Annotated in this window: 52 protein-coding genes and 3 pseudogenes (1 of these 55 running past the window's edge); 23 read left to right on the plus strand and 32 right to left on the minus strand. The window is 61.4% G+C overall.

The annotated features are described in order from the left end of the window. Positions 1-780 precede the first annotated feature (780 nt). Positions 781-1,058: pseudogene (locus BCA01S_RS35010) on the minus strand (transcriptional regulator). Between the two features lie 589 nt (positions 1,059-1,647). Between BCA01S_RS35010 and BCA01S_RS19000 the strand changes: the two are divergent. From BCA01S_RS19000 to BCA01S_RS19010, 3 genes are all read left to right on the plus strand, one after another. After that, a complete protein-coding gene (locus tag BCA01S_RS19000) occupies positions 1,648-1,965 on the plus strand; it encodes a hypothetical protein (RefSeq protein ID WP_027778271.1) in 318 nt (105 codons plus the stop codon). A 566-nt stretch (positions 1,966-2,531) separates the two neighbouring features. Continuing rightward, on the plus strand, positions 2,532-2,786 hold the full coding sequence (locus BCA01S_RS19005; RefSeq protein ID WP_236720808.1) for a DUF2513 domain-containing protein: 255 nt from the start codon (positions 2,532-2,534) through the stop codon (positions 2,784-2,786). A gap of 200 nt (positions 2,787-2,986) precedes the next feature. Beyond that, complete coding sequence (locus tag BCA01S_RS19010; RefSeq protein WP_027778273.1) at positions 2,987-4,585, plus strand: SagB/ThcOx family dehydrogenase; 1,599 nt, start codon at positions 2,987-2,989, stop codon at positions 4,583-4,585. A 181-nt stretch (positions 4,586-4,766) separates the two neighbouring features. Here BCA01S_RS19010 and BCA01S_RS35015 read toward each other — a convergent pair. The 6 genes and pseudogenes from BCA01S_RS35015 to tnpA all read right to left on the minus strand — a co-directional run. Then, a pseudogene (locus BCA01S_RS35015) lies at positions 4,767-4,949 on the minus strand (IS3 family transposase); the annotation flags it as partial. A 143-nt stretch (positions 4,950-5,092) separates the two neighbouring features. Next, positions 5,093-5,263, minus strand: a complete 171-nt coding sequence (locus BCA01S_RS37205) for a hypothetical protein (RefSeq protein ID WP_244146047.1) — start codon at positions 5,261-5,263, stop codon at positions 5,093-5,095. 43 nt (positions 5,264-5,306) lie between these two features. Then, positions 5,307-5,678: a phage protein NinX family protein gene (locus tag BCA01S_RS19020; protein ID WP_027778274.1), complete on the minus strand. Its 372-nt coding sequence runs from the start codon at positions 5,676-5,678 to the stop codon at positions 5,307-5,309. Between the two features lie 332 nt (positions 5,679-6,010). Then, positions 6,011-6,283, minus strand: a complete 273-nt coding sequence (locus BCA01S_RS19030; protein WP_152035562.1) for a hypothetical protein — start codon at positions 6,281-6,283, stop codon at positions 6,011-6,013. 89 nt (positions 6,284-6,372) lie between these two features. After that, complete coding sequence (gene tnpB / locus BCA01S_RS19035; RefSeq protein ID WP_208459222.1) at positions 6,373-6,705, minus strand: IS66 family insertion sequence element accessory protein TnpB; 333 nt, start codon at positions 6,703-6,705, stop codon at positions 6,373-6,375. Then, complete coding sequence (gene tnpA / locus BCA01S_RS19040; protein ID WP_042318949.1) at positions 6,699-7,097, minus strand: IS66 family insertion sequence element accessory protein TnpA; 399 nt, start codon at positions 7,095-7,097, stop codon at positions 6,699-6,701. Before tnpA ends, tnpB begins: the two co-directional genes overlap by 7 nt. A gap of 286 nt (positions 7,098-7,383) precedes the next feature. On the opposite strand from tnpA, the gene BCA01S_RS19045 reads away from it, so the two are divergent. The 4 genes from BCA01S_RS19045 (at position 7,384) to BCA01S_RS19065 (ending at position 10,783) form a co-directional block, all read left to right on the plus strand. Continuing rightward, positions 7,384-8,142, plus strand: a complete 759-nt coding sequence (locus BCA01S_RS19045) for a basic amino acid ABC transporter substrate-binding protein (protein WP_027778278.1) — start codon at positions 7,384-7,386, stop codon at positions 8,140-8,142. A 74-nt stretch (positions 8,143-8,216) separates the two neighbouring features. Beyond that, on the plus strand, positions 8,217-8,993 hold the full coding sequence (locus BCA01S_RS19050) for an amino acid ABC transporter permease (RefSeq protein ID WP_027778279.1): 777 nt from the start codon (positions 8,217-8,219) through the stop codon (positions 8,991-8,993). 825 nt (positions 8,994-9,818) lie between these two features. Further along, complete coding sequence (locus BCA01S_RS19055) at positions 9,819-10,139, plus strand: hypothetical protein (RefSeq protein WP_027778280.1); 321 nt, start codon at positions 9,819-9,821, stop codon at positions 10,137-10,139. Positions 10,140-10,483: 344 nt separating this feature from the next. Next, complete coding sequence (locus tag BCA01S_RS19065; protein WP_042318951.1) at positions 10,484-10,783, plus strand: hypothetical protein; 300 nt, start codon at positions 10,484-10,486, stop codon at positions 10,781-10,783. A gap of 105 nt (positions 10,784-10,888) precedes the next feature. Here the strand turns inward: BCA01S_RS19065 and BCA01S_RS19070 are convergent, their stop codons facing one another. Further along, entirely contained in the window at positions 10,889-11,317 is a 429-nt protein-coding gene (locus BCA01S_RS19070; protein WP_027778282.1) for a DUF1810 domain-containing protein, read from the minus strand. A 398-nt stretch (positions 11,318-11,715) separates the two neighbouring features. On the opposite strand from BCA01S_RS19070, the gene BCA01S_RS19075 reads away from it, so the two are divergent. Further along, entirely contained in the window at positions 11,716-12,123 is a 408-nt protein-coding gene (locus tag BCA01S_RS19075) for a DoxX family protein (RefSeq protein WP_027778283.1), read from the plus strand. A 35-nt stretch (positions 12,124-12,158) separates the two neighbouring features. Further along, a complete protein-coding gene (locus BCA01S_RS19080) occupies positions 12,159-12,887 on the plus strand; it encodes a YoaK family protein (RefSeq protein ID WP_027778284.1) in 729 nt (242 codons plus the stop codon). A gap of 107 nt (positions 12,888-12,994) precedes the next feature. Here BCA01S_RS19080 and BCA01S_RS19085 read toward each other — a convergent pair whose 3' ends face one another. Continuing rightward, positions 12,995-13,888 carry an SDR family oxidoreductase gene (locus BCA01S_RS19085; RefSeq protein ID WP_027778285.1) on the minus strand — a complete coding sequence of 298 codons (894 nt, stop codon included), beginning with the start codon at positions 13,886-13,888 and terminating at the stop codon, positions 12,995-12,997. Positions 13,889-13,971: 83 nt separating this feature from the next. Between BCA01S_RS19085 and BCA01S_RS19090 the strand changes: the two genes are divergently transcribed. Continuing rightward, positions 13,972-14,538, plus strand: coding sequence for a TetR family transcriptional regulator (locus BCA01S_RS19090; RefSeq protein WP_027778286.1), 567 nt, complete (start codon positions 13,972-13,974; stop codon positions 14,536-14,538). A gap of 69 nt (positions 14,539-14,607) precedes the next feature. Here BCA01S_RS19090 and BCA01S_RS19095 read toward each other — a convergent pair. The 5 genes and pseudogenes from BCA01S_RS19095 to BCA01S_RS19115 all read right to left on the minus strand — a co-directional run. Beyond that, a pseudogene (locus BCA01S_RS19095) lies at positions 14,608-15,281 on the minus strand (transposase); the annotation flags it as partial. A gap of 285 nt (positions 15,282-15,566) precedes the next feature. Continuing rightward, complete coding sequence (locus BCA01S_RS19100; protein WP_027778288.1) at positions 15,567-16,769, minus strand: MFS transporter; 1,203 nt, start codon at positions 16,767-16,769, stop codon at positions 15,567-15,569. Positions 16,770-16,875: 106 nt separating this feature from the next. Continuing rightward, a complete protein-coding gene (locus tag BCA01S_RS19105) occupies positions 16,876-17,637 on the minus strand; it encodes an SDR family oxidoreductase (RefSeq protein ID WP_027778289.1) in 762 nt (253 codons plus the stop codon). A gap of 42 nt (positions 17,638-17,679) precedes the next feature. Continuing rightward, the gene (locus BCA01S_RS19110) at positions 17,680-18,480 is read right to left on the minus strand and encodes an SDR family NAD(P)-dependent oxidoreductase (protein ID WP_027778290.1); all 801 of its coding nucleotides are present in this window, start codon (positions 18,478-18,480) and stop codon (positions 17,680-17,682) included. Between the two features lie 162 nt (positions 18,481-18,642). After that, positions 18,643-19,614, minus strand: coding sequence for a GlxA family transcriptional regulator (locus BCA01S_RS19115; RefSeq protein ID WP_027778291.1), 972 nt, complete (start codon positions 19,612-19,614; stop codon positions 18,643-18,645). 265 nt (positions 19,615-19,879) lie between these two features. Here BCA01S_RS19115 and BCA01S_RS36510 point away from each other — a divergent pair, with 265 nt between their 5' ends. The 3 genes from BCA01S_RS36510 to BCA01S_RS19130 all read left to right on the plus strand — a co-directional run bounded on the left by BCA01S_RS36510 (position 19,880) and on the right by BCA01S_RS19130 (position 23,593). Then, positions 19,880-20,326, plus strand: coding sequence for a DUF3331 domain-containing protein (locus BCA01S_RS36510; protein WP_084166889.1), 447 nt, complete (start codon positions 19,880-19,882; stop codon positions 20,324-20,326). Positions 20,327-20,452: 126 nt separating this feature from the next. Then, positions 20,453-22,102: an FAD-dependent oxidoreductase gene (locus BCA01S_RS19125; RefSeq protein WP_027778293.1), complete on the plus strand. Its 1,650-nt coding sequence runs from the start codon at positions 20,453-20,455 to the stop codon at positions 22,100-22,102. 105 nt (positions 22,103-22,207) lie between these two features. After that, positions 22,208-23,593 (plus strand): dihydrolipoyl dehydrogenase family protein, encoded by a 1,386-nt coding sequence (locus tag BCA01S_RS19130; protein ID WP_027778294.1) that lies wholly within the window; start codon positions 22,208-22,210, stop codon positions 23,591-23,593. A 317-nt stretch (positions 23,594-23,910) separates the two neighbouring features. Here BCA01S_RS19130 and hpnJ read toward each other — a convergent pair whose 3' ends face one another. Further along, positions 23,911-25,332, minus strand: a complete 1,422-nt coding sequence (hpnJ, locus tag BCA01S_RS19135; RefSeq protein ID WP_027778295.1) for a hopanoid biosynthesis associated radical SAM protein HpnJ — start codon at positions 25,330-25,332, stop codon at positions 23,911-23,913. Between the two features lie 439 nt (positions 25,333-25,771). On the opposite strand from hpnJ, the gene BCA01S_RS19140 reads away from it, so the two are divergent. Further along, positions 25,772-26,113: a hypothetical protein gene (locus tag BCA01S_RS19140; protein ID WP_027778296.1), complete on the plus strand. Its 342-nt coding sequence runs from the start codon at positions 25,772-25,774 to the stop codon at positions 26,111-26,113. Positions 26,114-26,237: 124 nt separating this feature from the next. Here BCA01S_RS19140 and BCA01S_RS37210 read toward each other — a convergent pair whose 3' ends face one another. The 6 genes from BCA01S_RS37210 to BCA01S_RS19175 all read right to left on the minus strand — a co-directional run bounded on the left by BCA01S_RS37210 (position 26,238) and on the right by BCA01S_RS19175 (position 31,570). Continuing rightward, positions 26,238-26,747 carry a glycosyltransferase gene (locus tag BCA01S_RS37210; RefSeq protein ID WP_425176741.1) on the minus strand — a complete coding sequence of 170 codons (510 nt, stop codon included), beginning with the start codon at positions 26,745-26,747 and terminating at the stop codon, positions 26,238-26,240. A 125-nt stretch (positions 26,748-26,872) separates the two neighbouring features. Beyond that, positions 26,873-27,751: an isocitrate lyase/PEP mutase family protein gene (locus tag BCA01S_RS19150; RefSeq protein ID WP_027778298.1), complete on the minus strand. Its 879-nt coding sequence runs from the start codon at positions 27,749-27,751 to the stop codon at positions 26,873-26,875. A gap of 46 nt (positions 27,752-27,797) precedes the next feature. Further along, positions 27,798-29,198: an MFS transporter gene (locus BCA01S_RS19155; RefSeq protein WP_027778299.1), complete on the minus strand. Its 1,401-nt coding sequence runs from the start codon at positions 29,196-29,198 to the stop codon at positions 27,798-27,800. Between the two features lie 83 nt (positions 29,199-29,281). Beyond that, on the minus strand, positions 29,282-29,986 hold the full coding sequence (locus BCA01S_RS19160; protein WP_027778300.1) for a GntR family transcriptional regulator: 705 nt from the start codon (positions 29,984-29,986) through the stop codon (positions 29,282-29,284). Between the two features lie 391 nt (positions 29,987-30,377). After that, complete coding sequence (locus tag BCA01S_RS19165; protein WP_027778301.1) at positions 30,378-30,866, minus strand: DUF4440 domain-containing protein; 489 nt, start codon at positions 30,864-30,866, stop codon at positions 30,378-30,380. A gap of 392 nt (positions 30,867-31,258) precedes the next feature. Then, positions 31,259-31,570 (minus strand): hypothetical protein, encoded by a 312-nt coding sequence (locus tag BCA01S_RS19175; RefSeq protein ID WP_027778302.1) that lies wholly within the window; start codon positions 31,568-31,570, stop codon positions 31,259-31,261. Positions 31,571-31,848: 278 nt separating this feature from the next. On the opposite strand from BCA01S_RS19175, the gene BCA01S_RS19180 reads away from it, so the two are divergent. Continuing rightward, positions 31,849-33,201 carry an MFS transporter gene (locus BCA01S_RS19180; RefSeq protein WP_020065993.1) on the plus strand — a complete coding sequence of 451 codons (1,353 nt, stop codon included), beginning with the start codon at positions 31,849-31,851 and terminating at the stop codon, positions 33,199-33,201. Positions 33,202-33,255: 54 nt separating this feature from the next. On the opposite strand, the gene BCA01S_RS19185 is transcribed toward BCA01S_RS19180, so the two are convergent. Beyond that, positions 33,256-35,793 carry a penicillin-binding protein 1A gene (locus BCA01S_RS19185; RefSeq protein WP_027778303.1) on the minus strand — a complete coding sequence of 846 codons (2,538 nt, stop codon included), beginning with the start codon at positions 35,791-35,793 and terminating at the stop codon, positions 33,256-33,258. A 169-nt stretch (positions 35,794-35,962) separates the two neighbouring features. Here BCA01S_RS19185 and fabV point away from each other — a divergent pair, with 169 nt between their 5' ends. After that, positions 35,963-37,159, plus strand: a complete 1,197-nt coding sequence (fabV, locus tag BCA01S_RS19190; protein ID WP_027778304.1) for an enoyl-ACP reductase FabV — start codon at positions 35,963-35,965, stop codon at positions 37,157-37,159. Between the two features lie 112 nt (positions 37,160-37,271). Here fabV and BCA01S_RS19195 read toward each other — a convergent pair whose 3' ends face one another. After that, entirely contained in the window at positions 37,272-37,901 is a 630-nt protein-coding gene (locus tag BCA01S_RS19195; RefSeq protein ID WP_027778305.1) for a glutathione S-transferase family protein, read from the minus strand. A gap of 224 nt (positions 37,902-38,125) precedes the next feature. Here BCA01S_RS19195 and BCA01S_RS19200 point away from each other — a divergent pair, with 224 nt between their 5' ends. After that, a complete protein-coding gene (locus BCA01S_RS19200; protein ID WP_020065989.1) occupies positions 38,126-38,491 on the plus strand; it encodes a hypothetical protein in 366 nt (121 codons plus the stop codon). 205 nt (positions 38,492-38,696) lie between these two features. Further along, complete coding sequence (locus BCA01S_RS19205) at positions 38,697-39,632, plus strand: LysR substrate-binding domain-containing protein (RefSeq protein ID WP_027778306.1); 936 nt, start codon at positions 38,697-38,699, stop codon at positions 39,630-39,632. A gap of 112 nt (positions 39,633-39,744) precedes the next feature. Here the strand turns inward: BCA01S_RS19205 and BCA01S_RS19210 are convergent, their stop codons facing one another. From BCA01S_RS19210 to aldA, 4 genes are all read right to left on the minus strand, one after another. Then, positions 39,745-41,406, minus strand: a complete 1,662-nt coding sequence (locus BCA01S_RS19210) for a GMC family oxidoreductase (RefSeq protein ID WP_027778307.1) — start codon at positions 41,404-41,406, stop codon at positions 39,745-39,747. Positions 41,407-41,464: 58 nt separating this feature from the next. Then, on the minus strand, positions 41,465-42,682 hold the full coding sequence (locus tag BCA01S_RS19215) for a mandelate racemase/muconate lactonizing enzyme family protein (RefSeq protein WP_027778308.1): 1,218 nt from the start codon (positions 42,680-42,682) through the stop codon (positions 41,465-41,467). After that, on the minus strand, positions 42,683-43,990 hold the full coding sequence (locus BCA01S_RS19220) for an MFS transporter (RefSeq protein ID WP_156955069.1): 1,308 nt from the start codon (positions 43,988-43,990) through the stop codon (positions 42,683-42,685). Positions 43,991-44,207: 217 nt separating this feature from the next. Then, a complete protein-coding gene (gene aldA / locus BCA01S_RS19225; RefSeq protein ID WP_027778310.1) occupies positions 44,208-45,653 on the minus strand; it encodes an aldehyde dehydrogenase in 1,446 nt (481 codons plus the stop codon). Positions 45,654-45,923: 270 nt separating this feature from the next. Here aldA and BCA01S_RS19230 point away from each other — a divergent pair, with 270 nt between their 5' ends. Then, a complete protein-coding gene (locus BCA01S_RS19230) occupies positions 45,924-47,093 on the plus strand; it encodes a porin (protein ID WP_156955066.1) in 1,170 nt (389 codons plus the stop codon). A gap of 12 nt (positions 47,094-47,105) precedes the next feature. On the opposite strand, the gene BCA01S_RS19235 is transcribed toward BCA01S_RS19230, so the two are convergent. The 4 genes from BCA01S_RS19235 to nirB all read right to left on the minus strand — a co-directional run bounded on the left by BCA01S_RS19235 (position 47,106) and on the right by nirB (position 52,632). After that, positions 47,106-47,594 carry an MgtC/SapB family protein gene (locus BCA01S_RS19235; RefSeq protein WP_027778312.1) on the minus strand — a complete coding sequence of 163 codons (489 nt, stop codon included), beginning with the start codon at positions 47,592-47,594 and terminating at the stop codon, positions 47,106-47,108. Positions 47,595-47,718: 124 nt separating this feature from the next. Then, positions 47,719-48,402, minus strand: a complete 684-nt coding sequence (locus tag BCA01S_RS19240) for a type IV pili methyl-accepting chemotaxis transducer N-terminal domain-containing protein (RefSeq protein WP_027778313.1) — start codon at positions 48,400-48,402, stop codon at positions 47,719-47,721. A gap of 119 nt (positions 48,403-48,521) precedes the next feature. After that, positions 48,522-49,889 carry an MFS transporter gene (locus BCA01S_RS19245; RefSeq protein ID WP_027778314.1) on the minus strand — a complete coding sequence of 456 codons (1,368 nt, stop codon included), beginning with the start codon at positions 49,887-49,889 and terminating at the stop codon, positions 48,522-48,524. 202 nt (positions 49,890-50,091) lie between these two features. After that, a complete protein-coding gene (nirB, locus tag BCA01S_RS19250; RefSeq protein WP_027778315.1) occupies positions 50,092-52,632 on the minus strand; it encodes a nitrite reductase large subunit NirB in 2,541 nt (846 codons plus the stop codon). Here nirB and BCA01S_RS39095 point away from each other — a divergent pair. After that, positions 52,609-52,734, plus strand: coding sequence for a hypothetical protein (locus BCA01S_RS39095; protein WP_255218476.1), 126 nt, complete (start codon positions 52,609-52,611; stop codon positions 52,732-52,734). The genes nirB and BCA01S_RS39095 overlap by 24 nt on opposite strands. A 665-nt stretch (positions 52,735-53,399) precedes the next feature. Then, a complete protein-coding gene (gene cobA, locus BCA01S_RS19260; RefSeq protein ID WP_027778317.1) occupies positions 53,400-54,179 on the plus strand; it encodes a uroporphyrinogen-III C-methyltransferase in 780 nt (259 codons plus the stop codon). Positions 54,180-54,206: 27 nt separating this feature from the next. On the opposite strand, the gene BCA01S_RS19265 is transcribed toward cobA, so the two are convergent. Next, a complete protein-coding gene (locus tag BCA01S_RS19265; protein ID WP_027778318.1) occupies positions 54,207-55,091 on the minus strand; it encodes an MOSC domain-containing protein in 885 nt (294 codons plus the stop codon). Positions 55,092-55,473: 382 nt separating this feature from the next. Between BCA01S_RS19265 and BCA01S_RS19270 the strand changes: the two genes are divergently transcribed. Then, positions 55,474-55,878: a heme-binding protein gene (locus BCA01S_RS19270; protein WP_020065974.1), complete on the plus strand. Its 405-nt coding sequence runs from the start codon at positions 55,474-55,476 to the stop codon at positions 55,876-55,878. 170 nt (positions 55,879-56,048) lie between these two features. Then, positions 56,049-57,182, plus strand: partial view of a malate synthase G gene (locus tag BCA01S_RS19280; protein WP_027778319.1) — the 5' portion only. It continues 1,038 nt past the right edge of the window; 1,134 of the gene's 2,172 nt are visible here — the first part of the coding sequence; the start codon lies at positions 56,049-56,051; its stop codon lies off the right edge, out of view.

The raw sequence follows: 57,182 nt of genomic DNA on the forward strand, positions 1-57,182 counted from the left end.
TCTCTGTTACTCCAAAGTTCGGATGTCGTGTTTCCGCTAAATTGAAATGTCCGGTTTCAGTCGTTGGAACTAAAAGCAAATCAACGTAAATTTCGAATCCGCGATATCCGACCGTTCGCTGCACAAAGACCTCCGGGTCCCGCACCGCCGCAAGACGGGCAGATCAATGGCGGGCCAACATTTCTTCGGCCATCACCGTCATGCGCGCGTCGCCCGCATCTTTTGCCGCGGATTCTGTCGCGAGATCCCCCCGAAACACGATCCCAAGAGTTGCAGCAGTCGAGGTTCAGGAGCGGAATCAATCAAACATAGCCGCCCGCTTGCCCGGCAGTCTGACCTACAGCCCGTGGCTTTCCCGTGTTCGCATATCCCATGACCACCTGCCGACAGAGATAGGTTGGAGAATCTCGCAGAAAAGAGTGGCTGATTCCGGGCGAAAAAATGCGTACCCTGAGATTGCGTCGGGGTACTGATCCTTCGTTGCGGACACCCTGTTCCCCCGAGGCGTAAGTGTTGCCACCGGTCACACCGTGCGATCGTGACCTGGCGCGCGAATATCCATTCTGGTCTCGTCACTCGCAGCTTTGGGTCGGCACGCACTTGCCACCTGTCGCCCGCTGCCAACCGTAGTGAGGCTTCGCAATCGCCTGCGAAGCCGTGGGGCGGAATTCGCGACGCGCTCGAAGGCGTTGTTCTTCCGGATGCACGCGCAGGGCGTGAGTATGCCTGCTTCCCGGCTGGTGCCCGCGCCGGCTGGCGCGGTCAAGTCTTACCTGCAGCTCAATGAGATGCGGGATCTAATCCCGGCTTATCGAAGACGCCAGCTTCGAGATCCTGTCTGAATTGCTGTACCCAACCGGTTTCGAATCCGATGGGTGTTCACTCGCAATTTGGGTTGATAGTCTGGTTACGGTGACATAGCCCTGCAGGCCGACGTTCTCGTCCCCCATGGGGTCAGTCGTCTCCGTTTCCAGCAGTTCGAATTCACCTTCTGCCAGTCCCTTGCGCTGCAAGGTCGCCACGAAAGCCTGGCGCTCATCCGGTTCGATCAGTTGCATCTTCCGCCCTCCCCGTCTGCCCGACACCGATATTCGTGGTCCCTTCACGACGTCGCCATAATCCCGGAACGTTACGCAGTGCCCGAGTGCGTCGCTGCTATGGCTGACGTTGTGGAAGCCGACTCCCATGCGCTCGTCAGGTTCACCGATCGGGTTGCACTCGGGCATCACCAGCGACAGCTCTGGTGCACGCGCTCGATGGAAAACTGTCCGGACAGTTTTGTCATAGTTCCTGCCTTCCTTCATGACCCGCCGCAATTTGCATCGCGGCGCGCATCGCCGTGAGCGGTCGAAACCGCCTGCACGTGCCGCAAAAAGACGCGAAGCCACGCTCGAGGCATGTCCCCTCTCCGTAAGGCCCCTGCGCTGCTCCGTGTCATCGCGTGACGTTGTCCCGCCGGGGGATTGTTGCACGGTGCCGCTATCAGTAGCAATTGCGCAAAGCGCGCTCGTGTCTGTGCCGATAGCACCGTCCGTTCCCTGGACGGGCCGATGCGAATGGACAATCAGTCCATGCGCAGCCGATAGTTGAGGCTCGTTGGCCACAACAGGGCTACACTCAAAATAGGATAAATTCCGGAGCAACACCATGACCGACGCTACCCCCCAAAGCACCTTTCGCGGTCTTCCCCTGACGCAGGAGCAGGACGCAGAAGTCAGACACTACATAAATAAGAAACAGCAGCATGGCGAGCCGTGGGATACGCCTGAGTTGCAGGCCATGCTTCGCGACATGCTGGAGCCCCCGAGCGACGACGACGGGGGACTCGGTTCCACCGTCGACGAAACGAAGGCGGCCACAGAACGCGCGACAGCTTCGGTCGACGAGACCATGGAGCCCATTGAGGCCTGCGAAGAGCGGAATGCTGCGATGGAAACCGAGGGTATGAGGGGACCGAAGCGCTGAATCCCAGGCAGCGCTCGCGACTCGTGTTGAAATTCAGCCAACGCATTCGGACCGTGTCATGAGCCTGTTGGGAATCCTGAATCACATCGATTGCGGCGCCGCCGCTCAGCTTTGCAATCAGCGCCCCCAACCCGCGAGAAGACGGGGCTCGCCGTGTACTTCGATGCCCGCGCCCCAGAGCCCTCTCGGAGGACGATGAAACACGTACCCTTATCCGTACCGGGCGCCAAACCGATTTCAAGGCCGGCGCAGAAATCAGCCGGGATCTGTCGCAGCACTGCGCGAACCCACTCGCGACGAGCACGAAAACAATCAGGCAGAAGATGCCAGACGACCGCACAGGAATATGCCTGGTCGGCCACAACATCTGAGTTAGATGGGACGTCCGGTGGCGTCGTCAAATGAACGTCGATCGTGGATCGGAACGGCTCGCGTCGTTCCACCCTTTCGGCGCAAGCGCGCGGAAGCGCAAAGAGCCGTGCCGCGATCCGCACCGGTATGATTGCGCGTACGTTGTACCCGTGGCGTCCTTTCGATGTATGTCCTATCTGCGAAAGGAGGAGACCGTGAAACGCGATATGAATCTGGCACTCGCAATATTGAAGACTCTCGAGGAAAACAAGTCCCCGCACCTCAGCGAATTTGACATTGAAAGTGCGCTCAAGGATGCGTTCGATGTGTCGAACCGGGGTGTGTGGTATCAGTTGAACCTGCTGGCCGACGCAAATCTCGTCCGCTCGATGGGTAGCGACTGGCGGCTAACCTGGGATGGCCACGAGTTTTTGAAGTCGGCGGTCCCAAATGCCTTCGAAGACACCTGAAGGGTGACGTAAGCGCCGGAACCATCCTCCGGCTTTCGTGAAGACAAGCCGATTGCCGGCGCATTGCACAGGGACGCCGAGCGCAATGGCAGTTTGCCGAAGCACGTTCGATTCCACGACTCGATGACGACTGCATCGCAACGTCCAGCCAGCCGGTTTTGTACAGCCGCATGTGCGGATATTCCCGGTCTGAGGAGAACATGGACCAGTTAAAGCACGCGATGCTTGAATATCACGAGCGCAGCAAGCATCGCATTAGCGGCTATGCCGCTGGCCCTGGGGAACTCGACTGGGCATCCCAACCGGATCCGTTTCGGGTATTTCACGGCGCACCGCGCATTGGTCTGCCGTTAGCCGCGGATTGCCTGACTACACGCTACAACGAACTGCGCTGCGGCGCATTGCCCCCCGCGCGCAGATTCGATCTTTCCAGTCTGGCAATCCTGTTCGAACTTTCTCTCGGCCTGTCGGCGTGGAAATCGTACGGCACGCAGCGGTGGGCACTGCGCTGCAACCCTTCGAGCGGAAATCTGCATCCAACCGAGGGCTATCTTCTGTGTCCGCCTCTGCCCGGCTTGTCCGGTGGGGTCTATCATTACCTGAGCCAGGACCATTCCCTTGAATGTCGCGCTGCAGTGCATGACGAACGATGGAGCGAGGCGCTCCCGCAAAGTGGCGTCCTGATCGGCATAAGCTCGATCCCCTGGCGCGAGGCGTGGAAATACGGCATGCGTGCCTGGCGCTACTGCCAGCACGATTGCGGCCATGTCATCGCCGCGGTGAGTTACGCTGCGGCAGCGCTTGGCTGGCAGACGCGGCTGGTGGAGGCGGCTGCGGACGACGCAGTGGCCAACCTGCTTGGATTGAATCGCGGAGAAGATTTCGCGAAGGCAGAAGCAGAGGCGCCGGATGCCTTGCTCTGGATCGGCAACCCTGAATTGCGGCCTGATCTTGAGCGCATGCTGATCGCCCTGGATAGCGCACAGTGGCACGGACGCGCGAATCAGCTGAGTCCGAGACATGTGAAGTGGCCGGATATCGATTCGATCCATCGCGCCACGCATAAGGCCCGTACTCGCGAACCGACCGTGCCGGATTCGGAAGAACACCCGTCTCCCGCCTCGCCCGCCCTTGATCTCAGCTTTGCCCGGATCGCGCGGCAGCGTCGCAGCGCGGTGAATTTCGACGGTACGACGTGCATTGCCAAGGCGGCGTTTTTCAGCATGCTGGCGTGCCTGTTACCACGTCATGACACGCCGCCATGGAATGTGCTGAGGTCTCCTGCGGCAGTGCATGCAGCGTTAATGGTGCATCGCGTGGGCGACCTGGAGCCAGGCCTGTATATGTTTGTGAGACATCCGGGTGCGCTGCCGGATCTCAAACGATCTCTACGTCCACAATGGCTGTGGCAAAAGACCGGCCCCGATCATCTGCCACTCTATCTTCTGCTGCCTTACGATTTACGTGCCACGGCAAAGTTGATCTGCTGCCACCAGAATATCGGGGCCGATTCCTGCTTTGCGCTGGGGATGATCGCAGGATTCGGAATCGCGTTGAAGCAGCCATGGCGTTATCGCCATCTGTTCTGGGAATGCGGCATTGTTGGCCAGGCGCTCTATCTCGAAGCCGAAGCCGCCGGCGTGCGCGCGACAGGAATTGGCTGCTTTTTCGATGATGAAATGCACACACTGCTCGGCGTGGAGGATCACACCTGGCAAAGCCTGTATCACTTCACCGTCGGCCGCGCGGTAGACGATCAGCGCCTGTCAACATGTCCACCGTATCAGGTTCAGCGTTGAAGCGAGAGCCTCACGTCCCGATCGTGGTGAGGCGGTATTTTCCACGAGGGCCCGGCGATTGAAAGAGGTGGCCTCACTCGTTCGGACAGTCTTCCAAGATTTTTAAGTGGAAAGTCCGGGGCGGTCATGCTGCCAATTTGATCGCAGGCAGCGTCGCGAAGTATGCCTCATCCGGCGTGCCGGCGGTCAGATACACGAAGCCGCGCGCCATCGGGATATGACTCGTATCCAGTGCCCAGACCTGGTTTGCCCGATTGATCGTCATGCCCCGCAGCAGATACGGCCAGATCTTGTGCTGAGCATAGCGTCGGCTCGCGTTCGGCTTGCAGTACAGCGCCTCGATACCCATTCGCTTCATCAGCGTCAAAGGACCGGCGCATTGACTCATCAGAATTGCAACTCGCGCTGACCTGTTGCCTCACGTAGTTTGCTACTCGTCGGCCCGCACGGTGCAACGCGGATTCTCGAGCCACGCGACGAAAGCGTCGTGCCATCGCTCAAACGCGTTCACGTCGAGGTCATACTCCTCGTCGAGTCTGTCGTTGTCGCGGAGAAACACCTCAGCACATCGCGCCCGTCCCAACATGCCACGGCGAAGCCGGTCAGGTCCGCGGTCGTTCCGCGCGGCTGATCGCACAGCAGCATCGCCAACTGCGATTTGAACTCCTCGAATGTCATGGCTGTCTTCCAGTGGATGCACAACCATAGGCAGGAAAGGTGGCTAGATCTCGTCAGGGACTTCGTCGCCGAACCTGTCTGCAACGTAGGCACGCATGGCGGCAATCAGCGGAGTGTTTCCGTAGAAGCAAAAGCCGGCCGGTGTGGATGCTGCGTAACCGCCATGGTGGAGTGCGCCAGCATTAGTGTTGACCCGGGGCAGACAGTAGTCTTCGCGTTCGATGATCGGGCCGCCCTGAGCCCAGTCCGTCGACGGCGAAAAGGCGGCGTCAATCTCGACGGACTTCTCGTGTTTGTCGTCGCAATCAACATACGCCACCCAGCAGAGGCCATCCTCCACCTTTGGGTTTGATAGGCCTTCCGCTTTCGCAACCCAGTAATCGAGTTGCGCACCTTCCAGATCAGTTGTCTTCACAGGCTCTCTCCGCCGGGCACTTTCTGGCCAAACTTGCTGTCGACATACCAACGCATAGCCGCTGCCAGATCATCATCTCCGAGCCACCAATCGCTCCCCGACCGTGCCTGGGCGGCGATTTCCGGCCGGTCGTCCGACCTGAGCAATCAACTGTTCTTCGAATACCGGATCCACGATAGAACTGATCTCGATTTGCTCGCGCGCAATGATCGGTCGCGTCTGCCCTGGTTGCGCAGACCCTGTCGCTACCTTCGGCTCGTGAGGGGCACGCGGGAGCCGAGCTCTCTTCGTGACAAAAAACTCCGCACGACGGCATTGTCTGGAATTGGGCGTCATGTCCTTTTCTTTGGGGCACCGTCTGACAGGTCATCCGCTCGAAGCGTCGCGTTGGCCGTCACAAGGAACGTCGCACCCCGCTCAAACAGCGCTGTATAGACCGCGTCAAACGTCTCCGCCAACAACTTTCGGCTTGCCTTGCTGTCACCGCTGGTGTCTTCCGCAGTGACCGCTTCCTTCTTCACGCACCGGTTCTGTTCGAGCGCGAAGGCTTGCAGCGCGTCGGGCTCGACCGGCAATTCCGCGACAGTGATGACGGTGGGCGGCATGGCTATCATGATGCCCAACTCGCGCCACGTTTACAAGATCGGGGGAGTGTTGTATCTGCGCAGGCGACAGCGAGTTCAGCGCACGCGCGTCACCGCGATGCGTGATGCGGTTCGCATGCCGGGATCTCAATGCCTTCGAGCCAGGCGTTGAGTTCGGCGAGCGTGAAGCCGCGTTGCGCGAGCGCTAACGGTGAGGGAAAGCGGCCCCGTTCAAGGCGCGTGTACCAGAGCGCGAAGCCGGTGCGATCCCAGTAAAGGCATTTGACTTTCGAGCGGTCGCGCCCGACGAACACGAACAGACTACCGGCGACAGGGTTCTGGGCAAGCAGTGGTTCGACCAGATACGACAGGCCGTCGATGGATTTGCGCATGTCGACCGGCTCACGGCAGATATACGCACGAACATCGGCTGCGATCAGCACCGGCTACCTCGGAGCTGTCCGAGCACGAAACGCACGATGCGATCGGCATGAGCACCGGTGAGCTCGATGCGAACACCGGCGAGCGACAACGTCACCCGATCACGCGAAGATGACAAAGCGTCCGCCGTCGACGGCGGCGCGGTGTCCGGACGGGAAACGATAAATGCAGCGTCCGGGGCGACCGCGAGCGGGTGCGCGTCTGCTCGTGCCTCGCCAGAGAGCTTCCTGCGCCACAAGCCGAAGGTACTGACGGCGAGCCCCTGTTCACGACAGAAACGTCGAAGGCCCAGTCCGCTTGTGGTCCATGCCATGACCATGTCGCGCCAGAATGCTTCGCCTTGCCGGGGGCGTCGTGCACCCGTCAGTACGGCCTCTTCCGCTGCGTCGTCCATCGCATTGCTCCGTCGCTACGATGGCATCACCTTCGCACTGAGCTTGCGTGCGTTCAAGACGGGATGCGCTGAGGGATACGATGATATGACGGATAACGCTCGTAACGGTGCAGAGGTCAATCCGCTTGGAAAGTTCAGTTGAGGCCGCTCAAATTCTGACGGCCACTCCTGCAAAACGGGTTGGAGGTGCCGCTTGTACACGACCGGCTCGTCGCATGTCTGACGGAAAATTGGATACTGCCGCGTTCACCCTATAATCCTGCTTTTCTTATCGGGCGATGCAGCTATGAAGAAGTTGATCCTTACCCTGGCTTCGGTGGCGTTCTGCGCTTTGGGAACGGTCGGCGCGCAGGCGCAAGACCGCGAACTGGTGGTGGCGTCCAGCGCCACCTACACGCCGTTCGCGTTCGAGAACAAGGACAAGCAGATCGTGGGCTTCGACATTGACATCATCGATGCCGTCGCCAAACAGCAGCACATGAAATTGCGTATCGTGAACACACCGTTCACGAGCATCTTCGCGTCGCTCAACAATGGCGACGTCGACCTCGTAATCTCCGGCGTGACGATCAACGACAAGCGCAAACAAAGCTTCGACTTCTCGGCGCCGTACTTCGATGCACGGCAACTGATTGCCGTGCCTAAAAGCAGCACCGTGAAATCGCTGAAAGATCTCGACGGCAAGAAGGTGTCCGTGGTCAGCGGCTCGACGGCAGACGACGTGATGAGCCGTGAAGTCGGCAAAACGAATCCGAATATTCGCCGCTTTGAGAGCACGCCGCTCATCATTTCCGAACTGGCTTCGGGTGGTGTCGATGCCGCGATCGGCGACAACGGCGTCATCGCTTACCGCGTGTCGCAGAACCCCGGCCTGAAGACCGTCGAAGACGCCAATTTTCCGAAGGAATACTATGGCATCGTCGTGCGCAAGGGCGAAAAGGCGCTGCTCGAGAGGATCAACGCCGGCCTTGGCGCGATTCGCGCGAACGGCACCTACAACCAGATCTACAAGAAGTGGTTCAATCAGGATTTCAAGCCGCAGTGACGCGTGCGAGGGTCCGGTCGTGCGGGACGCACGACGATCTCGCCGCGATCCATTTCGCGATCTAAAAGGCAAGCATGGAAGACAGCAACCCGACGGTATGGTTCGGTTGGTTCCGCCCGGACATTCTTGCGGAGTACAAGCAGCTTTTCTGGCAGGGCACGCTCGTCACCATCGGTATGACCGTGGCCTGTGTACTGATGGGTTGCATCCTCGGCTTGCTGATCGCGTTGGCGCGACTCGCCGACGGGCGGCACGAGCCGTGGAAGGCCGTGTGCCATTACCTTCTGCGCTGGCCGTCTACGGTCTACGTAAGCTTTTTTCGCGGCACGCCGCTGTTCGTGCAGATTCTGCTAATGCATTTCGCAGTGATGCCGCTTTTTATCCATCCGGTTACCGGACTGCTGATCAGAGGCGATCTCGCGCGAACTCTGAAGCAGGATTACGGCGCACTCATTTCGGGCGTTGCTGCGCTGACGCTGAACTCCGCAGCCTATATTTCGGAAGTGTTCCGCGGTGGCATCCAGTCTATTGAAATTGGGCAACGACAGGCAAGCCTTTCACTGGGTCTCACGCAAATGCAGATGATGCGTTATGTGGTCATCCCGCAGGCGTTCCGGCGCATGCTGCCAGCGCTCGGCAACAACATGATTGCGCTCCTGAAGGATACTTCGCTGGTGTCCGCGATCGGACTCGCCGAGCTGGCTTATGCGGCGCGCACAGTAGCGGGGGCGTATGGCCGGTATTGGGAACCGTACTTGGCGATTGCGGCAGCATATTGGCTGATGACATTCGTGCTGTCGATCGGCTTGCACAGACTTGAGGTCCATCTCGCGCGGACGGATCGCGTGTAGTAAAAAAGGCGGGATTTATCACTCCGCTTCCATCCGGGCCATTAATGGTTTGATGGCGCACGTGTCTTCCTGACGCGAGCGGCATCAAGCACCGAGCGCCATGCACGACACGCAACCAGGCGCTGACCGAGACGGGACGGCTGACTTCCGGCCCGCAGTTCAAATGCCGGCTCTGTGCGCCATTCTTCGTGGGCCACACACGCACCACTGGCCTAAATGCTGCGCAGCGATATCTTGTACGCAAGTCTCCCGCTGCTCTCGCAGCATCGGCCTCTTGCCCATGCCGCAGGTGAACCCAGGAGCGCCTAAGACTGTGAAGGCGTGGGTGCAGCGGTTTCGCAATTGTTGCTGGGCTGGCCCCGGATCCGCGGGTAACTACGAGCGGCGCGTGCCGCTCGGTCTTAAAGCGCCGCGGCCGCTCATGGACTGCCCAAGTCCGGCGCCATGGAATTAACGCTGGCTACCCAGTCATACATCTTGACGCGCTCAACGGCCTGCCCTTTTACACCGAAGAGGTGAAGCTTGGACCTGACCGGCACGTTCGCTGCGAGCCCTTCGAGGATGGCGAACAGCGAGTACCGGCGATCGCTCAGGTGTCGCCGATCGGAGCTCGCCTAAACATAGTTGTCGCTACCGTTGTGCGGCGCACCGCACCACTTGTCATCGGGGAAACGTCGGGGGTCAGTGAATGTCACCGTCGCGCTGACGCCGCTCACCAAACCGGCGCCATCAGGCCGTAGTGGTTTTGCCGTAGCCGTCCATCAGCGCGCTTCGCGACGAAATCACCTAGACTTTTCGATATGCGCGACGAGGACGGAGGCGACTATGCGCGACGAAACCGCACCTTGGCAAATGGTCGTGTACGAGGGCTTCGAGATTCACGTGGAGCCGCTCCTTAAAAATGCGCAGGGCGAAGTTAATGCGTCCAACGCGATGGAGAACCGCTACACGTATGTGGGCTACGTCTGTCATCCGGGCACCGATCCGACGATTCCGGGACATGCAGTGCGGTTTCACGCGGACGGCGACGAAAGTTTCGGCAGCAAAGACGACGCTCTCGGCGAGGGCGTGCACGTGGGACGCAGCATCGTCGACGGCACGCATCCTGATCTTACCGTGCTGCCCCTCGTCACAGGCGGTGTCTGACGCGTGCGGCGACGCATGCAACGATCTGCGGTGCTCACGCTGATTGTGGTCAGCCGACAGGGACACCAGATGCAGGTCGAGCTGTACACGGCGCAGGAAACCGATCCTCGGTAAGAGCGTCAGTTCAAGACGCTGGACACCGCCATCCGGGCCGCTGGTGCAATCGGCTTTGAAGTGCGTACGATCGGCATAGCGCCGCGCGAGTCGTTGCAGTCGCCATTCGGAGTCCGCTTACTTCCGCGACGTCTGCGGCGACGTTTTTGCATCCGTCGGGCCAATGCCTGCGTAAGTCCCTATGGATCCCAGCAGATCCGTCCCGCACAGTTTTTCACCGGAGTCCTAGCATGCGTACCGCGATTACTTTCATGGGTTATGCCATCGCCCTCGCCGCCCTTCCCGTTTCTCAAGCTCACGCGGATATGTCCGCGCGCGACGACGTTAACTCGCCGCTTAATACGCTTGCGCTGACTCCCGACGCGCCGCTCGGCAGTGAGTATCCGACGCACGGTAACCGGCAGGCTGGCGAACTGCCGCTCAAGGTCACGGATCCCCGTGCCCAGTTGTCCAACGGGCTGCCTAACAACGCGCAATCGGGCGGATACGGCAGCCCGCTCGCGGGGGTTCATCCGCTCGATAACCGGTAACACGCGACTACCGTTGGCGGTTTGTCACGCCGTCGCGCAGCACAAGCATCTGCCGATCCGCGCGCGAGGCGACTCAACCGCCTCACCGCCCGCCGTTGCCCGCGATCAGTCGGGCGGCAACCTGCCGACGGTGAGCGGATCCGGCTTATCGTCGCAATACTTGCGAAGCGCCGATTCGAATATCGCATTGTCTTGCGCGGCGCGCGCAAACAGCGTCATCGACGAACAGAATTTTCGATTGTCCGGATAGCCGAAGATCTCATCCAACGTCTTGCCTTCGATACCGTTGACGATTGCCGTGCACTCTCGCAGACGCGGACCGAGCAGCGGATGCGCAAGATAGGAGCGCGCCTCGTCGAGCCCGGAGATCGCGTAGCGCTGCGCGGTCGGGCTGCTGCCGATCCCCTCTATTTGCGGAAAGATGAACCACATCCAATGGCTACGCTTGTCGCCGGCGCGCAGTTCGTCGGTCACTCGGGCATACACCGGCTGCTGCGCGTCCACGAAACGTTGCAAATCGTATTGGTCGACCATGGCGATGCCTCCTTTCGTCCCCGTCGCGAGAAAGGCCCGTCACGGAGTTCGAATGCCGGGCGGGCACAGTTTTTCAGCTTGCGCTTTCGCCCATGCACCCCGAGCATTATGAGTGCCCGGCTTTTGTACGCCGAAACGCTTTCTCATTGACAGGTTCCACTGCGATGGGCTTGGCGGCCTTGGCGGCGGCATGGTGACGTCCCGCCGGTGCGTCATAAAGCAAAATTAAGAACGGTTAATGCGCGCATCAGGACTTTCAAGGTCCGCGTTCTGTAGTCTGTCGGCTTGAGACACTACAGCCGCCGTATGACCCTGAACGATCAAGGAATCGACATGAACCTGCCCCGCCGGTCCGCTCGTATGCGACGTGCCACCTTGACCACATCGCGCGCTCGCCCGTGACGCGCTTTTCGCCGACCGATGCCGCGCTGCTGTTCCTGCGCGTGAGCGCCAGCGTCCTCGTGCTGCTGGTGCATGGCTTGCCGAAAGCCTTGCACTACTCGCAGGAGTTAAACGCGATCGACGATCCGCTGCACATGGGTAAGACGCTGACCTTCTGGTTCGCGCTTTTCGCCGAAGTGGCGTGCCCGCTTCTGATGATCGCCGGCATCGCGACGCGGCTCGCCGCATTGCCGATTCTAGTTGTCACGGTGATCGCACTCGGCTTCGTGCATCGCGAATGGACCCTCTTCGAAGCACAGTTCGCGTGGATGCTGCTGATTCTGTTCGCAACCGTCGCCATCGGCGGCGCGGGACGTTACCGGATCACCATGCGCCCGCGAGCACCCGCGCGCGTGCAAGCCTGACGCGCGCCGCAATATCTCCCAGCCCCTACCACGCCATGCCCCAGACGACACTCGCGCACGACGCATCTGCTCCAGCACTCGACCATCTGCCAGGTGAGGACACCTGGCTCGCGTCGATCGCGGGATACGTCGACACACTCGGCTTTATCGCTCTATTCGGCCTTTTCACGGCACACGTCACGGGCAACTTCATCCTCATTGGCTCGGGGCTGGCAGGTGCCGGTCAGGGACTGCTGATCAAATGGCTGGCGTTTCCCGCGTTTGTCTGCGGAATCATCGCGGCGCGCGTGCTGTACAACCTGTTGTCGCCGCGCAGTCACGGCACACGCGCGTTTGCGCTGTATGTGATGCAAGCCGCGCTGCTCGCCGGATTCATGGTGGCCGGCGTCGTCGCAACGCCCATCACCAGTCCGGATACGCCGATTGCAATTGCCTGCGGCCTGCTCGGCGCTGCCGCGATGGGCGTGCAGAACGCGCACGGACGCCTGACCGCGCGCTCGGTCGTCGCAAACACGGTGATGACGGGCAACGTGACTCAAGCCGTGATCGACGCCTTCGACTTGCTGACTTCGCGGCGCGACACCAAGAGCCGTCAGACTGCGCGCACACGGCTCATGCGAACCCTGCCGCCCGTGGCGGGGTTCGCGATCGGCGCCAGTGCGGGTGCTGCGGGCTTTCTGATCGCCTCTTTTTGGGCGCTGCTGTTGCCGCTCGTAGCGCTATGCGTGCTCGCTTCGTGCGCGTGGCACGCGCGCGGCCGCTGACTCGCGCTTTCGGAGCCGCATGCGCGCGGGGAACAGACTCGCCTCAGTGCAATTCGTCGTGCGCTCGATGGCTTGATTGGCGTGCGTAGCGCAGGCCAAAGTCCCAATCATTGCCCCGGATAGTGTCCCGCTGCGATGTCCTCGAGCAACGTCGGATGAACGGGCTCCCAACCGAGCAGCGAGCGCGTGTGGGCGCTCGACGCGGGGATGTCGGCACCGAAGAACATGCTGAGCCAGTCGAATCGCGACTGCGCCTGCTCGGCGGCAATCGACTCGACCGGCATGTCCAGAAACCGGCCGAGCGCGCCGGCGATCTCGCGGGTGGTAACGCCTTCCTCGGCGACCGCGTGCAGGGCCGAGCCGGCCGGCGCCTTGTCGATCGCGAGGCGCACCAGCTTGCCGGCGTCGAGCCGATTCACTGCGGGCCAGCAATTCTGCCCGTCGCCGATATAAGCCGACGCGCCGCTTTGGCGCGCGATTCTCGCGAGTACCGCAACGAATCCGTGATCCCCGCCCGCGCCATGCACCGTGGGTGCGAAGCGCACCACCATCGAACGGATGCCACGCTCGCGCAGCCCGAGCACATATGCTGCATTGGCGAGACGCGGATGACCGTCCGGAGCCGGCGTGTCGCTTTCGATGCCGACGCGCCCCGTCGTGAGGCCGAGGGTACCGGACGCGATCAGCAGCGGTCCGCCCGTGCCCCTCAGCACATCCGCAAACGTTTCGATGGCCGCGCGATCGGTCTGGGCCGCCGCTGCCATTTGCGAAAAGTCGTGGTTGTAGCCGAGATGCACGACGCCTTCGGCCATCGTGGCCGCGACACGCAGGCTGTCGAGATTGTCGAGGCTGCCGCGCACCACTTCCGCGCCGAGCGCGGCGATCTTCGCGGCAGCCTCATCGTTGCGAGCGAGGCCGAGCACATGATGACCGGCGTCGATGAGTTCCGTGACGCTCGCGGATCCGATCCAACCCGACGCGCCAGTGACAAGTATTCGCATGGCATGCTCCGTTGATGTCATTGAGTGACATCAGTATAGCGCTATGATGTCACACAGTGTCAACACGTTTTCTGGAAGGGATCATGGGTCGCTGGGAACCCAACGCAGAGCAGCGCTTTCTTGTCGCCGCGATCGAGCTGTTCAAGGAAGTCGGTTTCGAGGGCACGACGGTGGCCGCCATCGCGCAGCGTGCCGGCCTGACGGCGCGTACGTTTTTTCGCTACTTCACCGACAAACGCGAGGTCCTTTTCAAAGGCTCCGAGCAGTTGCAGCAGACGATGGTCGAAGCGCTCGCGCAAGCGCCGGCCGACGCATCGGCTATCGACGCGGTCGCCGCGGCTCTCGCAACCGCCGGCGAATTTTTCACCGCTGAGCGCCGACCTTACGCACGCGTGCGCCATGCGGTGATCGCCGCCAATCCAGAGTTGCACGAGCGGGAGTTGATCAAACTGGCGACGCTGTCAGGCGCACTCGCCAACGCCCTGCGTTTGCGCGGTGTGCAGGAGCCTGACGCAAGCCTCGTCGCCGAGGCGGGCATTGCGGTTTTCCGGGTCGCGTTCGGCCAGTGGATTGCCGACGCTGAAGACCGCGCATATGGCGAGATCGTGAGCGAAGCGCTTGTGCGATTGCGGACGCTGACTTCACTTTGAGGTCAATCTGAAATCACTGTTAAGTCACTGTGACTCCACGTTGAAGTCGCGGCCTTGCTCCATCCTTAGATCACTGTCAGAGTTTGTGACCTCGTGAGCGACGATGAGGTGGGGTTTGGCGTCTAGCGCCACCTGTACGTTGTAGCCCACCATGCCCGAGCCTTTGCCGCTCGTCGCCATGGAGCGTGCATCAGGATCGGCCATCGAGAGTCGGCCATCAGGCTGCGTCTTGAACTGCTCCTTGATCTGGTCGAGGTTTCGCATCTGCTCGCGCAAGCGTGAGATCCCTCGGTGAAGTTGCGATCGCGCGTATTGACTACCTTGAACTTGTTGCCGTCGATGGCGACCAGCGCTTGCGAGAACAGCTTCGGCTCACGGCACAGCATCACGAAGCGGCGACACACGTTGCGAATGTCAATGCCATTGTCACGACGGAAGTCAGCTATGGTCTTGAAGTCCGGCGCCAGACGGCCCGTGAGCCACATCAATTCAACATTGCGTTGGCATTCACGTTCCAGGCGACGGCTCGACTGAACCCGGTTCAGGTAGCCGTAGATATAGATCTTCAACAGCACGCCCGGATGATAGGACGGTCGACCAGTAATCGACGGCATCGTTCCATCGAAACCCAGTGATGCAAGATCAAGCTCTTCAACGAATGCCTCGATGATCCTGACCGGATTGTCCTCGGCGACGAAGTCATCGAGGCATTCTGGAAGCAGCGTCGCGCGTCCGGTCGCCATGCTGAATGAGTTAATTCAGTTTGGGTGATCAGCGTGTTTTCACACAAGCTCGACCCATTACCGCCGTTGGTTGCCGCTTAGCGCAAATGCCCGTTTGGGGGGCGCAGGAATCATCCGTTCGACTCCGCAAACGCAAGCAGGTAGCCTCTCGGAACTATCTTCTCGCTCAATTTTTGCGGGCGCCATATGCTCCGCCTGAATGCGTTGCAAATGGAGCCGGTGTGCCGCGGATGCTACAGAAGGGCCGTCATTGCCCGGTGGTCCGCGTGTGCGCGCACTGGAAGATCAAGACTGACTCGAGCCGCCAGCGACAGCCACCTGAATCTTCGCAACGGAAGCCCGCGAAATAATCAGACTGACGGCGGAAAGTGTCAGAAAACCCAACGAGATGCAAATGACACCCGTAAAACCGAACACCGGATAGACATGCCCCGCCACTGCCGAACCAAAGCCGATCCCGCAAAATACGAACGACGCAGTCAACGCCAATGCAGTCCCGCGCCGGTCCGGCACCATCTCGACGATCCGGCGCTGCTGGGAAGGCCACAGCAGATCCGTGGCAAATGCCCAGGCAGCAAGCGCAACGAAGAACCATTCCAGATCGGGTGGCGTCATCCAAAGCAACGCGAGGTCGATGGCGAGCAGCGCGAGCCCGGCGGTCAACATCGCTTCCGCGCTATAGCGCCTGGCGGCACGCGTCACGAAAAGGTTGCCTGCGACGCCGGCAACGCCCAGAACGACAAGCGCGGCCGATACAGCGCTGGAACCGGCATGGAACGTGTCCCGAACAATTGGGGCGATAAACGAGTACGTCGAATAGACGCCTGCAGCGATGAAAAACACGACAAGAAAGGCGCTGAGTGTCTCGGTACGGCTTAACAGCGATGTAACGGTTCTGAGCTGGACATGCTCGCCCTCGCTGGAATCGGGCACGACCGCCACGATAAGCGCCGCTGTTGCCGCGCCCGCGCACGCAATTGCAACGAATAACGCCCGCGCGCCCCACACGTGAGCGACCCATGCCGAAAGCGGCATCCCTACGAGACCCGCAATACTCAGTCCGAGCAGAACGACGGCGATTGCGCTGCCCTGATGCCTGGGTTCAACGAGGCTCGATCCCAATGCGCCAAGCACAGGGCCAATAAATCCCGCGCCCAATCCCATCAGCACGCGTGACAGAACGAGGACGGAGTAGTTCGGTGCGGCCGCGAATAGCAATGCGGCGGCACTGAAGAGCGAGAGCCCGATAAGCACCTGGCGACGCCGTCGCAAATGTCCGAAGCCGACTTGCAGCAAAGGCGCGGCAAACGCGAAGGTCACGCCAAAAAAAGATATCAGGTAGACGCTTTGCGCGTCGGCAAGACCCCATTCACGCGAAATCGCATTGAGACTGCCGACGACCGATAACGCGCCTGTCGCTTGCACGAAGTAAGCAAAACTAAGCGCGCGGAGCGCACGCGTGGTTTTCGCAGGGATAGCTGGGGTCATGAGCGAGTACTGGAGTTGAGCGATTCCGGGGTCGGACGGCGGACAAGCGGCCGGACCGCGCAAGCGGCGCCGACCGCCGCTTTGTCGCGATCGCTGTTGGGGTGCGTCAGGCTACTGGAATCGGGTTATCTTTCAACGACAGGTTGAACTGGTCGACGAACGCGTACTCGTCCGGTCCAACGTTGTCGCGCAGCGGCTGGGCAGCGCTGACCACCACCTCTTGCGTCGCGGTAGCGAGCTTGTCCATGGTCTCGGCGATGAACGCGTCGAGCGGCATTGCACGCGGATCGCCACTCCTGTGGACGAGATCCGTGTCGACCCACGGCGGCGCGATTTCGAGGACGCGCACGCTGGTGTCGCGCAGCATGAATCGCTGCGACATGGTGTATGAGTGGACTGCTGCCTTGGTTGCGGAATACAGTGCAGTAGCAGCCAGCGGTACATAGGCGAGCACGGAACTGTTGTTGATAATCGTCGACTCCGGCTGCTGCTTGAGATGTTCGACAAGCGCCGCACTCATACGCACTGGACCGAGCAGATTTGTATTGATCAGATGCACCGCCTGCGCATCGTCGAGCGCACTCCCCGCGTTGTCGAACGGCATGATGCCAGCGTTGTTGATCAAGACGTTCAGGGTTGGATAGCGCCCGATCAATTGCCGCGCCACCTGTTGAATCTGCGCGCCGTCTGCAATGTCGAGTTCCATGACATCGATGCCCGGGTTCGCCTTGGCCACCTCGTCGAGTAACGCTTTGCGCCGCCCGGCGATGATCACCTTGTTGCCGCGTTGATGGAACGCTTCGGCGAGCGCACGTCCGATACCCGACGTGCCGCCCGTAATAAATATCGTGTTGCCTGAAAGTTTCATGATCACCGCTTCCTTAATTTGGATATGTATCGACAACCCATGTCAGTGAGTAGTCGTGTAGCGCGGTGCCGGAACCTTGGTCGACAACAGGGGCGACATTGCGCGCCTCGCGCTTTCGTATTCTTCCCATTTTGCGACGTCGTGGAGGGAAGGAATCGTCACGAGTTCGCCCCGGTCAAACCCGACCAGCGCCGCATCCACCATGTTTTCGGCGGACATCACGATCGACTTGTCCAGGTTTTCGAGAGGTAACCCTCCCGTTTGCCAGAAATCGGTAGCCGTTGCACCCGGCAAGACGGCCTGGATCCGAATTCCTTTGCCGGCAAGCTCGTGGTGCAGCGACTGGCTGAATGCGAGCACGAAGGCCTTGCTTCCACCGTAGACACCATTGAGCGCTTCCGGCGCAATCGCGACGATCGACGAAATATTGATGACGGCGCCTTTGCCGCGCGACACAAAACCGGGCACGGCGGCGTAGGTAAGACGCATCACGCTCGTCACGTTGAGATCGATCATGCGCGACATCGCATCGACGTCACTGTCCTCGAGAGGCGTGTGCGTACCGACGCCCGCGTTATTGACCAACAGGGTGATCGTCGCGTCCTGTTTAAGCTTTGTTTCGACGATCGAAAGGCCAGCCTGAGTCCCGAGGTCTGCGTCGAGAATTTCGACACTGCGTTGGGTTTGCGTCGTGATACGGCTGGCTAGCGCGGCGAGGCGCTCACGGTTGCGGGCAACGAGTATGAGTTCATAACCGCGTCGCGCGAGGCGCTCGGCGTACACCGCACCGATGCCGGAGGATGCGCCCGTAATCAGTGCCGTGCCTAAATGTGCTTGCGTCATCATGTCACTCCGTGTTGAAGACAGTTGTGCCGGAGTGAATTGTGGTGCCGAAGGCCACCAACTCAAATGACGTTAAAGGTCATGTTTTCGGACATTCCAGATGCAGGGATGACCGACTGACGGGGCGGGTCGAATTTCGAGGAGCGCGAAAGCCGTCTCTTTCTATTCGTCGATGGGGTGTTCATCGCCGGTCACATTCCGCGATTCTCTCCTCAACGACTGCGGAGTCATTTGATAGGCTCGCGTGAACACTTCCCGGAGATGACGCCGGTCACGAAATCCTGTTTCGCGGGCAATTGTTTCAAGTGAATGACGGCCACGTTCAATCAGATTTCTCGCCTCTTCCAGACGCAGACGTTCGATTGCCTTCGCGGGAGATATGCCGGTCTCGGAAAGAAAAATGCGCGCAAATTGCCGGTTGCTGAGATTCGCTGCCTTCGCGAGATCGTCTACGCGCAAGGGTTTGGATAAATTGAGGCGTGCATGTTCGAGCGCCTTCTGGACCCGGTCCGACTTCGGCGCCAGCGCCAACATTTCAGAGTGCTGCGACTGCCCGCCCGAGCGCCGATGAGTCATGACCATCGCACGCGCCACCCTGATCGCGAAGTCCGCACCCATATCCTTTTCCACCAGGCCAAGCGCCAGGTCCATCGCCGCCGTCAAACCCGCTGACGTCCATATCGCGCCATCGACAATAAAGATGCGGTCGGCTTCGACCTGAATGAGCGGCCAGCGAGCCTGCAAAGCGTCTGCGAACGCCCAATGCGTGGTCGCGCGCTTACCGTTTAGAAGCCCGGCTTCAGCGAGAACGAACGCGCCCGTACAGAGGCCTGCGGTGCGCCGTGAGCGCGCAGCCGCCTCGCTGATGAATCTGAGTTCTTCGGCGGTCGTGGTGCGGCCGGTTGGATTGGCCACGCCGCTGATCATCCAGGTGTCTGCCGTCGCATTTGAATCGGCCGGCCTGGTCATGACAGAGACGCCGAGCGACGAGCGGATTTCTCCGCCCCGGAGCGAGTAATTCGTCACGTGATAAATAGGCTCACGCGCAACGATGTTGGCGATTTCAAATACTGTCTGGGTTCCAATGGCCATGACCTGGAAGTCGCCCGTCAAGAAGTAGCCAATCCGATGCATTGATACGCCAGCCGTCGTGTCCGAAAACGTGAGTATAAATGTCGTTGTAAAAAACCGCGTGGGGCATGGATGATAAGCACCGGTGAATCACCTCGAAAATTGAAGCGGATATTGGTTGAGCCAAGTCTGTATATGGCCGGATGACAAATATTGCGAACCAGGGTGGCACGAGCTTTCGCCGATTCATCCCATATTTCGAGAAAGAACATAACGCGTTATCAATCACCGCTGCTTTCGTCTTATGAAAATGCCATCGTCCCCAACCGTGTCACCGCTGAACGACGACCAGATAATCGAACGGGCCCTGATAAATTTGCTTCGTCCGGCGCCTTTGCTTTCCACTTTGCCTTTGGAACCCACGGTTAAAAAGCAGATGCGCCGGGCAAGACTTCCGGCTGCACGCGCAGATCACTGGGCCGAATGGACCCCGCCGCCAGCCCGGATCGTCGTGCAAGAAATGCTGTCCGCCGATACGCTCAGTATCTACTGGAGCGATTCGCAGACGGGGCATTACGCAGAACAGATCTGGCGTCTGGGTCTGGCGCGTGAAGACGGTTTTTGTGCTCTCTCCAGTCTCCCCATCTGGACTGGCGACGATGTGTTCAGCCCTCGACGCAGCATGACATTCGTCCCGGCGAACTGGCGTCGCATGATTCTCGCGTCGGACGTGATTGCAAAATTCGCTTCTACCCGGTTCAGAGCCGCCGCATAACGTCATACTGCCTTGCAATGCGTGTCGTGCAGCTCGTCCGGCCTAACGGCGCGCTGTGTCGATGTAATAGGCAGCCTAATCAGGCGCGTGGAAGTTCCCATCCCGCACGCAACCGCAGGAACGCAAATGACCAGCTCCACATGGTTAGCTCCAGCTACCGACCGTCATGAACAGAAGTACCCGCAGCTGACCGACGCCGAAATAGCACGATTACGTCAATACGGCGTTGTTCGTTCGTGGACATCGGAGCGGATTTTCGAAGTCGGCGCACCGGGATTCGGGATGTGTGTGGTATTGCACGGGATGATTCGCGTGACTAGCCGCGACGCGTTCGGGCGTCATGCGGTCGTTAGCGAAAACGGTCCCGGACACTTCGTTGCAGAAGTCGGACAGCTATCCGGCGGTCGATGCATAGTAGATGGCGATGCTGTCGGGGACGTATCGGCCATTCACATCCTGCCCGACAGACTCCGGGCGCTGCTGATCGCCGAAGCAGAGCTGGGTGAGCGCATTATGCGGGCTCTTATTCTCAGGCGGGTTGCTCTTATCGAGCGAGGCAATGGGATCGTTATAGTCAGCCAACCGCATAACGCCCGCCTCCACGCATTGCAAAGTTTTCTGCGACGTAACAATGTTCCCCATGCAGTCATCGGCGCGTCGTCAGAAGACGACGAGACAGCCCGTTACGTAGCAAAGTGGGTACGCGATGACTCCGACTACCCGCTCGTGCTGCATCCAGACGGGACCATCTTGCGAGCACCCGATGAGGCGGAGCTTGCCAACGCCTTGGGCTGGCTCCCTGATTTCGATCCGGAGCATGTTTACGACGTCGCAATCGTTGGAGCGGGTCCAGCGGGTTTGGCGACAGCCGTATATGCCGCGTCCGAGGGGCTAAGAGTTATCGTACTCGATCATAGTGCGCCGGGCGGACAGGCAGGTGCCAGCGCTCGCATTGAAAACTTCTTCGGATTCCCAACAGGGATCTCCGGGCATGCGCTCACCGCCCGCGCGTACGTACAGGCACAGAAATTCGGCGCCGACGTAGCCATTCCCGCTCAGGCGGAAAGCCTCGATTGCGGCATAACGCCGTTCGCGCTGCGGTTGTCCTCCGCCGTGACCATCCGGTCCCGAACGATCGTTATTGCTTCGGGCGCGGCTTATCGCAGACCCGACATTCAGGGCCTGGAACGCTTCGAGGGACGAGGAACATACTATTGGGCCTCGCCCGTCGAGGCGAAGCTTTGCGCGGGACAAGACGTATTGCTGGTCGGCGGCGGAAACTCCGCGGGACAGGCCGCCGTGTACCTGGCGTCGCGCGCGCGACGAGTTCGTATGCTGGTACGTGGAAAAAACCTGAAGGCCAGTATGTCGCAATATCTCATCGATCGTATCGCTGCTCTGGACAATGTCGACGTGACGTACGGCACTCAGATCACCGCGCTTAGAGGCACCAGGACACTCGAGGAAGTAGAGCTTTTGAGCGGGACGCAACGGTCGGTTGTATCTGCGGAACACGTGTTCCTGTTTACGGGTGCATCTCCCAACACATCGTGGCTTGGCGGATGCGGCGTCGCCGTCGACAACAACGGCTTCGTGCGTACGGGCGAAGCCGCCGGAGCTGGGTTGCAAGAGCATGAAACAAGCGTGCGCGGCGTGTTCTGTGCGGGGGACGTCCGCTCCACCTCGACAAAACGGGTCGCCGCGGCAGTGGGAGACGGTGCTGCCGTCGTTGCGCAGATTCATCGTCATCTGGAGCGATCGGTCGCTCAGGCATAAGCGCCGTCGTGATGGATTGGCGTGCAGCACATGACGCTAGTGCTGATTTTCAAGGTACCGCCCATGTCGGGCGATGGTAGTTGACGGGCAAAAAGGAACTCCGCGATGACAACGATCGAGCATTTCGAGTATGTATTTCTTGGCGGTGGCAAGGGTGGAAAGACACTGGCGATGGAACTCGCTCAGGCGGGCCGCAAGGTTGCCGTCATCGAACGAGGCATGATCGGCGGATCATGCATCAACGTGGCATGCATACCGACCAAGACGCTGATCCAGACGGCGCGCACTGAATACATACTGCATCGAGAGGATGGCAAGGCCGCAGACATGGCCAAAGTGTCGCAGCGCGTGAAGGCCGTGGTCGACGGTATGGTGGAAATCAACCGCAACGCGTTGCGTGACTCCGGCCTCGAACTCGTGTTGGGCACGGGCCGCTTTGTCGGACCGCGCCGGCTCGAAGTGAAAACGAACGATGGCGATCTGCGAATGATCGAAGGCGAGCATGCTCTCATCAACACGGGCACGACGGCGGCGATTCCGGACGTGCCCGGGTTAAAGGTCGCCGAGCCGCTGACGCATGTCGAAGCGCTGGTGCTGACGACGTTACCCGAAAGCCTGATCATTCTCGGCGGTGGATATATCGGGCTCGAAATGGCCCAGGCATTCCGTAGACTGGGCAGCAAGGTCACGCTGATACAGGATGCGCCACGCGTGGCGATGCGTGAAGACGAGGACGTCACCGAGGCGATCGAGGCGGCGCTGAAAGAGGAAGGCATCGATATCAGAACCGGCGTGAGGCCCGCCAGCGTGACGGGCAAGTCGGGAGAGTCAGTGACAGTTGTACTGCAGAATGGCAGCACGGTAAGCGGCAGTCATCTTCTGGTCGCGGCAGGCCGCACCCCTGTCACGTCCGGTATCGGCCTCGACGCCGCTGGGGTGGAAGTCGACGCGCGCGGCTTCATCAAGACGGACGAACGTCTCGCGACTACAGCAGAGCGCACGTGGGCCATCGGCGAGGTGGCAGGGACACCGATGTTCACGCACGCATCGTTCGACGATTACCGCGTGTTGCGCTCGCAACTCGCTGGGGCAAATGCGAAAACCACGCGCGACAGAATCATTCCGTATGCGCTCTTTATCGAGCCGGAACTCGGTCGTATCGGTCTCAGCGAAGCCGACGCGAAGGCGCGCGGCATCGCGGTACGGGTTGCAAAGCTGCCGATGGCGGCGGTGCCGCGGGCGCGGACGAACGGCGCGACGAAGGGCTTCATGAAGATGCTGATCGACGCGGAGTCAGACGCTATCCTCGGCTTTGCGATGCTGGGAACCAATGCCGGCGACGTCGTGACTGCGGTGCAGATGGCGATGCTCGGCGGATTGCCTTATACGGCCGTGCGCGATGCAATCATTGCGCACCCGTTGATCTCCGAAGGCCTCAATATCCTGCTTGCGAAAATGCCGCAGCGTGCCCCCAATGAGCAGCCGGGATAGAGACTTCCAGCTGTGAAAACCGGTCGCGGTTCTGGATCCGGGGCGGTGGCGAATGTCTCAAGTGTCTCGACAAGCCACAGCCGCACGTCGCATCGATCGGACAGCATTTGACTTCGACGCTTGGCATTACGGGTTGGCCGTTCCGGCCCTTTGCTGGTGTTTCCGTTAATGCAGTTGACTGTACTTCGCGCTTAACCTGTTGGACGGCCAGGTCATCTCGCGACATCCTGCAGAAGGTCATTCGCGCGAATAGCCGCTTCCGGGTCGACAGCCGTTGTAACGACTGTGGGACCCGGAAGCGCGCGCGAATAGCCAGCTCACGCCTTGTGATCCCGGAGGAACCTGAAGAATTCCACGCCCTCGTGCAAGCGTCGTTTCATCATCTCCCAACTGACCAGCATCTCGCGGACGATCTCCCAGATTTTCGTCGGCCTGAAATAAAAGCGCTTATAGAACTCCTCGACGCCAAGAAAGATCTCTTCGCGCGACAAATGCGGATACCCTATAGTCGATGCCTGGGTGCCCGCGGAATTGACGAGCGTGATGACCTTGCTTTCTTCCAGCCATCCGTTCTCCACAGCTTGTTTGTGAAGGACCGTCCCGGGATACGGTGCGGCGAGCGATACCTGGATCGTGTGCGGGTTGATCTCCTTCGCGTACTGGATCGTCTTCTGTATCGTTTCGTGCGTTTCCCCGGGAAGCCCGAGAATGAACGTGCCGTGAATCTTGATGCCGAGCTTGCGGCAATCGTCACTGAAGCGGCGCGCCATATCGGTTCGCAACCCCTTTTTGACATTCACGAGAATCTGGTCGTCACCAGACTCGTAGCCTACGAGCAGGAGCCGTAATCCGTTTTCCTTCATCACTTTGAGGGTTGAATAGGGAACGTTCGCTTTCGCGTTGCATGACCATGTCACGCCGAGCTTGCCCATGCCGCGAGCGATCTCCTCGGCCCTCGGTCTGAGATCGGTGAAGGTATCGTCGTCGAACATGATTTCCTTCACTTCTGGCATGTTGTCCCTGATCCATTTCACTTCTTCAAGGACATGCTCGACCGAGCGGGTGCGATAACGATGCCCCCCGACCGTATGCGGCCAGAGGCAGAACGTGCACCGCGATTTGCAGCCTCGACCCGTGTAGATCGAGACATACGGATGCTTAAGGTAACCGCTGAAGTAGTTCTCGCTCTTGAGGTCACGCTTGTAGACGGGCGCGACGAACGGCAACTGGTCCATGTCTTCGAGAATCGGTCGGGCGTCGTTGTGCGTGATTCCGCCGTCGGGCAAGCGATAGCTGAGACCCGGAATCGATTCGAACGGAAGTCCCTGCGCAATGTCGCGACAGGTGAAGTCGAATTCTTCGCGGCACACGAAATCGATCGCATCGCTTGCGACAAGCGAGCCGTGAGGATCGACGGCTACCTTTGCTCCTACCATCCCGATCAGAATGCTGGACTTGCGTCGCTTTAGGTGCTCCGCGAATCGCGCATCGCTCGAGAACGATGGTGAGCTCGTATGAATAATGACCAGGTCGTACTCCTGAGCAATGTCCAACGTGGTATCTAGAGACAGGCCATCTGCGGGCGCGTCCACGACGCGGCTGCCCTCGACCAGCGCGGCAGGTTGCGCGAGCCAGGTTGGATACCAGAAGGATCGAATCTCACGCCTCGTCTGGAAGCGTGAGCCCGCCCCGCCATCGAAGCCGTCGAACGAAGGTGCCTGTAGAAACAGCGTTTTCATAAATGCCCTCGAATATTACAGTTCACTTGCGGGAATCAGTAACTCACGGGGATTCGCCGGGCTTCGGCGATTTCGCGAATTGATGCAGGCTTTCGAAAAACTATGCTGGTCACTCTGGACAGCCGGTACGCACGCCCCCTCTCCGGTGGCAACTCTGAACCATAGGGGGTCGCTAAAGCATACTACGACTCCCGGCCTTTGAATTGCGAAACCTCGGTCCTTTTCCTCAGTCGATTTATACATCGAGACTATTGCTTTGGCCGCCTGCCGTATCGGTGGCCGGTGTCAGGAGATGCGCTGCGACGGGACCTCAGTTGTACGAACGGTGGCACCCAAATTGAGCTTCCGCTCGATGCGCACCGGAACGTTTACACGCATTGAGGTATTCGACTGCATACGCGGTTTGCCTCATACTGAAAACCAAAGCGGGAGGCGATCGATGATGCAAGGTCGAGACGATACGGACGGCGTGCCCGTCGGCAATGGTCGGCACATCAGCCCAGCCGAATTTTTGCTGATGGCAGGCTTTCTCGCATATCGCGCCCCGTTGGCGTCACCCGACGCCCGAGCGGCCGCCCGCCGCGTATTGGTCGCCGTTCTCGAAGTAGCGACCGCGCGCGGATTCGCTGATTCGGATCTTTTACAGGCAATGATGGCGAACGCCGAGAAGTCTTCACTCGTGCTAATGCTGGCGGAGCAGGCCACGGCTGCTGTCGGCAATACGGCCGCTTACCTGCACGTGATTCGCAGCGCTGGCGTAATAATGGAATCGGACTCGTAAAAGCAGTGGGTATGCAGCGTTCTCGCATCGAGTGAACTCCACTAAGTTGTCCAGTTCCTCGAAGGCCGTTTGGGCCGGATCGGTACGTGATCTTCCTGGCAGGCACCAATCCCAGAAAGAGCAGTCATGGTCGACTCGTTGGTCGTTTCAGCGTCGAATCATGTTGGACGCAAGGCGACAACAAACCGTTCTCGTCGACATCGAACCTTTGTCCACGCCATAACACTCGGGATGAGAAGAAACTCGCAACGTAGATTACGAACTGAAGGACATCCCACAGCGGAAGCCAGGGAAATCCCCTGCAACGCTCACCCGTCGCACAATCCGTCTGCCAAACCAATATCGCGCGCACCATGAGCGTCAACACGACCAGCCAGCAGGCCAGTAGATTGCCCCATGAAGTCAGCGCGGCCAGCAACGCAAGTGGAAACGGATGCATGACTACCGAAAAGCCGCTGCGGCGCATCGCTTCGCCAATCGCGTAGTCTTCTGCAACATGATGTCCAAACTGCGCGAGACCGCCTAAGCGCATCAGGGTCGTCCTTGTCATCGCGATTGTCTGGCCAAAACAGGGTCGCGCCCGTCCGATCGACAATCCGGTGACTACGCCGGGCAGAAAATGATAGTCAGTCATCGCCGAACTGACATGAGGCCAGAACCCAGGCGCGCACAATCCGCGGTAAGCGCTGGTGAGGTGGTTAGTCGCTGAGCGTCGCGGATGCCAGCGAGCGCAACCAAGCGTTGAGCCGCGTCGCTCTTCTAGTCCGCGTGCGCGCGATCGAACGCCCAGACCTCGGGGAACCCCATCAACTCGCACATATCGGAAAACGGATACATCGCGTCGGCGGCGGCTTCCGTGCTCCGGTGCGCGAGAATCTGCCCGTAGACATCTTTGAGCGCCTTCGCGACGGATAAGAAACCCGATGCTGGATAAATGGCCAGAGAAAAGCCGAGCTTCTGCAACTCAGGGGGCGCAAGCTGCGGTGTCCGCCCACCTTCAACGACGTTTGCGAGCAACGGCATATCGAACGTGCGCCCGATCGTTTCGAGTTCCTCGATACTTTCCGGCGATTCGATGAACAGCACATCCGCACCGGCCTTCGCATAGGCCTCGCCACGACGCAGCGCTTCATCGAGACCGAGCGACGTCCGCGCATCGGTGCGCGCGACGATCTGGAAATTGCTATCGCTGCGGCTCTCCACGGCGACCTGAATCTTGCGCACCATGTCTTCGACCGGGATCACCCGCCGGCCCGGCGTGTGGCCGCATTTCTTCGGGAATTCCTGATCCTCCAGCTGTATGCCTGCCGCCCCCGCGTGCTCATAACCCCGCACGGTATGCGCGACGTTCAGTAGTCCACCATAACCGGTGTCGCCGTCGCAGATCATCGGCGTGTTCGTGCCGCCGCAGAACGCCGCGACGCGATTGACCATGTCCGTGTAGGTGGCGAGCCCCGCATCCGGCAGACCGAGGTACGACGCTACTGTGCCGAAGCCCGTCATATAGAGGCAGTCGAAGCCCATTGAGTCGGCCATCTTCGCGGAGATCATGTCGAAGATGCCAGGCGCAGTGACAATCTCCTTGCGTGCGAACCGCGCTTTCAACGCTTGACGCTTGCTTTGCTGTGTGACGCTCATACGTGTCCTTGTTTAACGAAGGAAGTGGAAATTTCAACGTTGCGGTTCATTGTGAAAGCGATGACGCCGGCAGCGGATCGTTCGTGTCGATGGAAGGCGCAATGTCCTCGAGCGAGCGGCGATTCGTCTCGATACCGAACGCTGCAAGGACGACCGCCAACACGACCAGCGTGCCAATGATCATCGTCAGCACGTCCTTCACGCCGCCGGCCGCGTACATCATGACAACGAGTTGCGGCGCGCAGATGCCCGTGATGCGCCCGGCGCAACCCGCGATGCCGTTTGCGCGCATGCGATTCTCCGTGGCGAAGAGTTCCGGGATGTATGTCGCAATGCCCAGCGCCACCATCAGGTACGTGAGCGTGAAGAGAAGGAAGCCCAGCAGCGTCGCCATTTCTATGCCGGTCGAATGCCCGTATGACCAGCCGATGATCGCCGTGAGCGCCGACACCGCGATGAGCCCTTTCCTGCGTCCGATCCTGTCGGCGAGCAGTACGCCCAGCAGCGCCCCTGCCGGTCCGCCGAGCGCCATCAGTGCGGTATAGCCGAGCGACGATGCCATGTCGAGCCCCTGTTTCATCAGAAACGTCGGCACCCACACGATAAAGCCGTAGATCACCATGTTGACTGCAACCTGCACCGCGACGGAAAGGAGCGTGCGGCGAATTTGCGCCGGCCCGAAGAGCTCGAGCAGCGTGGTTTTCCTCGTGACGGTGCGCGGCGCATCGACGACGGGCGGCAGCGTGCCGTTGCGCGTCGACTCCGCTTCTGCTTCGCGCAGGATCGCTTCCGCTTCGTCGTAACGGCCTTTCGATTCGAGCCAGCGCGGTGACTCGGGCATCTTTTTTCGAAGGACCCACACGATCATCGCGCCGACGCCAACGATTGCAAACATTGCGCGCCAGCCGATCGACGGGATGATCAGATACCCGAGAAACGTTGAAAAGAACAGTGCGGAGTTCGTGATGAGCGACAGATACGCCGACCACTTCCCACGCACGGCAGGCGGCATGAATTCGCCGACCGATCCATAACCGACGACAATTTCCGCGCCGAGGCCCAGTCCCATGAAGAAGCGGCACACGATCAGCCACGTCATGTTCGGCGCAAACGCGCCCGCGAGCGACGCGAGCCCGAACACCGCGAGATTGAACTGGTACGTGAATTTGCGGCCTTTTGCGTCTCCGAGCACACCGGCGGTGAACGCGCCGATTAGCATGCCGATGAACGTCGAAGACAGAAACGCCGCGTTCAGGTGCATCGTCGACCAGCCGGTTTTGGCAAGCGCGCCGAGCACGCCGCCGGCCAGATAGATGTCGAACGAATCCAGGAACATGCCGGCGCCAATCAGCCACAGCATGCGCCTGTGGAAGCGTGAGATCGGCAGCCGATCGAGACGTGCACCAGCGCTTGCGGGGCTCAAGGTATATCTATCGGTGCTCGGCATGTCTCGTCTCCAGTATGGTCGTCGTCGCGACTATTGAATGACTGCTCGTGATGCTGGTGCCTTGCTGCTCCTCGCGCGCTGATTCAGGACGTGGGGCGCTCTCCCTCGCGACGGTCGAGCACCGCACTTTCTGCGGCGAGAATGTGGCAGCGCATGGCGGCTTCCGTCCACGCGGCATTGCGCTGCTCGAGCGCGCGAACGATTTCGAAATGCTGGCGTGCGCTGCGGATGCGGTCTTCGTCGCTATAGGTGCCAAACGTCCACTTGATGAGCGGCGTTTCCTTCATCGACCTGAGCGAGCGGTCGAGGCACGCGTTATTCCCGGCGGCTGTGATGATTGCGTGGAACTCGCTGTTCGCCGTGAACCACGCTTCGCTGGATTCGGGCGTCGATGGCTGCTGCGTAATCGCGAGCATCGCATCCGCTAGCGTTCGGAGACGTTCTATGTCGGACGCACCGATGGATAAGGACGCGCGGCCCGCGAGATAGGGCTCGACCAGAAGACGCGCCTCGAAGATTTCCCGCGCATCGTGCAGCGTCCAGGTCTTCACGCGCACGCCGTAATTCGGACGCGTTTCCACCCACCCATCCGCGTCGAGACGCCGCAAGGCCTCGCGTACCGGCGTGCGACTCACGCCCAAGCTCCTGGCAAGCTGTTCCTCGCGCAGATATTGACCTGGGCCGTACTGGCCACTGGTGACTGCGTCCTTGATTGCGGTGTAGACGTCATCCGCGGAACGGGGCGGCTCAGGGTTGATTGTATGCAATGATGCGTCGTTACGAGCCATTTGGTTCCCAATTTTGGCCTGCGTTCACACATTGTATGCAATGATAGCGACGCCGAAACGTCGGGATTTCCCGCAGGACGCCGCGCTCACGCCATCAGAGATGGAAAGCACGCGGGCAGCGAAAATTGTCGGTGTTGTAGACGCGAAGCGATTGGCCAGCGCGCTGGGCGCTGCTGGCAGCGTCTTATTGGTGACTGGAGGCGGCGAAACGCTTGAAGCGCTCCGAATTGAAGGGCCGTGCTACGGCTATCGCCCGATCGTCCGATCGTCACGAATCAATCGCGAACACCTAGGCATTGAGCGCCACGCAGTCGGCGCTCCTGTCGGACCGCCGGAGCCCAGCATGCTTCAAGCCGAACTGGCGACTCCAAATGCGCGAGCCATACCAATCTCACTCCTTGTCGGGCATCGCCGACGAGTGATGACTGGTAATCAGCCATTGCGTGCCGTCCCACCGATAGGTGTACGTGTAACGCGCCTTCACAACGACGCCGGTTCTCGCGAACGTGAACGTGTAAAGCCCCGCGTCGACAGCCGAATTGCAGGCCGAGTCGACGAAACGCATGTCGATTTTTCCGGAGGGACGATCCTGGAGGAAGTGCTGGAAGTAGTCCTCCTTGTCCGCAACCGTCAAGCGCGGCTTGCTGGATACCGTTGCGAGGAGAATCGACCGCGGCGCGTAGTTGGCGACCACCTTGTGCGGATCGCCGGTCTGCAGAGATTGATTCCATCGATCGAATAACGACGCGATCTCGGCCTCTGTCGCGACCTTGCAACTGCCGGGCTGCGCCGACGACGCATTGCTCGACGGTGTGTGATCGACGGCGCATCCGGCGATCGTCAGCGCCAGCGCCAGGACAGCAACAGTGAGCGACCTCATGGCGGCACCTCTTCCTTCAGGAGCAGGAAGAAGTTGCGTGCGCGCTGACTCTTCCCGGCAAGTCCGAGGGCGACGCGGAGATAACCTGTGACCGATCTAATGCTGCGTCCGCAAGCGGGACGCGCCGTCGCCAGTTCAGGCAGACCGTATCGGACAAAACAAGCCAAGTTGAACAAGCACTGCGGGGCCCGTCTGTGCGCTAGCGAACACTTTCTGCTGTTCGTCTGCAAGCCGAATTGCGCGGCAATGCAAACATGCGCGACGCAGAACGCGGCCGGCGCCTCGCAATCGTCGTGGCGCACATCATGGACAACACGCTCGTGACCTTCGACACGAAATAACGGCACATACCACGAGATATTCGCCACAGCGTGTGGCAGCGCATCTTCGTGCTAGAACTTCGGATGACATTCGAAGTTGACCGACGACCCATGCGTCGTCAACATCTCCACCCCGCTCACCGTTTCGACATTGATGCTGCTTTGCATGCCGCGCCGCTCGCAGTATTCGCGCGCTTCGTTCAGCGCCTCGCCGTGCGCGCGCGCCCACGCCATGCGTCCGCCCGTCGCGCTTGCCGCGACTGTGTACGTGCCGGGTTTATCGGTTGCGACGACATGCGTCGAAGACGCGCAGCCGGCAAGCGCGCCTCCTATCGCGAGCGCCGCAATGGCGACGCGAGACCAATCGCGAAGCTTGTTCAACATGATGCACCTGGATTGTCTGATCGTTTCGTGACCGCGCATGGAGTCGTTACGGGGCGGTCGGTGGGTTGTATCGCAGCCTCAATTATCCGGAAATACGCGTGCGAGATCAGCCTCACGGCTCGAAAACACTGTTGCCCCCATCTGAACAATCTGTGCAGGCGCAGCATCGACGCATTGGCGCGCTGGAACTGTTTAAAGCGCTTCCCGAATCGCGGCCGACCGATTAGTCTTTAACGAAATCTTCAAACCATCCGGACAATGAACTGGAGGAGACATCGATGGAACTCGAAGCACGTACCATGAAACGTGTGACGGTTCGGCTCGTGCCGTTCCTGATCGTCTGCTATTTCATCGCCTACCTGGACCGCGTCAACGTCGGCTTCGCCGCGCTGCAGATGAACAAGGCGCTCGGTCTTTCGGCAAGCGCATTCGGCTTCGGCGCGGGGATTTTCTTCATTGCGTACTTCTTCTTCGAAGTGCCGTCCAATCTTCTGCTCGAAAAATTCGGCGCGCGCCGCTGGATCGCGAGAATCATGTTCACGTGGGGTTTGCTTGCCGGTGCGATGGCGTATATCCCACATATCGCGCAATACACCGGGTTGTCCGCGGCTCATGTGTTCTACGGCTTGCGCATTCTGCTAGGCGTGGCCGAAGCGGGATTCTTCCCGGGCGTCATCTTCCTGCTCACATTGTGGTTTCCCGCCGCGTATCGAGGCCGCGTGGTCGGCTATTTCATGGCGGCGATTCCGCTGTCGACGGTGATCGGCGGGCCGATCTCAGGCGCCCTGCTTTCCATGGACGGCTTCGCCGGTCTCGCCGGCTGGCAATGGGTTTATCTGATCGAAGCCCTGCCCGCTCTGATTCTGGCGTTCGCGGTGTGGTTCTATCTGACCGACAAACCGGCCGACGCCACCTGGCTAGCCGCCGATGAGCGCGACTGGCTGGTCGCGCGTCAGAAACAGGAACGCGAGCATCGCGAAGCCGTGCATGCTTTTAGTGTGAAAGAAGCGCTTCTCAACCGGCGCGTGCTTGCCATCGCGCTCATCTACTTCGGCGCCAATGCAACGAATTACGGCTTGAGCTTTTTTCTGCCGCAGATCGTCAAGGCCTTCGGTCTGACTAACTTGCAGACGGGCTTTGTGACGTCGCTGCCGTATATCGTCGGCGTCATCAGCATGGTTTACTGGGGACGTCATTCGGACCGCAAGCTGGAACGCAAACGCCATGTGGCGATCGCGCTGACGGTCGCGGCGCTCGGTATCGCGGCGTCGGCCGGCCTCGACAATCCCGTGCAGAAAATGATTGCGCTGTCGATTGCCGGCTTCGGTATCTTCGGCTGTTTGCCGGTTATCTGGACTTTACCGGCTGCGTTCCTGTCGGGCGCCGCGGCTGCCGGCGGCATCGCGGCGATCAATTCGCTCGGCAATCTGGCCGGATTCTTCGGACCTTACGCGATGGGCTGGATCAAGGACAGCACCGGCGGTTTCGGAGCGGGACTGCTCTGCCTCGCAGGCGCGGGCCTCGTCGGCGCGGCGGCCGCTTTGCTGCTGCATCACGACCCCGCGCTGGAAGCGTCGGCGGGCACCGCGCGACGCGACGCGTCCGCGGGGCCCCCAGTCGCGGAATACTAGCTAACGGGGACGACGCGGCGACGCGGCGCCCCGTCGTCCCTCGCCCGGTCGCGGTCACGGCGAGCCGTTCGCGGCGCCAGCCTGACTTCCGGTGCCCACGGCGTCCGGCGGCACGACGTCGTCCGGCGTGGGCGTGGGCGCCAATGCCGCCGCGCCGGCGCCCTGCGCGTCGCCGTGGACGGGCTCGCTGCCGAGCACCGAAGTCGTTACCGAACCGGAAGCCGTTGCGTCGCCGGGCGTGGAAAGAAGCGGCGGTAACGCCCGCGATTCCGCGCTGGCGGCTGCTGCTGCACTCGCGGCAGCCTCGGCGCTCGCACCTTCAGCCGCCGCCCCCGGCGAAGCCGTCGCCACAGGCGCACGCCGCGTGGTGTTGCGAGCCGTCACGGCCGTCTGAGACTTCACCGCCGACGACGGAAAAAGATGCTGGAACCATTCCCGCAGCCGCTCGGAACGCTCGGCGAACCAGCCCGGCTGCTGCTCGGTGGCGAACCTCACGCGTGTGTCGACCAGCTTCGAGCGCTGCGCGCGCTGGAAGAAGTCGCCGACGATCGGCAACGCGCTGTGCGCGCCCTGTCCCCAGTAGTCGCTGCGCAACGTCACGCGGCTGTCGTTGAAACCGACCCACGCGCCGGCCACGAGTTGCGGATGAATCAGGATGAACCAGCCGTCTGCGTTGCCCTGCGTCGTGCCGGTCTTGCCGGCTACGTCGCCGCGCACGCCGAAGCGTCCGCGTATCGCCGATCCGGTGCCGCGGTTCACGACGTCGCGCATCACGTCGACGAGCGTGCGGGCTGCGTCCGCGGGCAGTTCCTGTTGCGGCTGCGCCGGCGCGAAGTCGGCGAGCACTTCGCCGTTGCGGTCCTCGATGCGCGTGACCATCACCGGCTCCACGTATCCGCCGAGGTTGGCAATCGTTCCGTACGCCGAGACCATCTCTTTCAGCGTGACGGGGCTCGTGCCGAGCGCGAGCGACGGCACGGCGTCGAGCGGGCTGTCGCGCACGCCCATGGCGCGGGCGAGCCGCGCGACCTTGTTCGGGCCGACCGTTTGCATCAGTTGCGCGGTGATGCGGTTGCGCGAATATGCGAGCCCGTCGCGCAGCGTGATCGCCCGCTCGCTCGGCTCGTCTTCGTCGCTCGGACGCCAGACTTCTCCGCCCGCGAGCTGTATTTCGACCGGCTGATCGACGAGCGTGTCGGTCGGCTTCGCACCCGCCTCGAAGGCGGCCGCGTAGACAAACGGCTTGAACGTCGAGCCAGGCTGACGGCGCGCCTGCTGCACATGGTCGAACGGATCCTGGCTGAAGTCGCGGCTGCCGACCCACGCCCTGATCTGGCCGTTGCGCGGGTCCATCGCGAGAAAATCGGCCTGCACGCGGGTCTTGGATTCGCAGAGCGACTGCACGAGGTTGCGGTCGGACGACACGCGCTTGAGCGCATCGTCGTCGGTCAGGCCCATGTCTTTCGCGGCGCGAAAGTCCGGCGTTTCGCGCAGGAAGGTTGCGAGCAGTTCCTTGCCGTTCGAACAACCGGCGCGGCTGCCCCATGCCGCATTGGCAATGCCTTGCAACTGGTTGCCCTGCAGGATCACCGCCTGGGTGGCCATGGTCTGCAGGCGCGAATCGATCGTGGTGCGCACCACGAGGCCGTCAGAATAAATGTTGTAGTCGTTGCGGTCGGCCCACGCCGCGAGCCACTTGCGCAGTTGCTGCGCGAAGTGCGGCGCGGGTCCCGGCGGCTCCGTCTGCCGCTCGAAGTCGATTCGCAGCGGACGTTTTCTGAGCGTCTCGAACGCGGCGGGCGTGAGCTTGCCGAACTTCACCATTTGCGCAAGCACCGTATTGCGCCGCTGCAATGCGCGCTCCGGGTTGAGCACCGGGTTGTAGTAGCTATTGCCCTTCAGCATGCCCGCGAGCGTCGAGCTTTCGAGCACGTTCAGGTCCGACGCCGACTTGTCGAAATACGTGCGCGCCGCCATCTCGATGCCATACGCGTTGTAGAGAAACGGCACCGTGTTCAGGTACGTTTCGAGGATCTCGTCCTTCGTATAGAGCGCCTCGATCTTGAAGGCGGTGATCGCCTCCTTCAGCTTGCGCGTCAGCGTCGGCGCACGGCCGATTTCGTCCGGATAGAGATTGCGAGCGAGTTGCTGCGTGATCGTCGAGCCGCCCTGCCGGTCGCCCGAAAACGTATGCAGCGCGGCCGATGCCGTGCGCCGCCAGTCCAGCCCGAAATGCTCATAGAAGCGATGATCTTCGGTGGCGATCAGCGCATTGACCACATTCGGCGAGATGTCCTTGAGCTTGACCCACTCGCGGTTGGACGGCTTGAACTCGGCGAGCAGCTTGCCGTCGGCCGAGAGAATGCGCGCGGGCTGCTCGATCTTGGCCTTGCGAATATCGCCGATGCCCGGCGTGAACGGAATCAGGAGCAGCACATACAGCACGAACAACAGCGGAAGCGCCGCGCAGGCCCTCAGCACGCCGCGGCGGGTCGGATGGCGCAGGTGCCGCAACGCCCCGGTCACGAGCGGGTTCGCGCGGGTCAGACCTCGGTCGAGGGTCTCCAGAATCAGGGAAATAAAACGCTTCACACGGGCTACCGTCTGCTGGAAAAGGCTGAATCGTACCAAGATGTGCGGAGCCGCCCGATTTCCGGCGTGCATGGCGGTCCGCCCGGCGCTCCCCTTGACCGATCCCGCGCGCCACGCCAGGAGCCGCGCGGGCCACTATAATGTCGCCAATTCCGACAAGAGGTGCTTCATGATCATCAAACCGCGCGTGCGTGGCTTCATCTGCGTCACCACCCATCCGACGGGCTGCGAGGCCAACGTCAAGGAACAGATCGAATACGTCAAGGCACGCGGTCCCATCGCCAACGGTCCCAAAAAGGTCCTCGTGATCGGCGCATCCACGGGTTACGGACTTGCCGCGCGCATCACCGCGGCGTTCGGCAGCGGCGCGGACACGCTCGGCGTGTTCTTCGAGCGCGGCGGCAGCGAAACCAAGGCCGGCACGGCCGGCTGGTACAACAGCGCGGCATTCGAGAAATTCGCGAACGCAGAAGGCCTGTACGCGACGAGCATCAACGGCGACGCATTTTCGGACGAAGTAAAGGCACGCACGATCGAGGTCATCAAGCGCGATCTCGGTCAGGTCGATCTCGTCGTGTACAGCCTCGCCGCGCCCAAGCGCACGCATCCGAAAACCGGCGAAGTGTTCAACTCCACGTTGAAGCCGGTCGGCAAGGCGGTCAAGCTGCGCGGAATCGACACGGACAAGGAAGTCATCAAGGAAACCGTGCTCGAACCCGCCACGCAAACCGAAATCGATCATACGGTCGCGGTCATGGGCGGCGAAGACTGGCAAATGTGGATCGACGCGCTGCTGGAAGCCGGGGTGCTCGCAGACGGCGCGAAGACGACCGCGTTCACCTACCTCGGCGAAAAAATTACGCACGATATCTACTGGAACGGCTCGATTGGCGCGGCCAAGAAAGACCTCGACCAGAAAGTGCTCGGCATTCGCGAGAAGCTCTCGGCCAAAGGCGGCGACGCGCGCGTCTCGGTGCTGAAGGCGGTCGTCACGCAAGCAAGTTCCGCGATTCCGATGATGCCGCTCTACCTGTCGCTGCTCTTCAAGGTGATGAAGGCAAAAGGCACGCACGAGGGCTGCATCGAGCAGGTCTACGGGCTCTACAAAGAGAGTCTGTACGGTTCGGCGCCGCACATCGACGACGAAGGACGCTTGCGCGCGGACTACAAGGAACTGGCCCCCGACGTGCAAAACGAGGTTCAGGCGCTGTGGGACAAGGTCACGAACGACAACATCTACGAACTTACCGATTTCAGCGGCTACAAGACGGATTTTCTGCGTCTTTTCGGTTTCGAGATCGCAGGTGTCGATTACGAGGCCGACGTCAATCCGGACGTGCAGATTCCGCGGCTCGTGCAGGTTTGAGCGGTCGCGGCCGCGGTCGTGTCTCTGTGTGTGTAGCGGGGCCGTTGCGGCCCCGCGTCGTTTGTCCGGTTGGTCTTCTTCCTCTGTTCTACTTCTCTGATCACTACCGCATTTACGGCGTGCCGTTGCGGCAGTATTCGCGATAACCGTCTCGTTCCGCGAGACGCGTCATATAAGCGGCGACGGCGGGTAGATCGTCGTGCTCAATCGGCGTTTCGAGCCAACGGTTGATCGACAGCGCGATCGGAATGTCCGCGAGCGAGAACGCGTTGCCCGCGATGAACGCGCCGGTTCGCTGCAACTGCCCTTCGACGATCGCCATGTGCTTCGCCCAGTTCGCCCGCGACGACTCGATCTGCTGCGCGTCGCCATGCGCGGGCGAGTGCCGCACGAGCGCGAGGAACGCGTAACTCCACGAGCGGTTCAGTTCGCTCGCCTGCCAGTCGATCCACTGGTCGCATGCCGCGCGCTCGCACGGGTCGGCGGGATATAGCGACTCGCCGCGATCCCGGTAGCGGCCGGCGAGGTAGCGGATGATCGAGTTGGATTCCCACAGTACGAAGTCGCCGTCCTTGATGACGGGAACCATTGCGTTTGGATTGAGCGCGAGAAACTGCGGGTCGTTGGTCGGGCGGAATCCCGCGCCCCAATCTTCCTGCTCGAACGCGAGGCCGAGTTCGGCGCAGGTCCACAGCACCTTGCGCACGTTGATGGATGAGGTCTTGCCGAGGATTTGCAGCATAGGACGTCGGATGCGGTGGTCGGGAAGCAAGGCTACGTTAGCGCGTCGCGGGATTTTCCGCTGCTCGTGCAGCGCCGGCGCGGGCACCGTGTCGCGTTTGCCGCGTGCGCCAGGGTACGCCCGGGAATTGCCGCTGGTGAATTCTGCGTGATATTGTTAATAAATGCGGAGGACGGCCGCACGCCGCCTCCCCCGGAAAGCACTTTACCGCAGCGAGCGTCGCCATGAGTGATGTACGCCACCATCTGAGTCCGCGAGACCGCCTGGAGCTGTTGTGCTGGCTCACATGCGGCAGTCTCGGCGCTTATTACCTCAACGAGGACTGGCCCGACGCGGCGTTCCACGTACAGGCCGCCCACAAATGGCTCGACCGGCGCGCGCGCGAGGCCGACTGGCTTTCCATTGCGAAGTTATCGGCGACCGCGCTGGAGATTGCGCGACGCCACGCGCGCTTTGTCGACACCGACTGGGCGCGCGACGCCGTCGAAGAAATCCTGGACACCGACGAACTTGACCCGCAAGCCCGGCTCGTACGGCAGGTTCTTGCGGACTGCGAGAAGGCGCTGGCGGATCGGCGGACGGCGGATTAACTTTTCCAGTAAAACCCGGGTTCACGTGGCCGCTTAACGGTTGGACGAATCGTCCGCACTCCGGCCACGTTCTGCGCGCTCGGCCGGGAAGCCGGCGAAAACCCCCTATGCCGCCTGCATCGCTTCGCGCACCCAAACGCTAGAATGCCGGGCATAGCGCGCACTCGCGCGCCTCCTTCTCCGGTCGAACACCTTGAAACGCAAAATGCCCGCGCTGAATGCGCTCAAAGCCTTTGAAGTGGCTGGCCGCACGGGCAGCTTTACACGCGCCGCGGAACTGTTGAATGTCACGCAAAGCGCCGTGAGCCGGCAAGTGCGCCAACTGGAGGCGCAGATTGGCGAGACGCTGTTGCAACGCCATCATCACCATCTGGAGCTTTCGGCGGCCGGCCGCGTGCTTCTGCAAGCGCTGCAGCAATCGTTCGACCGTATCGAACTCACGGTACGCAGCCTGCAGGAGAAGACGCATCGCAACCGCCTGCGCATCAACGCACCGCCCACCTTCACGAGCCGCTGGCTGATGCCGCGCCTCGGCCGTCTGCGCGACGCGCAACCGCACCTCGAACTGAGCCTGTCCACGCGTCTCGACGACAAACTCGCGGAGTCAGGCGTGCTCGACTGCGCAATCCGCTTCGGCAACGGCGAGTGGGAAGGTTTCGACAATCGTCTGTTGATGAACGAACGGCATATCGCTGTCTGCGCGCCGTCATTGCTTGCACGGCAGGCTGGCCGCGCCGCTATCGACCTCAACGAGCTCACGCTGCTGCATGTGCTCGCCAGCGCGGATCAGCGTTACCTGACCTGGCAACACTGGCTGAAAGCCGCCGGTATCGAGAACGTGGATACGCGCGGCGGTTATGAATTCGATCTGCTCGACCACGCGATTCACGCGGCCATCGACGGGCTCGGCGTGACCATTGCAGACCGCAACATGATCGGGCGCGAACTCGCCGAAGGCCAGCTGGTGCAAGTGTTGAACGTGCACGTCGACGGCCACCAGTCGTACTGGCTCGTCACGCGTGCGGGACAGGACGAGCTGCCGCACGTCACGCTGTTTCGCAACTGGCTGCAGCAGGAGATCTGGCTCGGTGAACGGGCTTTCGAGTCGTCCGAGGCGGTGCCGTTGGGCGACGTATCGTGATAGCCGCGCCGTGGATGGTGGCGACGGCGAGAATAGTGCAGATAGGAAAAAGCCGCACCGGTCGACTGACCGGCGCGGCGTTTCAAGCACCTTTCTGAAGGGCCAACGAGCATCAGGCGGCGGTGGCGAACTCGGCCACATGAGGCTCGCGCGCGGCGTGCGCGGCAGCGTCCTCGAGAATCATGTCGGCGCCCTTCTCCGCGACCATCATTGTGGGCGCATTGATATTGCCGGAGGTGATGTTCGGAAAGACCGACGCGTCGACTACGCGCAATCCGGCAACGCCATGCACGCGCAAGCGCGCATCCACCACGGACGTGCGCGGATCATTGCCCATCGCGCAAGAGCCGCACAAGTGATAGATCGAGCCGGACTGCTCGCGAAAGTACTGCAGAAAGCTTTCACGACTTGCCACCTGCGGCCCCGGCGAGATTTCCTCGACCGTGATTTTCTTTAATGCGGGCGATGCCATCACCTTGCGCACGAGCTCGCAGCCCTGGATCACCTCGTCGATATCCTTTTGCGTGGTCAGTGCGTTCAGGCGGATTTTCGCGGCGTCTTCCGCACGGTTCGACGCGATTTCGATCGAGCCGCGGCTCGTCGGCCGGCAAGGATTGAATGCAAGCAGGAAACCCGAATACGGTTCCGGCTCCAGATTCGCCTTGTTGCTCTTCGGAATGCGGTACGACAGCGGATTGAAGTAAAGCTGCAGATTAGGCTGCGCCTCGCGCTCGCTGCCCCTGAAGAAACCGCCCGACTGATTCACGCTCATCGCAAGCGGCCCCTTGCGCGTGAGCAGATATTGCAACCCGAGCTTCAGTTTGCCGAGCAGCGGCCGCAGTTCGTCGTTCAGCGTCTTCACGTTCGCACGGTAATAGAAGCTCACGCACAGATGGTCTTGCAAATTCCGGCCGACCGCGGGCAATTCGTTGATCGTCGTAATGCCGTGTTTCGCGAGCAGTGCGCTATCGCCGAGGCCGGACAGTTGCAGCAGCTTCGGCGAATCGACCGCGCCGGCTGCGAGAATGACCTCTCGCTTCGCCATGAAACGTCGGGCAACGCCATTCTGCGTGACGCTCACGCCGATAGCGCGGTGCTTGCCCTCGAAAAGGACACGATTGGCCAACACATTGTGTTCGACCGTGAGATTCTTGCGCGCGAGCGCCGGATGCAGATACTCGAAACTGCTCGACGAGCGTTGGCCGTTGCGCGTGTTGACATCGTAAATACCGGCACCTTCGAACTGTGCACCGTTGAAGTCGTCGCTGCGCCGGTAGCCTGCCTGATCGCAGCCCTTCAGGAACACATGACAGATCGGATGCACGGCGTCTTTCATCGGCGAAATGCGGATTGGGCCATCAGCGCCGTGATATTCGGTGTCGCCGAGCGGATGCGATTCGAGCTTGCGGAAATACGGCAGGACATCGCGGAATGCCCAGCCTGGATTTCCGGCTGCCGCCCAATCGTCGAAATCGTGCGGTTGGCCGCGCACGTAGATCATCGCGTTGATCGAACCGGAGCCGCCCTGCACCTTGCCGCGCGGGCAATAGATAGGCCGGTTATCGAGCTCCTTTTCCGGCTCGCTGTAGTACATCCAGTTGTAGGTTTCGTTGTAATACGTCTTCGTGAAACCCACCGGAACCTTGAACCAGAACGAGCTGTCCTTGCCGCCCGCCTCCAGCAGCAGCACCGAGTATTCGCCCGACGCCGACAGGCGATTGGCGAGAATGCAGCCCGCCGACCCGGCGCCGACGATGATGTAGTCGTAGTTCATGCTATGTCGCCAGAGTGGCGCTCAATCCATTGAATGCTTGTAGAAGGCCGCGCGGCGTTCAGCCCTTGGCCGGCGCGAGATCTTTCACGTCGGCGGGTTGCGCGGCCATTTGCAGGTGCAGGCGCTCGCCCGTATATGGCGTGTGCTGCGCGACCACTTCCATGTTCAGTTCGACGCCGAGGCCAGGCTCGCGCGACGGAATGATGTAGCCGTCTTCCCACTGAAGCGGTTTCTTTAGCACGGCGGCGTGAAAACCGTCCCATGTGCCGATGCTTTCCTGGATCAGGAAGTTCGGCGTGCATGCTGCCAGCTGAATGCTCGCCGCCGCGCCGATCGGACCGTTGTACAGATGCGGCGCGATCTGCGCGTAGTACACCTCGGCAAGTGCAGCAACCTTCTTCGCTTCGAGGAGGCCGCCCACGCGCGCCACGTTCAATTGCAGAATAGACGCAGCACCCGCTTGCAGCAGCTTGAAGAACTCATATTTCGTAGTAAGGCGCTCGCCCGCTGCGACTGGAATGCTCGTGTGCCGCGCGACTTGCGCCATCGCGTCTTCCTGACCCGGCGGCACCGGCTCTTCGAACCAGAGCGGATCGTATTTTTCGAGGCGCTTCGCAAGCCGGATCGCCGATGAGGGCACCATCTGCCCATGCGTGCCGAACAGCAGATCAGCCTTGCTGCCCACCGCTTCACGCACGCGGCGGCAGAACGTCTCGCAACGGTCGAGCACTTCCATGGACAGTTGATGCCCCGAGTAAGCCGTGTACGGCCCCGCAGGATCGAACTTCACCGCCGTGAAGCCGCGCTTCACATTCTCGGCGGCGCATTCGGCGGCGAGGTCGGGATCGTCGTAGTCGTATTCGCCGCGGCTGTTCTTCGGGTACAGGTACGTGTACGAACGCAGGCGCGGATTGACCATGCCGCCGAGCAACTCGTAAACCGGCTTGCCTGCGGCCTTGCAGATGATGTCCCAGCACGCCATTTCGAGGCCGCTCACCACGCCCATCATCGTCAGGTCGGGACGTTGCGTGAAACCGCTCGAATACGCTTCGCGCCAGAGCCGCTCGATATGATGCGGATCGTGATCGAGCAGGTAGCGGGAAAAAACATCGTCCACGATATGCGTCATTGCGTTCGGATGGAACGTGGTCGAATAGATTTCGCCGACGCCTTCAATGCCGCAATCGGTCTTCAGCTTGACAAAGATCCAGTACATGCCGCCGACGTGCGGCGGCGGTACGGCAACGACATGCGTTTCGAGCGAGACAACTTTCATTTACGCAACCTCTTTCCTGTTGAGCATGCTTCTTAGCGCGAGTCCGGCGAAACCGCCGAGCGCCGCCATCGCGGCCACATAGCCGAAGTACAGCTGATAGCCGAATACGCCCGGGAACGTCTGCGTCAGGTATCCGTTGATGAGCGGCAGAAACACATCGGGCGAATAGCCAAGTACGGAGATGAGACCGATTGCAAGGCCCATCGTGGAAACCGGAATGTTGCAGCGATCCAGCAGCGACCAGTAAAGCCCGCGAATCGCGTAGGTCAGGATGCCGATGAACAGCACGAGAAAGACCAGCAGCACATGGCTCGAAATACGCGGTGCGGCCATCAGTCCGACCAGCGACAGCGCGGCGAGGAAGAGCGCGATAACCAGCACGGACACCTTCGAATAACGATCGCCGAGAAAGCCGCCGCCAATGCCGCCGATGGGTCGCATCCACAGCTTCAGGGTGGTGATCGTGCCGGCCATTACGACCGTGAGGCCAATATCGCCTTCGTGCAGATAGGCAGAAAAGCTATAGGTCGCCCAGAACACCTGGTAGCCGCAGAACACAATGGCTGCGACGAGCCACAGTTCGGGAATTTTCGCGAGCGTTGCGAGATCGGCGAGCACGTTGCTGCGCTGACGCGCTGCGCGAATCGCGGCGTCGGCGCGGGGACCCTGCTCGCCTTGCGGATCCTTCACGAGCACGAGCACGACGCCGAGTGCGATGCACAGGAACGCGTACATGTAGACGACCATTCGGAAGCCGGCTGCGACCGTCTCGCCTTTCGTCTGCGTGGCCCACGCGAACAGCGTGATCGCGATCGTTGCGAGCATCGCTTCGATGAGACCGCGCCCGCCGTCGAGCAGGCCGAAGAAGCGGCCTTGCTCGTTCGTGCCGGCAATCATCGTGACGCGCTTGATGACGGCCGCCCAGAAGGTGAGGCCGGTCGACAGACCCCAGCCGCCGAAGATCAACATCAGCATAGGAAACGACGGCGCGCTCGAATACCACAGCCCGAGCGCACCGGTTGCGATCAGTGAGAAACAGATCAGCATGCGTGGCGCGATGCGATCCGCGAGCCAGCCGCTCGGCAGGTAGCTCAGCAAGAAGATGGTACCGAGCGACGAGTACAGATAGCCGAGCTGGCTATCGGTGATATGGAACACTTCCAGCATGGTCGGCTGATAGACCTGCCGCAGATACAGAATCGGATAGATCGCGCCGGCGGCGAGCACCAGCAACATCAGCTGCGTATAGCGGCGCCCCTTTGTTTGTTGCAGCGCGGCTTGCTCGTCGGCTTTCATGCCGGCTTCCATCTCGCCTAACGCGAGCGCAGCCGGGGTCGAAGACGATTGAACGGGTTGAGATGACACGTGAGCCTCCTGACAGGCACAGCGCCGACTGAGCGGCCTGTGCGTCTCCAATATGTTTTGTTATGAGAGGCAGCGCTTCGCTGTCTCTGGACGAAGCAAGGCAAACGCACGCCGTGCCTTGCGGACTGCTATGCGCGGCGCGGCGCGCGCCGGTTCGACCTTAGTACTTCATGACGACGAGACGGGTCTGCGTGAATTCGAGCATGCCGTGCTTGCCGTCGTCGCCGCCGAGCCCCGAGCGCTTCCAGCCAGCATGGAAGCCCTGATACGGATCGGCCGGCGTGCGGTTCACATAGAGTTCGCCGGCCTCGATACCGTTGGCGACTTTCATCGCGTTGCGGTAGTTCTCGGTGTAGAGCACTGAGGACAAGCCGAACTGGTGGTCGTTGGCCATGTCGAGCGCTTCATCGAGCGTCCGGTATTTAACGACCGGCATGACCGGACCGAAGGTCTCTTCCTGCACGATCTCCATGTCCTGACGGCAGTTCGACAGCAGCGTGGCAGGATAGAAAAAGCCTTTGCGCCCGGCCGACGCAGGGAGCTCGCCGCCCGTCTCCAGCGTGGCGCCCGCTGCAATCGCCCGCTCGACCATCGCGTGGATCGACTGACGCGACGCTTCATTCACGAGCGGACCCATCAGCGAAGGTTGCTCGCTGCGGTCGCCGAATTCGACCGCGCTCATGTGGCGCTTGAGCAGCGCGACGAAGCGGTCGTGCACGCTTTCGTGCACGTAGACACGTTCGATCGCCGTGCAAAGCTGCCCGCAATGCGTGGTCTTCGAGGCGACCAGTTCACGCGCGGCTCTTTCGAGATCGGCATCGGCCTCGATGATGGCGGGCGTCTTGCCGCCCAGTTCGAGCGACGGCTTGGCGATGTTCTCCTTGCAGTACTCGAGCACCTTGCGGCCCGCGCCGACGCTGCCCGTCAGCGTGATCATGCCGATCCTGGGATGCGTGCAAAGCGCCTCGGCAGTCGCATGGTTCATGGCCAGAATATTGACGACGCCCGCGGGCAGGCCGGCCTTCTCGACTGCCTTCGCGATTTCGAATGCGGAGGTCGGCGTGTTGTTGCTCGGGCGAACAACCACCGTGTTGCCGGCGATCAGCGCAGGCGCCACCTTGCGCATGAACGTATAGACCGGATAGTTGAACGGAATCAGGCACGCGACCACGCCGATGGGCTCCCGATGCAGCACGAGGTTTTCATCGGGCGAATCGCTTGGAATCACCTCGCCTTCGATGCGGCGTGCCCACTCTGCGTGGTAACGCGTGATCTGACCGGCGTAGACGGCTTCGCTGGTTGCGTCGGCGACGCTCTTGCCCGACTCCAGCGCAAGCGCGGCGCCAATGTCCGGCGCGCATTCGGTCAACGCGTCGGCGAGCTTATGCAGATACGCGCCCCGCTCCGTGGAAGGCAGCTTGCGCCACGCCTTCTGGGCGACCGCCGCGGCGTCCACTGCTGCAATGACGTCGGCGTGGCTCGCGGCCGTGACGTGCGCAATCAGCGCTTCGGTGGCGGGGTTGTAGACGGCGATCAATTCGTGATCGGCAGAACCGGCGGCGGGTTCGAGGAAACGGCCATTGGCAAAGTTCCGGTCGAGTCGCATGTTTGTCTCCTTCTTCTTGCTGTGCTGGAAGCGCATGGCCAGTCATATCCGGCTACATGCGAAAGTGCATGGACGGAATTTTTGTCTGGGTCATGACCGGCCACAAGCGAATAATTCGCGGGACAAACATTCGAAAAAATCACGTTTATCCAGGGATGTGCCTCATTCGAGAACCGGCTCACGAATTGCAGAATCCGGGCTTCGCCAAAAAGCAGCGGCCGCGCCGAGCCTCGGCCACACGCCGCTCATTACCAACGTCTGGAGCTCTCGATGATAAAAAAGACCTTGTCCGCCACCGCTACCCTCAGTGCGCTCGCAGCCCTTGCGTCACTGGCCGCTCCGTGCGCGTTCGCACAAAGCAGCGTGACGCTCTATGGCGTGCTCGACGAAGGCCTCGACTACACGAACAACGCCGGGCACGGCGCAGTGTGGGAAATGGCAAGCGGCTACGCGCAGGGCAGCCGTTGGGGCCTGAAGGGGTCAGAGGATCTGGGCGGCGGCATGAAAGCCGTGTTTCAGCTGGAAAACGGCTTCGACGTGAACTCGGGGCGGCTCGGTCAGGGTGGCCGCATGTTCGGACGCCAGGCATATGTGGGATTGAGCGACAGCCGCTTCGGCACGCTCACGTTCGGCCGCCAGTACGATTCGGTTGTGGATTACCTCGCGCAGACCACGGCTAACGGCAACTGGGCCGGCTACCTGTTCGCGCATCCATACGACAACGACAACACCGACAACTCGTTCCGGCTAGGCAACAGCGTGAAGTACACGAGCCCCGACATAGCGGGCCTGCAGTTCGGGGGCGTCTACAGCTTCAGCAACGACACCAACTTCGCCAATAACCGCGCGTACAGCTTTGGCGCCCAGTATGCAACCGGCGGTCTGCTGATCGCGGCGGCCTATTTGCAGGCAAACAATCCCGGCATGGGAGCGACAGGCGCGATCACCGCGAACGACGCGAGCTTTATCGCCGCACGCATGCGCGTTTTCGGCGGCGGCATCGGCTATACATTCGGCCCGGCGACCGTCGGCTTCGCTTATACGAACTCCACGTATAAGAGCCCGACCGGCAATGGCTATATCGGCGTTCCGGTCGCGGCGCCGGGCGTCGAATTGAACACGCTCAAGTATCAGAACTTCGAAGTGAACGGCAAATATCAGTTCACGCCCGCATTTTTCGTCGGTGCTCAGTACGTGTACACGATCGAGAACTACGATGCATCGTCAGGCAGCGTGAAGCCGAAAATCCACTCGGTCGGACTGATGGCGGACTACAACCTCTCCAAACGCACAGACGTGTATGTGCAGGGCGAGTACCAGAAGGTCACGGGAGACTCGACCCATTCGATTCTCGACAACGCGTTTATTCCGGGTGTGCAGGCGCCTTCGTCGACGAGCACGCAGGTCGCCGTGCGGGTTGCGCTGAGGCACAAGTTCTAACGCACGCCCTCGCTATTTGCCGTCGGGCATGTTGCCTTTCACGAGGCGCGCGCTCGACAGGATCAGCAACGCAATCACCACGCTGAGGATCGCCGTGGCCTCGCGCCCGAGGCCCGCGGCCACACCGACGCCGGCGCTGAGCCAGAGGCTTGCCGCCGTCGTCAGGCCGCGCACCTCGCGCTGCGCACTGAGCTTCATGATGGCGCCCGCGCCGAGAAAGCCGATGCCGGACACGAGCCCTTGCAGCACGCGGCTCATGTTGTCTTGTGAGAAGCCGGCTTGCAGCGGCACCACGACGAACAGGGCTGCGCCCACCGCGACCATCATGTGCGTGCGCATACCGGCGTCGCGCCGCGATATTTCCCGCTCGAAACCGAGCACGCCGCCCAGTATCAACGCGAGCCCGAGACGCATCAGCACCTGCGTTACATCGGCTGGATCGCCGAGATCCGAGAATTCTGCCTTGGCCGTTGCCCACACGGCCTGCCATCCACTGTTCATGTAATTGCCCCGACGTTTGCGAAACGCCAAGCATAGCCGGGATGAGCACGCGTGGGCCGCAGAGGCCGGCGATCAATATCAGGCGCGCTGCGCGTTGCGCGAACTACGTATCACGCATCACGTATCAGGCGCCCGAGACTTTCTTCACGAATGCGCTGACCACTGCTTCAAGTTCCTTCGTGATCGAAGTCATGACGCCGGCCACGACTGCGAACTCGCGGCCGGTCACGTTCGTGCGGCTTGCCACGATCTGACCGTTGAAGGACACGATATGCGCTTCTTTCGCGATCGACTTGATCCGATCGATCAACTGCTGCTGCTCTTTCTTCTGGGCACGCGCAATACGGCGGCTTTCCTGTTCGTAGACCGCTGTGACGCCATGTAAGTCGCCTAGCAACGGCTCCGCCGACGCGATCAGGACTTCCAGAGCACTTTCGGCGTTCGAAGCCTCGCGCGCTATGGCGTCGAGCGCCGCGTGCGCCAGGGCGATGAAGTTCGTGATCCTCTTCTCGACGTGTCCGCTGGTGCTATCGCTGCGGTTCCCATGAAAAGCCTCGCGCAGAGCGGGCGAAAAGAGTCCCGGCAGACCGTCGCGGCCTTGCACCAGTGCCGCATGACTGTCCGCAAACGTGCGCAACGTCTCCTGCGCGATGGCGAGCGCGCCGTCGCTACGACGCAGCGCGAGCATGGCCTTGAACACGATGCGCTGCGAAAGCATCCGTTGACGTCCTGCCATGTTGATCAACGAGCTCAACACTTCGCTGGACACGTCCACTTGCGCCGGGAGCCGTTCTATTGTTGTGAGCATATCTACTTCGGAAGTTCCAGAGCGGCGGGTCGCGTCGGCGCGCTGTAGCTTGCACGCTGACGCGCCCGTTGACGCGCCCGTTGATGCGCTAAGTGACTGCTTTCCGTCAGCCAGTTGCCTTACTCGGTTGCATGAGCGTGCATCACGCCCGATTGCATCGACCACGCCATCCACGGCCGGCGCAGCGCGACGATTGCGACAAACGCACACGCAGCCAGCGCGCCGAAGGTGGCAAAGCCCATCTGATATGAACCGGTGCTTTCCTTCGCCATGCCCATCACGACAGGCAGATAGAAACCGCCGATGCCGCCCGCCGCGCCGACGATGCCCGACATCAGGCCGGTACGGCCGGCCCAACGATGCGGCACGAGCTGGAACGTCGCGCCATTGCCGAGGCCAAAAGCCAGGTACAGGCACAGCAGCAGTGCAATGCCGCCCGCGAGCGTCGGCATGACCGCGGCAAATACGAAGTCGCACACCGAGATGATGGCGAGCAGCACGGTCAGTGCGCGCACGCCGGAGACCTTGTCGGCGATCAAACCGCCAAGCGGACGCACGAGCGCACCGGTCGCGGCGAGAAGTGCCATGAAAAGGCCCGCGTCGATCTTCGACAGTTGATAGAGATTGGTGAGCAGCAGCGACACATACGAGGACATACCCACGAACCCCCCGAACGTGATGCTATAGACGAGCATGATGACCCACGTGTCGCGCTCCGCCAGCACCGCACGATAGCGCTTGGGCAGCACCGCAATGGCAAGCAGCGCGCCGATCACCGGCAACAGCAGCACACCCGTTTTGCCCGAACCGAAAATGCCCGCTTCGACCAGCAGCACAAGCACGATCAGGCCGACAAGCGTCACCACGAAGCTGCCGAATGCGCGCAGCACGCTGCCCGTCTTCACGCCGGAGTCGTTTGCCCAGAAATACAGCGTGATGCCTGCGATAGCGAGCAGAGGCAACGCACCGCCCGTTGCAGTCTGCCAGCCGTAGTGAGTGGCGAGTTGCGGGAACAGGAAACCGTCGAGCACCGCGCCGATGTTGCCCGCGGCGGCGAGTCCCAGCACGAGACCCTGTACCTTCGGCGGATAGTTGCTGCCTGCCATCGGCAATGCAACAGCGAAGCTCGCACCGCCCACGCCGAGGAACACGCCTAGCACCAGCAGCAGCGTGTACGACGGAACGGACGGCAGCAACGGCAACACGATGGTCGGCACCGCCGACAGCAGCACGCCGAGCAACGCAATGCGCTTGCCATGCGCCGATTGATAGAGGTTGCCGAGCGTCACCCGCAAGATCGCTGCGGACAGCACGGGCACCGCGACGAGCAGGCCTTGCTGCGCCGGGGTCATCGCGATGCTCTTGCTGATGAACGGCGCGAGCGGGCCATACAGAACCCAGACCGTGAAGCCGGTATCGAAATAGAGGAAACACGCTACCAGCGCGCGCCAGTCTCCACTCTTAATGGAGCTCATCACGTTTTTCATCAGACATCCTCACTAAACTGATTTTCGACCATCCGGCTGACTGCGTGCTTTGCCACGCACCGGAATGATCACTATGTTGAAACCCGCGTTGTTCATGCAACGTCCATGCCATGCGGGCCTGCTTTTCGATGCAGAACTACGTGCTCCTTGAAGCTTGAATCCGATGCACACCAGCGAGTACGCGAGCCGTGACGCCAAAGAATCAAACGGTTTCCACTACGACCGGAATGGCGGCAAGCTTCGATTGACGTTCATCGTGTGTCGCCGGGCGGATCTGCCCGCGTTCCTCGACGAAGCTCACTGTGCTGTCGGACTCGTCGCTATTGACGAAATGTCGGAAGCGCTTGCGCGTTTCGGGATCGGTCACTGCCTTCTTCCACTCGCATTCGTAGGTGTCGATCACGCGCTGCATGTCCGCTTCGAGTTCTTCGGCCACGCCCAGGTGGTCGTCGACAACCACGTCGATCAGATACTGGAGCCCGCCTTCGAGGTTCTCGCGCCACACGCTGGTGCGTTGCAGACGGTCGGCGGTGCGCACGTAGAACATCAGAAAACGGTCGATGTAGCGCACGAGCGTTTCGCGGTCGAGGTCTGAGGCAAGCAGTTCCGCGTGACGCGGCTTCATGCCGCCATTGCCGCACACGTAGAGGTTCCAGCCCTTGTCCGTCGCGATGATGCCGACGTCCTTGCCCTGCGCTTCCGCGCACTCGCGTGTGCAGCCCGAGACGCCGAACTTGATCTTGTGCGGTGTGCGCAGCCCCTTATAGCGGTTCTCGAGTTCGACCGCGAGGCCCACCGAATCGCCCACGCCATAGCGGCACCACGTCGAGCCGACGCACGACTTCACGGTGCGCAGCGATTTGCCGTACGCATGGCCCGACTCGAAGCCCGCCGCAATTAGCTCTTCCCAGATGAACGGCAGCTGCTCGACGCGCGCGCCGAACAGGTCGACACGCTGTCCGCCGGTAATCTTCGTATAGAGGCCGTATTTCTTCGCAACCTGCGCAACGGCGATCAGACCGTCGGGCGTGACTTCGCCGCCCGCCATGCGCGGCACGACCGAATATGTGCCGTCGCGCTGAATGTTGGCGAGGTAGTAGTCGTTCGTGTCCTGCAACGACGCGTGCTCTTTCTTCAACACGAATTCGTTCCAGCACGACGCAAGAATGCTGGCGACCACCGGCTTGCAGATATCGCAGCCGAGACCATGGCCATGTTTCGCGAGCAGTTCGCCGAAGCTGCGAACGCCTTCCACGCGCACGATGTGATACAGCTCCTGGCGCGAATACGCGAAGTGCTCGCACACATGGTTGTTCACCGCGAGGCCCTGCTTCTTCATCTCGGCCTTCATCACCTGCGTGACGAGCGGCACGCAACCGCCGCAAGAAGTGCCCGCGCTAGTCGCGCATTTGAGCGCGCCGATGTCGGTCGCGCCCGCGCAAACGGCGGCGCACAAGTCGCCTTTCGACACGTTGTTGCACGAGCAGATCTGCGCGGCGTCCGGCAGCGCGTCGACGCCGAGTCCCGGCTTAGCCTTGCCGTCGCTTTGCGGCAGAATCAAAAATTCGGGCGACTCCGGTAGCTCGATGCGGTTGAGCATCATCTGCAGCAGCGTGCCGTACTCGGTAGCGTCGCCGACCATCACGCCGCCCAGCAGATACTTGCCGCATTCCGAGACCACGAGCTTCTTGTAGATCTGCTTGCGTTCGTCGCTGAACTGATACGCGCGGCTGCCCGGCGTATTGCCATGCGCATCACCGATGCTCGCGACGTCCACGCCCATCAGTTTGAGTTTGGTGCTCATGTCGGCGCCCGCGAATTCGGCGGGCTCGCCCAGCAGTCGCTTTGCGACCGTGCGCGCCATGTCGTAGCCGGGCGCGACGAGGCCGAACAACTGGCCGTTCCACAGCGCGCACTCGCCGATTGCGTAGATGTGCGGATCGCTCGTGCGGCATGCGTTGTCGATCACGATGCCGCCGCGCGCACCGAGCGTCAGGCCGCTGTCGCGCGCCAAGTCGTCGCGCGGACGAATGCCCGCGGAGAACACGATCATGTCAGTGTCGAGATACGTGCCGTCCGCGAATTGCATGCGGTGCGCGCCCTCTTCGCCGTCGACGATCGCCGTGGTGTTCTTCTGCGTGTGCACTGTCACGCCGAGTTCTTCGATCTTCGTGCGCAGCACACGGCCACCGCCTTCATCCACCTGGACCGCCATCAGGCGCGGCGCGAATTCGACCACATGTGTTTGCAGGCCCATGTCGCGCAGCGCCTTCGCGCATTCGAGACCCAGCAGTCCGCCGCCGACCACCGTGCCGGTCTTCGAGCGCGCGCCGCATTCCTGCATCGCCTCCAGATCGTCGATGGTTCGATAGACGAAGCAATCGCTGCGCTCGCGTCCCTGCACCGGCGGCACGAACGGATAGGAGCCGGTCGCGAACACGAGCTTGTCGTAGGGCAGCGTCTCGCCAGTGGAAACAGTCACGGTGCGCGCGGCGCGGTCGATCGAGACAGCCTTCGCGTTGAGCTTGAGCAACACGTTCTGGCGTTCGAAGAAGCCCGGTTCCACGAGCGAGAGGTCGTCCGCCGTCTTGCCGGAGAAAAATTCGGAGAGGTGCACGCGGTCATACGCCGGACGCGATTCTTCGCACAGCACCGTGATGTCGAGGCCGTGCGCGGCGTCTTGCGCCAGACACTCGACCAGTTTGTGACCGACCATCCCGTGACCGATAACGATGATTTTCATGACCGCGGCTTCCTCAATGTGCTGGGCATCGGCCGCCGCCATGCCGTCATCGGCAATGCGGCGCCGGAAATAAAAACGGCGTCCCGCGAACGCAGTCGATGACTGAATTCGGGGGACGCCGTTGTCCTGACCTGGTACTGCGGCAAGTGCCTCGTAGGGCGCTCGCGGCGGATCCACGTTGATCCGATGGCGGGACTAAATGCAAGGGCTGTGCCAATTGCATGCGATGCGCGCGTGCGCCCCACCGCATGGGCCTTCGCACAGCATTGCGCGAGTCGTCGCCGACCCGCGCGCGCGACGCATTTCGATGCAGGCCAGCACAGCGATGGTGCGACGCAGCACTTTGCGCGTGCCAAAAGCGGGCGCGTGGCTGGTGCAGAACGGTCTCGCACGAGGAGCGCCGTGACGGCGTCGCGCTCCTTTCGTCAGCGGCTGGCCGGGCGTAGAGGACGTGTTTAAACGCGCATCGCCGAAGCTTCGACTCGACCGAATGCGCCGCGCCACCGTCGCGCCTTCGCATCTTGGCCTGCTCCTTGCATCGGCATTGGGCGTATGAGTGCCGCTCCGGCGACGCAGCCGGCGCACATCGACGGCACACCTGGCTGAGATACAACGCAGTGCCTCGCCAGATTGCGAAGCTAAGAGCGGCAAATCAGCAGCATCGGACAACGGCGTCCCCTCGTGATCATCACGGGCGGACGCCGTTTTTTGTTTGGCGCCGGCGGCGCCCTACCCGCCGGCCACAGAGAGAAGCTAAGGACATCACAATGAACACGAACTCCGGCAAGGTCACGTTATTGAGCGCGGGTCCGGGAGAACTGGATCTGCTCACCGTGCGAGCCGCGAAAGCCCTCGCTTCCGCAGACGTCGTCCTGCTCGACGACCTGGCGAATCCCGAGATCGTCACGCTGGCGCCGCAAGCGCGTGTGATCCGGGTCGGCAAGCGCGGTGGCTGCCGTTCGACGCCACAAGCGTTTATCGAGCGCCTGATGCGGCGTTACGCGCAAAAGGGGCTGCACGTGGTCCGCGTGAAAGGCGGCGAAGCGCTGCTATTCGGCCGCGCCGGTGAAGAGCTCGCGACCTTGCGCGACGCAGGGATTCCCGTTGAGATCGTCAATGGCATCTCGTCGGGCTTCGCTGCCGCGGCGGGGCTCGGCATTTCGCTCACGCATCGCCGTCATTGTCACGGCGTCACGTTCGTCACCGCGCACACGGAAGATCACGGCGAACCGGATTGGGCCGCACTGGCGGCAACGCGAACGACGCTCGCGATCTATATGGGGATGCGGCGTATTGGCAACCTCGCCAGCGCGTTGCTCGCGAACCTGCCTGCCGAGACGCCGGCCGCGGTCGTTGAATGGGCCGGAGGCGCTAATGAGCGGCGCTTGCTGACGCGCCTCGACCGCCTCGCGGCCGACGCCACAGATGCGCGCTTCGGCAGTCCTGCGGTGATTCTGATCGGCAACGCGATCGGTGAAAGTATGGAGACGGACTGGGCGCAACATGCGTCATCGCGCAGTGACGCGGCGCATGCTCGCGCCGCGTGAATGTGGTGCAAGCGGCCGCACGGCTCACTAGTCGCCAAAGCCCAGTTCTGCTTCGACTGCCTGGCCGACGCGCAGCCACGCGCCCGCCCCGCTCGTCACTAGCGCATTGTTGCCGAATGTGACCGCGCCGTTTCGCTGCGGGCTCGCGCGATAAACGCTCATCGTGTTGGTCGGTTCGTTCGGCCAGTTGGGATCGCGCTCGCCCTTTGCCTGGTCGATGGTCGGCATCGGGCAGCGTGCACACAGTTTGACGAGGCGCAGTTCGACGCCTTGCGCGCTATCCGAATTCGTGTCGTCTATCCTGAGCGTTTCCACATAGTCTTCCTCGTAAGCATCGAGCCCGCGTAACACCACGTTCGGACGGAATCGATCGATCGGAATGGACGGCGCGCCCTTCGCATTGAGGCGCGTGTTCAGGTCGTCGAGCGACGCCTGGCCGATCACGAGAACCGGGAAGCCGTCGGCGAAATGCGTCGTAGCGCGACCCACACTCTTCGTATAAGCCGGATCGACAATGCGCTCGCGCTCGGGATCACAGCGCAACAGCCGCACCGGCATGCCGAGAAATTCAGAGAACCACTTCGCGCATTCCTCGCCAGTGTCGAGTCCGTAGGCTGCGTCGCGCCATACCGTGGTCTCGACGCTCGCCGCCGTACCGAGTCGCGCGGCGTCGAGCGGCGTACGCAATTCGCTCATGCCGGGCGCGCGAATCACCAGGTCTTGCGAGTCGATCTCGACCCTGATCAGCGCCATGCGTGGATACGCGCGCTGCGTGAGCATTGCGCCATTCGAATCGACGGCCATCCAGCCGCGGTCGTATTCGAGACCTGTGGACAACACCCGCGCTTCGTTCAGCGCGATGCCCGCGCAGGATTTGATCGGATAGACAAAGAGCTCGCTGATGGTCGGCATGATGTGGGGCGTGGACGTTGGATTCGCGAGCGCCGGATCACGCGCTCGCTCGTTTTTTATGGCAACTCTTGTATCAAGGCGCGATTGTAAATCGGTTCGGCACTGTGACCGTGTTGCGACGGCGCTGCCGTGCGTCGGAATTGGGCCGTTTTGCGTCGGGTAATCCCGCATGGCGCTCTGCTGATGCGCCGCTCGACGCCGGCCATGACAGGTGACCCCCGGAGACGCCGCCGATGGCGCCGCTGAACGATGGCGTTTCTTCGCATCGCGCTTGGACGTAGAATCCCCAATCAAGCTGATTCGCAAGGGACCCGCCGCGAACGATCGCCTTTCAGGGTCCCTGCACGTCGCACCCTACAATGAACGAGACAGGAAATTGATTATGCTGAGCAAACCCGTGTTGACCGTAGCCGAAACGACCCGGATCCTCGAAGCCGCGCGCGCGGAAGCGGAGAAAAACAAGTGGGCCGTCGCAATCGTCGTGGTCGACGACGGCGGCCACCCGCTCGGCATGCTGCGCCTCGACGGCAGTGCGCCCTCGAGCTCGTATATAGCGACTGAAAAAGCCCGCACTGCGGCAATTGGACGGCGCGAAACCAAGGTGTACGAGGACATGATCAACAACGGCCGCACCGCGTTTCTCAGCGCGCCGCTCCTCGGCACACTCGAAGGCGGCGTGCCGGTGATCGTCGAAGGCCAGGTGGTCGGCGCGGTCGGCGTATCGGGCGTGAAGTCCGACCAGGATGCGCAGATCGCCAAGGCCGGCATTCAGGCGCTTGGCGTCTGAGTCAGGCATGGCGATGGCTTCGCCCATCGTTCACGCTAGCGCCGTCACGAATGCCGCCGTGATGGCTTTTCCTCTGAAGCGCAACAATCCGAAAGCAGGATCGTCCCAGCAGTAGCCCCAACGCGGGCCGATGTCCCCACGTCGGCCCACTCAGACAGATGGAGCAGTCGATGACTCAGATGAACCCGCGCGGCGGATTGCAGGTCGCCGCCAATCTCGACCAGTTCGTCGAAACCGAAGCCCTGCCCGGCACCGGAATTGACAGCGCCGCATTCTGGTCAGGTTTCGACGCACTCGTGCACGAGTTGGCGCCTAAAAACCATGCGCTGCTCGCCGAGCGCGACCGCCTGCAAACGGAACTGGACAACTGGCATCGCGCCAATCCCGGGCCGGTGCGCGACTTGCGAGCCTATCGTGCGTTTCTCGAAGGCATCGGCTATATCGTGCCGGCGCCTGCGAGCGTGAAAGCAACGACCGACCAGGTCGACACCGAAATCGCCGAACAGGCGGGCCCGCAACTCGTGGTGCCTCTGTCGAATCAGCGCTATGCGCTGAACGCGGCGAACGCGCGCTGGGGCAGCCTGTACGACGCACTCTACGGCACTGACGCGATTCCCGAGACCAACGGCGCGGACAGACAGAAGACTTTCAACCCGGTGCGCGGCGCTGCGGTGATCGCCTATGCCCGCAAGTTTCTCGACGAAGCGGCACCGCTCGCGAACGGCTCGCATGCCGATGCGACTCGCTATAGCGTGGAAGGCGGCAAGCTGGCCGTCGCGCTGAAGAACGGAACGAGCGAACTCAAAACGCCCGCGCAATTCATCGGCTATCAGGGCGACGCGAGCGCGCCGTCGGCGGTGCTGCTCAAACATAACGGGCTGCACTTCGAGATTCAGATCGACGCGAACGACTCGATCGGCAAGACCGACGCCGCGCATGTGAAGGACGTGGTGGTCGAAGCGGCGGTGAGCACGATCATCGACTGCGAAGACTCCGTTGCGGCCGTCGATGCAGATGACAAGGTTCAGCTCTATCGAAACTGGCTCGGTCTGATGAACGGCGATCTGACCGAAGAGGTCACGAAGAACGGCAAGACCTTCACGCGCCGGCTGAACGACGACCGCGTGTACGTCGCCGCGAACGGCACGGCGCCCGTCGTACTGCATGGCCGCTCGCTGCTGTTCATCCGCAACGTCGGTCATTTGATGACCAATCCGGCCGTTTTGACGAAGGACGGCGCCGAGATTCCCGAGGGCATCCTCGACGCCGTGATGACGACGCTGTGCGCGTTGCACGACCGCAAA

The organism is Paraburkholderia caledonica NBRC 102488 (genome assembly GCF_000685095.1).
GTDB lineage: Bacteria > Pseudomonadota > Gammaproteobacteria > Burkholderiales > Burkholderiaceae > Paraburkholderia > Paraburkholderia caledonica.

Bases quoted from the DNA above. Each gene is read 5' to 3' on its own strand.
- BCA01S_RS19230 (WP_156955066.1), top strand. From the start codon at position 45,924: ATGATAAAAAAGACCTTGTCCGCCACCGCTACCCTCAGTGCGCTCGCA.
- BCA01S_RS19210 (WP_027778307.1), bottom strand. From the start codon at position 41,406: ATGAACTACGACTACATCATCGTCGGCGCCGGGTCGGCGGGCTGCATT.
- aldA (WP_027778310.1), bottom strand. From the start codon at position 45,653: ATGCGACTCGACCGGAACTTTGCCAATGGCCGTTTCCTCGAACCCGCC.
- BCA01S_RS19215 (WP_027778308.1), bottom strand. From the start codon at position 42,682: ATGAAAGTTGTCTCGCTCGAAACGCATGTCGTTGCCGTACCGCCGCCG.
- BCA01S_RS19205 (WP_027778306.1), top strand. From the start codon at position 38,697: ATGCCCGCGCTGAATGCGCTCAAAGCCTTTGAAGTGGCTGGCCGCACG.
- BCA01S_RS19085 (WP_027778285.1), bottom strand. From the start codon at position 13,888: ATGCGAATACTTGTCACTGGCGCGTCGGGTTGGATCGGATCCGCGAGC.
- tnpA (WP_042318949.1), bottom strand. From the start codon at position 7,097: ATGGACGACGCAGCGGAAGAGGCCGTACTGACGGGTGCACGACGCCCC.
- BCA01S_RS19090 (WP_027778286.1), top strand. From the start codon at position 13,972: ATGGGTCGCTGGGAACCCAACGCAGAGCAGCGCTTTCTTGTCGCCGCG.
- BCA01S_RS19100 (WP_027778288.1), bottom strand. From the start codon at position 16,769: ATGACCCCAGCTATCCCTGCGAAAACCACGCGTGCGCTCCGCGCGCTT.
- BCA01S_RS19000 (WP_027778271.1), top strand. From the start codon at position 1,648: ATGACCGACGCTACCCCCCAAAGCACCTTTCGCGGTCTTCCCCTGACG.
- BCA01S_RS19245 (WP_027778314.1), bottom strand. From the start codon at position 49,889: ATGAAAAACGTGATGAGCTCCATTAAGAGTGGAGACTGGCGCGCGCTG.
- nirB (WP_027778315.1), bottom strand. From the start codon at position 52,632: ATGAAAATCATCGTTATCGGTCACGGGATGGTCGGTCACAAACTGGTC.
- BCA01S_RS19175 (WP_027778302.1), bottom strand. From the start codon at position 31,570: ATGTTGAACAAGCTTCGCGATTGGTCTCGCGTCGCCATTGCGGCGCTC.
- BCA01S_RS19045 (WP_027778278.1), top strand. From the start codon at position 7,384: ATGAAGAAGTTGATCCTTACCCTGGCTTCGGTGGCGTTCTGCGCTTTG.
- BCA01S_RS19055 (WP_027778280.1), top strand. From the start codon at position 9,819: ATGCGCGACGAAACCGCACCTTGGCAAATGGTCGTGTACGAGGGCTTC.
- BCA01S_RS37205 (WP_244146047.1), bottom strand. From the start codon at position 5,263: ATGACATTCGAGGAGTTCAAATCGCAGTTGGCGATGCTGCTGTGCGAT.
- BCA01S_RS19125 (WP_027778293.1), top strand. From the start codon at position 20,453: ATGACCAGCTCCACATGGTTAGCTCCAGCTACCGACCGTCATGAACAG.
- BCA01S_RS19200 (WP_020065989.1), top strand. From the start codon at position 38,126: ATGAGTGATGTACGCCACCATCTGAGTCCGCGAGACCGCCTGGAGCTG.
- BCA01S_RS19160 (WP_027778300.1), bottom strand. From the start codon at position 29,986: ATGGCTCGTAACGACGCATCATTGCATACAATCAACCCTGAGCCGCCC.
- BCA01S_RS19010 (WP_027778273.1), top strand. From the start codon at position 2,987: ATGGACCAGTTAAAGCACGCGATGCTTGAATATCACGAGCGCAGCAAG.
- BCA01S_RS19235 (WP_027778312.1), bottom strand. From the start codon at position 47,594: ATGAACAGTGGATGGCAGGCCGTGTGGGCAACGGCCAAGGCAGAATTC.
- fabV (WP_027778304.1), top strand. From the start codon at position 35,963: ATGATCATCAAACCGCGCGTGCGTGGCTTCATCTGCGTCACCACCCAT.
- BCA01S_RS19105 (WP_027778289.1), bottom strand. From the start codon at position 17,637: ATGAAACTTTCAGGCAACACGATATTTATTACGGGCGGCACGTCGGGT.
- BCA01S_RS19030 (WP_152035562.1), bottom strand. From the start codon at position 6,283: ATGCCGCCCACCGTCATCACTGTCGCGGAATTGCCGGTCGAGCCCGAC.
- BCA01S_RS19115 (WP_027778291.1), bottom strand. From the start codon at position 19,614: ATGCATCGGATTGGCTACTTCTTGACGGGCGACTTCCAGGTCATGGCC.
- BCA01S_RS19165 (WP_027778301.1), bottom strand. From the start codon at position 30,866: ATGAGGTCGCTCACTGTTGCTGTCCTGGCGCTGGCGCTGACGATCGCC.
- hpnJ (WP_027778295.1), bottom strand. From the start codon at position 25,332: ATGAAAACGCTGTTTCTACAGGCACCTTCGTTCGACGGCTTCGATGGC.
- cobA (WP_027778317.1), top strand. From the start codon at position 53,400: ATGAACACGAACTCCGGCAAGGTCACGTTATTGAGCGCGGGTCCGGGA.
- BCA01S_RS19270 (WP_020065974.1), top strand. From the start codon at position 55,474: ATGCTGAGCAAACCCGTGTTGACCGTAGCCGAAACGACCCGGATCCTC.
- BCA01S_RS19065 (WP_042318951.1), top strand. From the start codon at position 10,484: ATGCGTACCGCGATTACTTTCATGGGTTATGCCATCGCCCTCGCCGCC.
- BCA01S_RS19195 (WP_027778305.1), bottom strand. From the start codon at position 37,901: ATGCTGCAAATCCTCGGCAAGACCTCATCCATCAACGTGCGCAAGGTG.
- BCA01S_RS19220 (WP_156955069.1), bottom strand. From the start codon at position 43,990: ATGGAAGCCGGCATGAAAGCCGACGAGCAAGCCGCGCTGCAACAAACA.
- BCA01S_RS19150 (WP_027778298.1), bottom strand. From the start codon at position 27,751: ATGAGCGTCACACAGCAAAGCAAGCGTCAAGCGTTGAAAGCGCGGTTC.
- BCA01S_RS19180 (WP_020065993.1), top strand. From the start codon at position 31,849: ATGGAACTCGAAGCACGTACCATGAAACGTGTGACGGTTCGGCTCGTG.
- BCA01S_RS19265 (WP_027778318.1), bottom strand. From the start codon at position 55,091: ATGCCGACCATCAGCGAGCTCTTTGTCTATCCGATCAAATCCTGCGCG.
- BCA01S_RS19110 (WP_027778290.1), bottom strand. From the start codon at position 18,480: ATGACGCAAGCACATTTAGGCACGGCACTGATTACGGGCGCATCCTCC.
- BCA01S_RS19130 (WP_027778294.1), top strand. From the start codon at position 22,208: ATGACAACGATCGAGCATTTCGAGTATGTATTTCTTGGCGGTGGCAAG.
- BCA01S_RS19155 (WP_027778299.1), bottom strand. From the start codon at position 29,198: ATGCCGAGCACCGATAGATATACCTTGAGCCCCGCAAGCGCTGGTGCA.
- BCA01S_RS37210 (WP_425176741.1), bottom strand. From the start codon at position 26,747: ATGACTGACTATCATTTTCTGCCCGGCGTAGTCACCGGATTGTCGATC.
- BCA01S_RS19050 (WP_027778279.1), top strand. From the start codon at position 8,217: ATGGAAGACAGCAACCCGACGGTATGGTTCGGTTGGTTCCGCCCGGAC.
- BCA01S_RS19240 (WP_027778313.1), bottom strand. From the start codon at position 48,402: ATGCTCACAACAATAGAACGGCTCCCGGCGCAAGTGGACGTGTCCAGC.
- BCA01S_RS19080 (WP_027778284.1), top strand. From the start codon at position 12,159: ATGCCCCAGACGACACTCGCGCACGACGCATCTGCTCCAGCACTCGAC.
- BCA01S_RS19140 (WP_027778296.1), top strand. From the start codon at position 25,772: ATGATGCAAGGTCGAGACGATACGGACGGCGTGCCCGTCGGCAATGGT.
- BCA01S_RS19070 (WP_027778282.1), bottom strand. From the start codon at position 11,317: ATGGTCGACCAATACGATTTGCAACGTTTCGTGGACGCGCAGCAGCCG.